The sequence below is a fragment of the Deltaproteobacteria bacterium genome (genome assembly GCA_020848905.1).
Taxonomy (GTDB): domain Bacteria; phylum Myxococcota_A; class Polyangia.
Genome location: JADLHG010000060.1, coordinates 1 through 51812, shown reverse-complemented (window position 1 = coordinate 51812; position 51812 = coordinate 1). Strand labels below are relative to the sequence as shown.

Below are 51812 nucleotides of genomic sequence, written 5' to 3'. Positions count from 1 at the left end.
TCCCACGCTCCCGCTCTTCCGGCGCCTTGTCGATCTGATCGAACGCCACGAACGAGGCCCACTTCTTCAGCGCCAGCGTCTTCGTGATGGCCGCCGTCAGCGTCGTCTTCCCGTGGTCGATGTGCCCAATCGTCCCCACGTTCACATGCGGCTTGTCTCGTACGAACTTTTCCTTCGCCATGGTTCGTCGCTCCTTAGTCGCGCCGCTTCGAGCGGTGGACGGCCATTCGTTCGCCGGCGATCCAGCCGGGCAATTCCGAGATAGGGCTGCGGGACGATTCTCTCAGGTACCGCCTTCCCATCGCTCCGGCCGGGGTCTACTCCAGGCCGCCGGGTGAGAGGGCGCTACGTTTCGGCGGGGTAGTCGTCGCCGGGTCGCTACGGTTCGGGAAACCTATCCCGCCTGCAGCGACCTCACTACCACCGATAATGAGCGAACGCCTTATTCGCCTCAGCCATCTTGTGCGTATCCTCGCGCTTCTTCACCGCGGTCCCGCGTCCAGCCGCTGCATCTATCAGCTCGCCTGCGAGCTTCTCGCGCATCGTCTTCTCGCTGCGGCCGCGGGAATACTCCACCAGCCATCGCATGGCAAGTGCGGCCGACCGGTCCGGGCGCACGTCCACGGGCACCTGATAGGTCGCACCGCCCACGCGACGGCTCCTAACCTCGAGACGCGGCTTCACGTTCGCCAGCGCCTTATCAAAGACCTTGATCGGATCATCCTTCAGGCGATGGGCGATGATCTCCAACGCGCCGTAGACGATCGACTCGGCCGTATTCTTCTTTCCGCGAAGCATCACGCCGTTGATGAACTTCGTGATCCGTCGCCGCGTCTCCATCGGGACATCGGAGTACTTCGGGTCCGGAATCGGCTTTCGCTTCGGAACTTCACCTTTGCGCGGCATGGGGCTGTCCTACTTCGGTCGCTTGGCGCCGTACTTGCTGCGCCCTTGACGCCTGCTGGTCACGCCAGCGGTGTCCGTGTTTCGCGCGCCGCGAACGATGTGATAGCGCACGCCGGGGAGATCCTTCACGCGGCCGCCGCGAAGCAGCACGACCGAATGCTCCTGGAGATTGTGCCCCTCCCCCGGAATGTAGGTCGTGACTTCCATCCCATTGCTGAGACGCACGCGCGCCACCTTGCGAAGGGCGGAATTCGGCTTCTTGGGCGTCGTCGTGTACACGCGCAGACAAACGCCCCGCTTCTGCGGGCAATTCTGCAGAGCAGGAGCCGTCGTCTTGGCCTTCTGCTTCGTGCGTCCCTGTCTAACTAGCTGATTGATGGTCGGCATCGCCGCTCTTTTCACTCCCGGCAGACCGTGCCGGAACCTTCTAACTGTCTATCTTCACGAATATTTTCGGGAAGACGACGGGGGTCTCCCCGAAGGATTGCCGTATTATATGGATGACTTCTTCCCTGTCAAGGACGAACTTGTTCCGGCCGGGGTTCGCGTAAGATATGGGACGGGCGCCGTTTTTTCAAGAACGAAGGCCTCGTGGACGCCGCCCCTCATCCCCGGAGCGACTTTCCATGCCCTGGACGCACGATCCCGAGCAGCACGGCAGGGGCGTTGCCTGGTCGCTCGAGCTCCAGCTCCACCACGCCCCCCTTCCGCAGATCGATCCGTAGGCGGCGCGTGCCGAGCAGGTGCGCGGCTATCGCCGTCAACAGCGGTTCGTGTCCGACGGCCACCACGCAGCTCGGCGCCCCACGCAGCAGCAGCGCCACTGCGTCCTCGACGGCCCCTTCCGGGGCCAGACGCGGCGCGGAAACCACCCCCGGCGAGCCTCGCAGCTCTTTCGCCAGAAGCTGCGCCGTCTGCATTGCCCGCTTCAGCGGGCTAGACACGACCATTCGCGGCCTGGCGCCGACGGCCGCCAGGAACTGCCCCGCGGCCCGCGCCTGCTTCCGCCCCTTTGCCACCAGGGCGCGGCCGGGGTCGTCCTCGCCGCTCGTCGGACGTGCGTCCGCCGCTCCGTGTCGAACGAGATAGATCCGCATTCTTCGTGCTCCCCTCCGTCGGCCGCACGCCGTGCGCCGCTCTTCCGCGCACCTCATCGGCGGCCGCGCGAACGCCCCCGAGCAGGGCTGCAAACGCCCTCTTGCCCGCGAACGGCGACAGAGCGCGCAGCACCTCGGCCGCAGCCTCGGCGGTATCAACGTTTCCCCAGGCGGACAACCGCCCTAGAACGTACCGGTACTCGGTCGGGAGGGAACCCGCCGCAGCGCCGCGCGCCAGCTCCGCGGCAAGAATACCCACGCTCACGCGATCCTGCAGGCCGCCGAGGAGGTCCTGCAACTCCTCGAGCCGACCCACCGCGGCTCTGCCAACACCTCCGCAGATGGGTTCCACGACCTCCGCGGTATAGCGGAGCTTCTTGCCGGCGATCCGCACCTCGTGCAACGCCCGCGCCGAAGGCGTTCGGCGTGCGGCCCGCACGGCACGCCGAAAGCGACGTGCGCGCCGCTCGAGTTCGCGCCGTGCTGCAACGACCGCGCTTTCCTCGCACGCGCGTGCGCCCACTCCTGCTAGCCGGCCCGCACTGGCGCGCGCCAGCAGCTTCTTCAGACGATCGTATCGGGCGCTCCGAAGTGCTCGCACGAGCCGCCGTTGCGCGCGCAGGCTCCGATGCGTGAGCGCCTCTCGCAAGTGGACCCAACCCGCGGCCGGCTCCTCCCCGAGCTCGCGCTGCCAGCTGAAGCTCTCGAGCCAGCAGACGTCCAGATCGCGCACGATCCCGAGTTCGCGCGTCAGCCACCGCAGCTCGCGCGCCAGGATCTTCGCCTCCGCCCCGAAGACCCCGTCGAAGGCCCCCACGACGGCGCGCAGTCTCCGGGTGGCGACGCGCGCCTTGTGAACGTGCTCAGGGTCGTAGCCCAGGACCGCTCCTCCCTCGTGACCCACGAGAGAAGCGGCCAGGTCATGAATCGCCCTCCTCGCGAAGTCGCCCGCGCGCACATCGGGCGCCACGCTCGCTGCCTGACGAAGCGCCTGACTCAACGACCCCGGCCGGAGGTGCGTCGCGACGAGGCTCCGGCTCGGCCGCAGCCCCACGCGTGCTCCTATGGCATCGAGTCGCTCGCTCCACGCGTCGCTCTCGCGCCAGGGGAAACCAACGCGGAGCTCCGCCAGCCGCGCCGCCCGGCGTGCCGGTGCCGCTCCCCCCGCGAGTCGGTCGAAAACGAAGCGTCCGGCGCATCCCGCCACGCCTACGCGTCCCGCCCAGCGTTCGACCGTCCCGCTCCACTCGGGTCTCAAGGAGCAAGTGGCGGTCCATCCCACCTCCGTCCGGAGCACCCGTCGCAAGCCACGCGCCGGGTCCGTCCCCTCGACGAGCTCCGCGCGCCACAGGGGCCACGCGACGGGGAGCCCCGGCAGTAGCGGCACGACCCCCACCTCCGCCCATCGCGTGCCGCCGCCCTCCACGGTACGCGCCGCGAGCCCCGCCCGCTCGAGAGACCCATCCGCGCTCCCCCAGTAGGTCACCTTCAAGACCAGCCGCGTCTCCGTCACCCACGACGCGCTCCCGCCCGCGGCACCCTCGAGCGCGGCGACGCTCAGCCGCGCGGGACCGACCCACCATCGTTGCCGCAGCCCCGACCTCATCCCTCGCCGCCTTCGCGCGCCGTACCGCGCCCCATCGGGACGAACCGCTGGAGCGGCTGGGCCTCCCTCGGCCCGAGCCAATCCTCCGTCAGCTCCATCGTCGCACGCTGGCTGTCCACCCGCTGCCGCCCGGCGCGCCACGGCCGGTAGACACCGTCGGCGCGCAGCTCGCGTGCCTTCGTGTTGTCCTGCAGACCGAGCTCCAGCACGGCCCTCAGGTATCTGCGATGCTCCGGTTCCTCGACGGGAAAAAGGATCTCGATCCGGTGGTCGAGGTTCCGAGGCATCCAGTCGGCCGAGGAGAGGTAGAGCTCGTCGTGTCCGCCGTTCGCAAACCAGAAGACGCGCGCGTGCTCGAGGAACCTTCCGACGATGCTGCGCACGCGCACGTTCTCCGATAGGCCCGGGACACCCGGGCGCAGGCAGCAGGTCCCGCGCACGATCAGGTCCACTCGCACTCCGGCCCGCGACGCCCCGTAGAGCGCATCGATCACCTCCGGGTCCACGAGCGCGTTCATCTTGGCGATGATCCTCCCGCGAGCACGCCGCCCCGAACGCTCGGCCTCGCGACCGATGAGGTAGAGCAGTCGCCTTCGCAGACCCGTGGGAGCCATTTCGATCTTGTTCCACGCCGGAGGCTGGGTCGCCCCGGTGATGACGTTGAAGAGCGCCGACACGTCCTCGCCGAGGAGTTCGTCACAAGCAAGCAGCCCAACGTCGGTGTAGGCGCGCGCAGTCGCGTCGTTGTAGTTTCCCGTCCCCAGGTGCAGGTAGCGCCGGATCCCTTCCGGCTCCCGACGCACCACCAGAAGGGCCTTGCAGTGCGTCTTGTAGCCGACCAGCCCGTACACCACGTGCGCGCCCGCATGCTCCAGACGCCGGGCCCACTCGAGGTTCCGCTCCTCGTCGAAGCGAGCCCGCAGCTCCACCACCACGCTGACCTGCTTCCCGCGCTCGGCGGCCAAGGTCAGCGCCCGCACCACCGGCGAGTCGCCGCTCGTCCGATAGAGCGTCTGCTTTATTGCCAGAACTCCAGGGTCGTTCGCCGCCTCGGCAACGAGCTCGGCCACCGGGTCGAAGGAGTGATAGGGGTGGTGGACCAGCACCGCTCCACGGCGTAGCCACTCGAAACAGCTCTTGGGCCGGCCACGGGCGGCAGGCAGCGGGACGAGCGGTGGGAACTTGAGGTCCGCACGACTCACCGCCGCGTAAATCTGTTGCACGTCGACCAGCTGCATCAACCCACGACGAGCGTAGCAGTGCGCCGGATCCACCTGCAGGTTGGCCTTGAGCACCCGAAGCACCTTGCGCGCGATACGCGACCCGTGCTCGAGCCGCACCGCCGCGCCGTGCCGCCGCCCGAGGAGCTTGCGCGCCACGGCCCTTCGCATGTCTTCCGTCGCATCCTCGTCGATGGCGATATCGGCGTCCCGCGTGACGCGAACGGCGCTTATCGCCTGGACCTCGTATCCGGCAAAAAGCGACGGGGCGTGCGCGACGAGCAACGACTCGAGCGGCACGAGCGCTACGGTCCCGTTTGCTCCGCGAACGGTCACGAAACGTGGCAACACGCGGGGCAGGGCGAGGAACGCGAGCCGACGACGCACGCCGCGGGGTTTGCGCCGCTCGGCGAGGCGAAGGACCAGCGTCAGAGTGCAGTTCTGCAGGGTGGGAAACGGATGTTTCGGCCCCACGATCGTGGGCGTGATGACCGGATAGACCAGCTCTTCGTAGTAGCGCCGCGCGAAGTCACGACCTTGCCCGTCGAGCTGCTCCACCGCCAGGACGGGAACCCCCTGGTCCGCGAGTTCGTGCAAGAGCCGCGCGAGAACGGCCTCCAGGCGCGGCAAGAGGGCCTGAACGCGCTCCGCGGCGCCAGCGAGCTGCTCTTCCGGACGCCGCTGGTCAGGCCCGCTCACCGCGATTCCCGCGTCGACCTGGCGGAACAATCCGGCCACTCGGATCATGTAAAATTCGTCGAGATTCCCGGCGAAGATACTGAGGAAGCGGAGGCGCTCGAGGAGCGGGTTCTGCTCGTCCTCGGCCTCCTCGAGCACGCGCTCGTTGAAGCAGAGCCAGCTCCACTCCCGGTTGAAGTACCTCTGCTGGGGGTCTGGTTTCCCTCGTGGCCTCATCGCGCCATCTCCCGTCTATCCCGGAAGGACCTCCGTCAGCACGGGCATGACACCGAATACCTCCTCGAAGAGGTCGGCCTGCAGGCGAAAGGCCCGCCCGAGTTCCAGGAAGCTCTCGCGATCCCCGCTCGAGGTCTCGGCGCAGACGTGCATGCTTTCGCTGTCCACCTCGACGCGGAGCTGGCCCACGCGCTGCTGGTGGTCAGCGTCGAGCGCCTCCGCCAGGCGCAGGATGGCTGTCAGCTTGAGAAGCTCCACCCGTTCGCTCTCGGAGGTCAGCTCCCCCACGGCGAAGTCCGAATACGACACGGGCCCCCGGTGATGCCGGGTCATCGTCGCCACGGCCCATCGGTCGGCGCGCGTGAGGCCCATGATCTCGCTCGCCCGGACCAGGTAGGCCGAGTGGACCTCGTGATCGGAACTCCGGACGAAGACCCCGATGTCGTGCACGATGGCCGCCACGCCCAGAAGGCGCCGGCTGGGCTCGGACAGACCACCGCTGCCGCGGAGAGCGTCGAAAAGGTGCAGCGCCAGCGACCGCACCTGTGCCGCGTGCGCCTCGTCGGCGTGGAAACGCCGCGCGAGAGCCCACGCCCCCTCCTCTCCCTGCGCGGCCAGGTCGTGCGCGACGAGTTCGGGCGCCGTGTGCCGCCTCTCCGCCTCGAAGAGCAGTCCATCGACGAGCGTCGCCCGGCAGAGGGTCAGAGAGGTGGCCTCGGCCAGGCGCCAGAAAGCCATGACCTCCTCGAGCGCCATGCGTCCCACCTCCGCCGTCACGGCGTCGAGACCGGTTCGCGCGGCCAACTCGTCGGCGCTTCGATCCTCCGTCAGCGCGGCCAGCCGGTTGACCTGCTTTCGATCCAGATGCAGGCCCACCTCGTCGCTCCTACCTCTCGTCAGCTTCTCGGCGAGCTCGAGCAACTCCCGGTTCAGCCCAACGACCGTACGCACCCGAGAGAGGTCGGTCAGCCGCCCGAGGCCATGCGCCGCCTTGGCCAGAAAGCATCGTGCGGTGGCAACGGAGCTGCGCTCGTTCGGCATTCGCCCGTGGAGACTCAGCGTCCCGAAGCGCTGCGACTCGGCAAGGACGAGCTCCCCTGCCGCCTGCACGATGATCTGCGTACCGCCTCCGCCCAGCGCCAGGATCAGGTTCCGCCCCTGTTGGTAGTGCGGCGCGAGGAGGCGTCCGAGCAGTTGGTGCAGGAGCCGCGCCTCCTCGACCGCCTCGATCACCTCGATCCGCAGGCCCGTCCGCTGCGCCACCCGGTCGAGGAAGACGTCTCGATTCCGCGCTTCCCGAATGGCCGTGGTGGCGACCGCGCGACACGAGCCAAGGGAGAGGCCGTAGCCCTGGAGGACGGCGGCGAAGTCGTGAAGGATGCTTACCACAGCCTCCGTCGTGGTGGTCCGGATGCGACCTCCGCCCGCGGCGTCCACTCCGAGCGCCACCGGCGCGCTCAACGTCTCCAGCCGTCGCAGCGGACGTCCCGGGTGCGCCTCCGCCACCGCCAGTCGCACGGCGCGAGAACCCGCGTCGATCACCGCGAGCAACGGCGCGCCCCGGTGAGCGAGCGCAGGGGACACTGCGGAAGGTGCGTCTCTCGGCCCCAGGCGGGTCTGACCCGAGCGTCGGCGTGGAGGCCCCTCCCTCGACTTTCGAACGGTCATCGCCCGGCGGGTATATCACAGGTCCGCGACTCGCGGACGGCCACCGGGCGCTGCCGGCGCCCGCCGCGGCTACACGCGAACGTTGTCGATCAGGCGCGTGGCACCGAGGAAGGCCGCGACGAGGAGGACGGCCTTCCCCTCTGCCACGACGTCCGCCGGCTCGAGGCTCTCGGGGTCCCGCGCCTCCAGGTAGTCCAGCCGGACGAGGGGCTCGGCCGCCAGGATCCCTCGCGCGAGCTCCAGCGCCTCCGACGCCGTCATCCCGCGCCCGCGCGCTCGCTCCCGCGTGGTGAAGAGGGCGCGCGATAGCGCCGTCGCGGCTCGACGCTCCTCCGGCTTGAGATAGACGTTTCGCGAGCTCAGGGCGAGGCCATCCGGCTCGCGCACGATCGGCCCACCTATCACCTCGGCCGGGAGATGCAGGTCTCTCACCATGCGGCGCAGCACCTGCAGCTGTTGGTAGTCCTTCTCGCCGAGCACCATGGCGCACGGCCCCACCATATTCAGGAGCTGCGTCACGACGGTGCAGACCCCACGGAAGTGCCCGGGGCGTCGTGCGCCGCAAAGGGGTTCGGCGAGGGCGCCGACGGAAACGAAGGTCTGGTGGCCCTCCGGATAGACCGCTGCCACGTCGGGGACGAAGAAGAGGTCGACGCCGGCGGCAGAGCACTTGTCGGCATCGCCACTGAGGTCCCTCGGATACCGGGCCAGGTCCTCCGACGGGCCGAACTGGGTCGGGTTGACGAACACCGAGACCACCACGGCGTCCGCCCGCTCGCGCGCCAGCCGCACGAGGGACAGGTGACCCTCGTGCAGATACCCCATGGTCGGCACGAAACCGATCCGCTGCCCGCGACGTCGCAGGTCATCACAAGACCGGCGAAGCTCGGCGGGGTCCGAGAGCTGTTGCATGGGCTACCTGCGCGTGACGCCGGGGTAGAGCGGGATCGTTTCGGCCAGCTCTTGCCGGGCCGGCTCCGCAGCTACGCTCTGAGCCGTCGCCGGCCGCGCAGCCTGTCCACCGCGCTCGGCGCGCAGGCGGCTGAAGCTATGTTCTGCCGTCGGGAAGGCGCCCTGCTGCACCTCCGTCACGTACGTCGCGACGGCCGTCTTGACGCGATCGCTGAGGCGCTCGTAGCGTTTGACGAAGCGAGGGGCGAAGGTGTCGTTCAGGCCGAGGAGGTCATAGGAGACGAGCACCTGTCCGTCGCAGTGCGGGCCCGCCCCGATCCCGATGGTCGGGATCTGAAGCGTCTCGGTGATCTGCTTGGCGAGCTCGGCGGGGATCCCCTCCAGCACGAGCGCGTACGCACCGGCATCCTCGAGCGCCAGCGCGTCCTGCAGCAACTGGCGCCCCTCCTCGATCCCGCGCCCCTGGACCTTGAAGCCCCCCATGGCGTGCACAGACTGCGGCGTGAGTCCGATGTGGCCCATGACCGGGATCCCCACGTCGCTCAGGCGCGCCACGAGATCCGCGTGTCGCCGCCCGCCTTCGATCTTCACCGATTCAGCGCCCCCCTCCTTGACGAGCCGACCGGCGTTGCGGAGCCCCTCCTCTAGCGACGTCTGGTAGGACATGAAGGGCATGTCCGCCACCACGTGAGCACGCCGCACTCCGCGTGTCACGGCGCGCGTGTGGTAGAGCACCTCGTCCACGGTCACGCCCAGGGTGTTTTCCTCCCCCTTGATGACCATGCCGAGGGAGTCGCCTACCAGGAGCACGTCCGCCCCGCCATCGTCGAGCAGGCGAGCGAACGTCGCGTCGTACGCGGTGAGCATGCAGATGCGCTGCGCCTTGCGCTTCATCTGCTGAAGCAATGGCACGGTGATCTTGTCGCGCTGTGCGTCGGCCACGGCAGAAGCCTCCTCGTCAGGGAGGGGTCTGGCGCCCCTCGCCGTCGATGATCCCCCGGACCGCCTCGGGGGGTCTCACGAGGACCCCGGCTGGACCGGACCCCTAGCCAAAGGAGTCCGTCCCGCTTCGCCGCATCGGTCCGTCTCGGTCAGGCCGCGCCCGATCCGAGCGGTTTGTAATACCTGACTCCGCTCCGATGCTCCCGGATGACCGCCAACAGGTCCGCGCGATCCGCGTCCCTGTGAATGAAGTCGATCTCCGAGGTATCCACCACCAAGAGCGGGCTGTCCGCGTAACCGGCGAAGTACTCACCGTACCGCCGACAGATTTCCTCCAAATATGACCTGTCCAGGGAGCGTTCGTAGGGGCGCCCTCGACGGTCTATACGATCTAATAGCACACCCATCTCCGCCATCAACAGGACGACCAGATCCGGCTGCGGGGCCCGCGGGTGCAGCACGGCCCAGAGCCGGTCGTAGAGCGCGAACTCCTCGGTCGAGAGGTTGATCGCCGCGAAAATACGATCCTTTGCCAGGATATAGTCGCTGACGACCCCTCCCTGCGCGAAGAGGTCCCCCTGCAGGACGCGCTGCTGCTGGTGATAGCGGGAGAGCAGGAAGGAGAGCTGCGTCTGCATCGCGTAGCGCGCGCGGTCCCCGTAAAAGAGCGGCAGGAAAGGGTTCTCCTCCACCTCTTCCAGCAAGATGCGCGCCCCCAGGTCGGCCGCGACGAGCGGGGCCAGGGACGACTTCCCCACCCCGATGGGACCCTCGATGGCAACGTACGGAGCCTTGGGGCCAGAACGCATGGCGGCGCAGTGTATAGCGCAGTCGCCCTCTCGCGCGAAGCGTCATTTTCGGCCAGCGTCCCCCGGCGAGCGGACCATGGACGACGCAGCCCACCCTCCGCCACACGCTCGGCGGGAGGGGCCCCTGGCGCTGGGCCGCGGTTTGTGAGAATGCTGTAGCGACCCGAGCCGCCACGTCGCGCGGCCACGTGAGGATGCGCTCGCATGGCGCTGAGTCCTGGAGAAGCGCTGTCCCCCGGCGTAACCGTGGGAGACCTCCGTATCGGGGCCTGTCTCGCCATCGGCCCCTCCGGCGCGGTTCACGAGTGCGAGAACCGCCTGGCGGGCAAGCGGTGCGCGATACGCCTCTTCTCCGCGGACCTCGCGCTGGACCCCGTCCACTGGGGGCGCTACACGAACGACGCGCTGCGCGTCGGACAGCTGTCGCTTCCCTCCATCGCCACCATCTTCACCACCGGCGAGGCGGCCGACGGGCAGAAATACGTGGTCGAGGAACTCGTCGGCGGCACCTGCCTGCGCGAGGTCTTGACCAAGCACGCGCCGCTCTCGCGCCGTGTGGTGGTGCCGCTCATGCGCGAGCTCTGCGGCGCCCTGGCCATGCTACACCAACGCGGTCACGCTCACCGATGGCTCCACGCGGGCAACGTTCGCGTCTTCCTGCAGAGCGATCGCCCGCCGGCCGTCAAGCTCCTCGACTTCGGCCAGTGGCACCTACAGCCGCCGCTCGCGGAGCTCGGACGACGACCCGCGGCCGCAGCGGCGTGCGTCGCCCCCGAGACGTTGCGCGGCGGCCATCCGGGGGCGGAGGCAGACGTCTACGCTCTCGGTGTGCTGCTCTACCAGATGACCACGGGTCGCCTGCCCTTTCTTGGCGAGACCTTCGCCCTCACACTGGAGAAGGCGGGCAACGATCAGCTCGTCCCACCGGCGCACTGGGCGCAGATGCCGCCGGAGCTCGACCAAGCCATCGTACGCGCGCTGGAACGAGACCCTCGCAGGCGAACGCGCTCCGTCGAAGCGCTCCTCGGTGAGCTGGACCCGGCCTGGATCACCGCACAACACGCTGCGCCCGTCCAGGCCACCTCCGGTCCGCTGCGCGACGTCGTGTCGCGCGAGCTGACCCTGCCCACCGTGGAGGCCCTCCACCCGTGGGGTCTCGGCGAACGCGTGAGCCGCGAGGACGACGTGGACGCCGCACCCGCCGAGGCGCCGCGCAAGGGACGGCGCGGACGTCGCGCCTCCCCAGCGCCCCGCATCGAGGGCCTCGCTTCCCGACGCGCAAAGTGGCTCTATCTCGGGCTCGGCATTGCCCTCGTGCTCTTCGCGGGGGCGCTGCTGTTGCTCTTCTCCGAGGACGGAGGAGACCCGACCGACGATACGAAACGACCGGGCAAGTCTGTCCCCCGCCCCCCCCGCAGGTCGCCCCCCGGGCCCGGCGAAGGAAGGCCCCCGTCGGGAGGACGCACGCCGCGCCCGGGTCCCGCGCTCGCCGGCACCTCGACGCCTGCCGCGCCGTCGCCCCCCACTCCAAGCGAAACGGCCGACGCCGCCGCTCCCGGCGGCAGCGTGGCGCGCGATCCGGCAGTGCGTCCCCTGTCGCGCGCGCACATGGCTCGCGGCTCCGAACTGCGCCGCTACCAGCCCCCGACCTTCGGCTCGCTGCGCGTCACCGGCGTACTGCCTCGCGCCCAGATCTTCCTCGACGGACAGCTCGTGGGACGGGGTCCTCAGCTGACGCTCCCGCGGGTGGCCTCCGGACGGCATCGCCTCCATCTGGTCGTGGATGGCGTCGCCCAGCCGGCACGCGAGGTCCAGCTTGCCGCCAACGCCGAAGTGGCGGTCTCTTTCTGATGCGGCTGGCTCAGGTCATGGGGCAGGTGTGGGGCGCTCGACAGGCGCCCGGACTCGACGGCGTACGGCTGCTCGTGGTGCGCCCGGCAGATGCGGGAGCTCCACCCCGACCGCAGGCACAATCCGCACTTCCCTCCCCGCCAGAGGCCGCGGCGCTCCCGTGCTTCATCGCCGCAGATGCCCTTGGTGCAGGCCCGGGGGAGTGGGTTCTCGTCGCCCACGGCAGCCGCTGCCGAGACCTGACGCTCGGTCCTCTGGCTCCGACGAAGGACGTGGTGGTCGCCATCGTGGACGCTGCCGACTGGCACCTCGGACCGGAAGGCGAGCAGTGATCCTGGGACAGGTCATCGGGACGCTCTGGAGTACCCGCAAACACGCCGCGCTCGAGCGTCGCAAGCTCGTGCTCGTTCGCCCCTACGCCTACTACCTGCCAGCCCACGACACCGAGCTCGTCGTGGCCGTGGACGAACTCGACGCCGGCCCAGGCGATGACGTGCTCCTTTGCCTCGGCTCGCCGGCACGCTGGGCGCTCGGCGGCCGCAACCTCCCGGTGGATGCAACCGTCATGGGTATCGTGGATCGCTGTCAGCTCGAACGCGCCGCGTTCACGCCGGAGGCGCGGCGCCCACTGGCCTTCCTCGGCGGGCGAACGCCACGGCGCACGGAGTGGCTATGATTCGCGGACGCGTCATCGGCGAGGTATGGGCCACTCGGCGCACGAAGGGGCTCGACGGGCGGAAGCTGCTCCTCGTGGCTGCCGAGCACGCAGACCAGCTCGTGGTGGCGATGGACCAGCTCGACGCCGGTGCCGGCGACCGGGTACTCGTGACGTGGGGGAGCGGGGCCCGGCTGGCCATTGGACCGCACGAGTCTGGCCGGCGGCTACTATGCGACGCAGCGATTGCGCAGGTCGTCGATGGCGCGAGCGACCGCGAGGAGGAGCGTTAGCCATGTTCGTCGGCCGCGTCGTCGGTACCGTGTGGGCCACTGTGAAGTGGCCCGAGCTCGAGGGGCTGAAGTTCCTCACGGTCCGTCCCCACCACGTCTCGGATCTCGTGGCGGGAGACGGCGACCGACTGCCGGCCTGCCACGACCTCGTCGTGTGCGCGGACGTCCTCGGCGCGGGGGTCGGTGAGGACGTCGTCGTCGCCTACGGGCACGCCGGCCGCGTCGCCCTCCACGAGGTGCTCGGCCAGGACGACCTCACGGCCTATCCGATCGACGCCGCGGTAGTCGCGATCGTGGACCGGATGGAGGTGCAAAGGAGCGATCCCTGACCTCCCCGGTCAGTTGGGCTTGAACTCGAGGGGGTAGCTGACGCTGACCGGTCGCTTCGACGCAGGCTCGGTGAATTGAAGCCCGCGAATGACGTCCACGACGCACCGCTGCAGGGTGGCCCGGCTGATCGTGCTCTGCACCACCTTGACGGCCGTCGCCTTCCCCTTCAATGACACCACGAACGACACGCGCAGGCGCCCCATCACATCCGGCTTCTGCGCCAGCTCCTTCTGATAGCAGCGCTGCAGCTGATAGATGGAGCTCCGCACGCGATGCCGGATCCCGATGCGGTCCTGGGCGATGACGTCCACGTCCGTAGCTCCCGCCGCGGGAGCGGGCGCCAGCCGCTTGGCGGCCGGCACGCGTGGGGCGCTCGGCGCCGCCCCCAGGACGGCCAGGTGCGCGCGCGCACGATAGGCCCACATGCTACGCGGGAGCTCGCTCAAGAACGCTTCGAAGGCCTGCTTCGCTTCCTTGTTGCGCCCTCGAGCTAGGTGGCCGAGGGCGTGGTAGTAGTGGAGGTCCCCGGCGGGCACAAAGAAGACGTCCTCGCTGGAAAGCCTACGCATCTCCGCGTCGCCGGCCATGGCCCGCGTCAGCGCCACCGTCGCCCTGGACACCTGCTCGTCCCGGTCGAGCGCCACCGCCAGCCCCCACCATGCCAGGCTATTGCTCCCATCTAGGTCCACCGCCGTCCGATAGCGCTGGATCGATTCGTCGAGCTGACCGAGCGCCATGAGCGACTCGGCCGCGTTGGCCTGAAGCGTTGCGCGAATGCTACGCGCCTGGGGCGCGCCACCCGCCTCCACGATGGCGATACGGTCCGCGCGGTCGTACTCCTGCACCGCCTTCTCGAACTCTCCCAGCTTGGAGTAGCCGATCCCGAGCTTGAAGGCGATCGAGTACTCCTCTCCTTTTCCCCCGCCAAGCCGACGCACGGCCAGCAGCGACGCCACGGCCTCCTTCGTCAGGCCGAGGTCGTACTGCACCTTCCCGGCGAGCGCATGCGCTTCGGCGTACGTCGGGTCGACGCGCAGCGCGCGGAGGAAGTAGCTCAGGGCCTCCTCGAGCCCCCGCCGACGGCCCTCCTTCGTCCGAGCTTGCGCCGCGGCCGTGGCCAGCTTCTGCCCGCGCTCGAGGTCGGCCAGGAGCTTCTTCAGCCCTGGACGAGCGATCTCGCTCCAGAAATCCGGCGACTTGTCGGAGCCGCTGCCCGCGGTGGCGACGCCGCAGAGCGCGACTGCCACGGCACCGGCGAGCAACGCCGTTCTCGTCGAGCGCGAAGCCATCTCCCAACAGTTTACGCGGTCGGATGGGGGGAATCTACCGGCGGGCCGCATGCGCGCCGCGGCGGCCCGCGTGAGGAGGAGAAGCGCCGGGCGGCTAGCGAGCCACCGGGAGAATTGCTCCCTAACCACCCGGCGCTTTGACCATCACCAGTGGTCGCTCAACGGTAATGCAACCGCCAGACCAGCGGCGCCCCCGCTCCAGCCTCCCGTTCTCGCGGAGTTACGATGGTGGCCTGCGACCGACTGGGGAACGTTCCCCCAGGGGCGGTGTCGAGCGGCCCTACCTCGCTGCCGTACGGCTCAGGCGAGCCAGTCCTTCTCAGCGAACTTCCGGGGCAGGTATTCCTCGGAGATGAAGCTGATCCCCTTGGCGGACAAGGCCTCGAGCTCGAGCTTCACGCCGGCCTGCAGCATCGTACGAAGCTCTCTCTGCCACCCCCGGTGGGCGAACCACGGGTAGGCCAACATCTGCTTGGCGCGGCGCTCGTCCTGGTCATCCAGCTTGATCGTGACGTTGTCCGGCAAGGCGAACTTCTCCCGGTCGAAGGACGAGAGCCCGACGAAGCGGGCCGCTGGCACCGCCATCCGAACGCTCTCGTAGGCCAGGTTGATGCTCCCTTGCTTGACCACGGAGTAGATGTAGAAGCCCCAGGGGTCGTTATCCACCAGCACGTAGATGGGAAGCTTCAGCTCGTGGTGCAGGCGGTAGAGCAACCGGCGCACGCCCCGCGAAGCCATCCCCTGCCCGTGTAGGAGCACACACCCGCGACTCGACCAGAACTTGTCCTCGTTCAGGCGCCGCCATACGGCATCCTTCTCCACGAGGAGCACGAACTTCGCCTCCGACTTCTTGAACTGGATGACGTTCTCCTCGACGATGCTCGGCACCGACCACCCGCCCGAGCCCAGGCGGCGCAAATCGATCTCGTCGCCCGAATCCACGATCGTCAAAGGCCCCACCATGGCGCCGCGATTCGAGGCGAAGAGATGCAGCTCCTCCCGCAACGAATCGATCGTGACCTCTAGGTCCTCGATAATCGGGTCGCTCTCCTCCTGCTCCTCGAAGGTGTTCTGCCGCGTGCCTCCGATGGTGTGCTTCGTCATGTAGTAGAGGTCGCGGATGCTCGTCGTCTTTCCCGAATCGAGCAAGACCTTGCACGCTTCCGCGACGAGAAACGTCTGCATGAACTTGCGAGCGTGCGCGACGTTGAAGAGCTGCCGGGCTTGCCTCTGGTCCCCCAGCTCGATAATCGACTTCTTCTCGTCGAAGGTAACGTTGCTCAGACTGCGGCTCGGGATGTCGAGCACCGGGTCCTTGTCGGCGTGGACGTCACGCACGACCCCCTCGGCCAACCCGACCAGCTTGCGAAGCGTCTTCTTGTCCCTGTTGTCCATGGCGACTATCGCTTCTTGCCGCGGCTAGCGGCGCGCTTGGCCACGACGGGTGGTGGGGCCTCCGGAGCTTTCTTCCCCTTGCCGGCGCTCTTCTTGCCGCCCTTCTTGGAGCGGGGCGCGTCGGCTGCGAGACCGGCCTCCATCGGCGGCTCCTCCGTTCCGTCGAGTCCCGGCCCAACGGCCTCGGTCCCGGCGTCCCCCCCCGCCCCGATGCCCGCGAGTTCGGCTACCTCGTCTCCACCCGCGTGTCGATGCGTCATCTCGACGAGGCGCTGCCGCAGGCGCTGCTCGTCCTTCCCCGTGAGCTTCGCCAGCGCATGCGCGAGCTCGCCCGCGTACATCTCGAAGATGCTCCGCCGGCGCGCCTCGAGCCGCAGGTGCTCTTTCTGCCGCAGATAAGAGGCCAGCCGTCGCCCCAGGTCCCTGAGCGCCAGGGCCATCTCCTTCATGATCTCTGGATAGTGGGCGATGGCCTCCTTGCTCTCGGAGGTGAAGGGGACCCACACCGACGCCATGTGGACGAGCAGCACCATCGGGCCGATAGGCAAGCTCCCACGTGGCTGGGCCAGCCCGTACTGCTTCCAGTTCGTCTCTACGACCGTGCGCAAGATTGCACACGCCGACTGCTGGTACTGCAGCGGGACGCGATTGGCGAAGCGGATGAGCGTAATCGGGCCCTCCCCGCGGTCCTCCGCCTTCACCCCGAGGGGCGCGGCTCCCTCCTCGCCGATCTCCGTACGAAGGTCTCCGCCGTAGGCGAGGCCCGCCTCGACGCGGAACGGGTAGCCCCGATAGACCGCCGGAGGCCGCGTGACGGAAACGTAGAGGTCGGCCTTGATCTCGCGCTCCAGCCCGCGACGGATCAGGTCCTCCCCGATCGGCACGATGCACGCCGTGGAGGGGGCCATGATCTTCACCTTCGGCACGGCGCGGAAGAGGCGCTCCATCTCGGCCGGGGTGAGGTTCGCGGGCTTGGCCTTGGGGCTCACCCCCGCCACGGCGCAAATCTCCTCGGCCACCTTGGCCGTGACGCGGCTGAAATCGGCCTGTAGCGCGTCGGAGAGGTTGCGCGAGCGGGACTCCTTGAGCAGCTTGATGAGCATGCCCAGCTCGACCCCATACGGGTGGGGCTTGATCTCTGCCGGCTCGGGAGGCAGTTCGTGCGCCGCGCGTGCGAGGTGCAGCGGCGCGCGCCCCTTCGGCGGGGCGTAGTGCACCTCCGCGTGCGGGTTCGCAATGGCGACCTGCTCCAGGTACTCGTCCACCGAGCGGCGGCCCGCCTTGTAGCTGCCGTGGAGCTCGATCTCGACGCGCGTGCCGTGCTCGACGGACCACTCGACGTCTCGCTCCGCAAGGATCTCGGGCGCGTTCCGTCGCGTATCGAGGACGATCTCGTACTGGTGCGCAGGCTTGCCGGGCGCGGTACGCGAGGTGATGACCACGGGCTTGCCGGTCGTCAGCTGCCCGTACATCCCCGCGGCGCTGATACCGATCCCCTGTTGCCCCCGGCTCTGTTTCAGTCGATGGAACTTCGAGCCGTAGAGCAACTTGCCGAAGATCTTGGGCACCTGCTGCTTGATGATCCCCGGGCCGTTGTCCTCCACGATCACGCGGTGGCGATCCTCCCCCACCTCCTGCAAGGCGACGTGGACCACCGGAAGGATCCCCGCCTCCTCGCAGGCGTCGAGGGAGTTATCCACCGCCTCCTTGACCGTCGTGAGCAGGGCCTTGGCGGGATTGTCGAAGCCCAGCAGGTGCCGGTTCTTCGTGAAGAACTCGCTGACCGAGATCTCCCGCTGCTTCTCGGCGAGCACCTCCGCCGTGCGACGCGTCGCCCGCGGCTTGGCTCTGGGCGCCCCGCCCTCCGCAACCTCGACCGGGGCCTCGGATCGTACCGGCTCAGGTTTCGCAGCCTCGGCCTTCGCCGGCTTGAGCGCCGCGCCCGTGACCGTCGCCGCCGGCGCCCGCACCTTTCGCGGGGGCGCTCCCTTCTCGCGGGCCACCGCCTCGCCCGCCTTAGGTCTCTTGGCCGTCGCGGGCGGTTCCCCTTTTAGAGCGGCTTTCCCCGGCCGAGACGCGCGCCCGCGCTCGGCTACCTCTCGCCGAGCGGGAGCGTCGAGCAGGCTCAGCTGGCCAGCGGACCTCTGCTTACCCACGGGTGCTATCTCCTCGATCTCACGGAGCGAGACCGGCGAACGTTGTCGACGGGAATCATGACTGGGCGGCACGAGACACTAGCGGCGGCGATCTGGGCTGTCAAGCGAGCCCGGGGTCTCGCGCACGCGTCGCACGCCACCCGCGACGCGCGCCACGAAAGCCTACTCCGCACACACCTGACACCCGTTGCGCAGCGGCATGCACGGGCGGCCGTTGCAGCCGTACTTGCAGAGGCGCATGCACTTGATCGCGCCGGAAGCCTTCACGCACAGGCTCCCGCCAGCGCACACGCTGTTCGCTTGCCCGCACGGCTCGCCCCATCTGGAGGTCGCGCGGTAGCACGCGTCTGCGAACGACGACGCCGGTTGACACGCCTCGTCGTCCTCGCAGGGCGCGACCTTCTCGTTGCACTTCGCGTTGGGCGTGGAACAGGTCTGGTGGCAGATACCGGCCAGACAGAGCAGGTTGGGGCCGCACTTCCCGAGGGGACAAGGGTCATGCGGCCGGGTGGGCAGGTCCACGTAGGACCCGCCGCTGTCCACCGGAGGCGGCGTCCCCGCCTCGTTCGGCGGAGGAATGGGCGGCTCCCCGTCGCGGCGCACCGGCGGGCGACCATCGCCGGTCCCGGGGTCGACCACCCCCCCCTTGCACGCCACCAAGCTCGGCAGGCCGAGCAGCACGGCGAGGGCAACGATCGAGAGGACCCGCATCTCGATGGATCTTAGCCGCTGCGCGCTGCGCGGAGCAAGGCAGCGTCGCGATACCTCCTCGGCAAATCTGCCCCGCGGCAGATTGACACCTCAACTCCTCTGCTATAACCCTTTGGGCCGCAAACGATTTCACCGGCGGAGGACCGCGTGACTACCGAACCGGTCGACCTGAAGACCACGATCAAGCTCCCGCAGACCGAGTTCCCGATGCGCGGGAACATGGCGCAGCGGGAACCTGAGCTTCTCCAGCGCTGGGAGGCCGAGCAGCTGCAGACCCAGATCGAAAAGGCCGGCGAGAAGCGCCCCCTTTTCGTCCTGCACGACGGGCCGCCCTACGCGAACGGCCACATCCATACGGGCCACATCCTGAACAAGGTCCTCAAGGACATCGTCGTCAAGTACCGCACGATGACCGGTCACCGCGCCGTGTACGTCCCGGGCTGGGACTGTCACGGGCTTCCGATCGAGCTCCAGGTAGACCGCGACCTGGGACCCAAGAAGGCGGAACTCTCGGTGCAAGAGATCCGGCGCGCGTGCCGCGAGTACGCCCTCCGGTTCGTCGACATCCAGCGAGAGGAGTTCAAGCGCCTCGGCGTCTTTGGCCGGTGGGATCGGCCCTACCTCACCTTGAGCCCGCACTACGAGGCCTCGATCGTGCGCGAGCTGTCCCGCCTCGCCGAAGGAGGCTTCCTCTACAAAGGGAAGAAGCCCGTCCACTGGTGCGCCTCCTGCCGCACCGCGCTGGCGGAAGCCGAGGTGGAATACAAGGACCGCACCTCCCCCTCCGTCTTCGTCGCATTCGACTACGAGGGAGATCCCGAGCGGCTGCTCCCGTCGCTGGCGGGGCGAAAAGTGGCGTTCCTCATCTGGACCACGACGCCATGGACGCTGCCGGCCAATCTGGCCATTGCGCTGCACCCCGACCTCGCCTACGTCGCCGTGGAGGCAGGCGACCGGGTGCTCGTCGTCGCGCGTGAACTGGCGGAGAGCGTGCGCGCGCTGTGCGGTCTCACGGCGTGGAACGTGCTCGGAGAGATCGACACACGCGCCGCCGTGGGCACCACCTGCCGGCATCCTTTCATCGACCGAAAGTCGCTGCTCCTCTTCGCCGACTACGTCACGCTCGACGCCGGCAGCGGGTGCGTGCACACGGCGCCTGGACACGGCCAGGAGGACTACCAGACCGGCGTGGCCCACGGCCTCGAGATCTACGCTCCGGTCGACGAGGGCGGCCGCTTCACCGCGGACGTGGCGGGCTTCGCCGGGCAGCAGGTCTTCGACGCCAACAAGGGGATCGTGGCTCTGCTCCACCGTCTCGGAGCGCTGCTCAACCCACCGGAGGCATCGATCCAGCACAGCTATCCACACTGCTGGCGCTGCAAGCACCCGGTCATCTTCCGCGCCACCCCGCAGTGGTTCGTTCAGCTCGAGCACGCCGGCCTCAGGCAGCGTGCCCTCGCGGCCGTCGACGCGACCACCTGGGTCCCGCCGTGGGGCCACGACCGCATCTACGGCATGATCGAACACCGCCCCGACTGGTGCCTCTCGCGACAGCGACTGTGGGGCGTGCCCATTCCGGCGCTGACCTGCGAGGACTGCGGGGAGGTGCTGGCCAGCGCCGCCTTCATGCAGCACGTCGCCGAGCTCTTCGCCAGGCACGGCGCAGACCACTGGTTCACGAGCGACCCCGAGGCGCTGCTCCCCCCGTCGCTCGCGTGCTCCAAGTGCCAGGGCCGGCGCTTCCGCAAGGAAGAGGACATCGTGGACGTGTGGTTCGAGTCCGGCGTCAGCTGGGCGGCCGTGTGCGAGCCCCACGAGGAGCTCTGGCCCATCGACCTCTACCTGGAGGGGAGCGACCAGCATCGCGGGTGGTTTCATTCCTCCTTGCTCACGGCGGTTGCCAACCGAGGGAAGGCCCCCTATCGCACGGTGCTGACCCATGGCTTCGTGGTGAACGAACACGGCCAGCCCTACTCGAAGAGCCTGAAGAACTACATCCCCCCCGAGACCGTCATCCGGAGCCGCGGGGCGGAGCTGCTTCGGCTGTGGACGGCGTACGTCGACTACCGCAACGACATGCCCTTCTCGGAGACGATCCTCACCCAGCTCGGCGAGTCCTACCGGAAGATCCGAAACACGGCGCGCTTCCTCCTCGGAAATCTCGCCGATTTTCCCGTCGAGCGATGGAAGGACGTCGAGGGCTTCAGCCAGCTCGACCGCTGGGCGATGAGCAGCCTTTCCCGGCTCATACGCCGCTGCCGCGAGGCGTACGAGACCTACGAGTTCCACGTCGTCTATCGTCAGCTCATTGAGTTCTGCGCGACCGACCTGAGCGCGTTCTACCTCGACGTGGTCAAGGACCGGCTCTACTGCGAGGGCCCGGCGGCGCGGAGCCCCACGCAGGCGGTCCTCTACAGCATTGCGAGGGCGCTCGCCACCCTCATGGCCCCAGTTCTTCCCTTCACCGCGGAGGACATCTGGGCTCACCTGCCGCGGCTGCCGGATGACCCGACGAGCGTCCACCTGGCGCAGATCCCCGCCCCGGGAGACGAGGACGCCGCGCTACTCGAGTACGTCGACGCGCTGGGACCCATCCGCACCGTGGTCCTGAAGGAACTGGAAGCGTTCCGCGCGCAGAAGCACCACTCGCTGGACGCCCTCGTTCGATTGCGGCTGACGGAGCAGGACCGGCGCCTCATCGACCGCTACGCCGAGTCGCTCGCCGACCTGTTCATCGTCTCCGAGGTGGTGGTCGAGACCCAGGGCTCCGCGACGGGAGCCGTCGTCGAGGAAGCCTCCGGCGTCAAGTGCCCGCGTTGCTGGAAGCGCAGTCCAGGGATCGGAACGGGCCCGCACCCGGACCTCTGCCCCCGCTGCGCAGGCGTCATTTCGGCGACAGGATGGTCCGTATGAAACGGCGTTTTCTCCTGATTGGGATCCTCTTCGCGGTCAGCCTGGCCCTCGACCAGGGCACCAAGCAACTAGCGCGTGCCCGCCTTCGCGCGCAGCCGGCCGTGCAGGTCATCGAGGGCTACCTCGACCTCGAGTACCACGAGAATCCGGGGATGGCCTTCGGCCTGGCCCGCCAGATCCCGGGAGCACGCTATCTGCTGATCGGCGTCGGTCTCGCGGCGCTCTTCTTCGTCTGGCGCCTGGTGCGCAGCGTGGAGCGACACCAGCGCGCTGCTGACGTGGCCTTCGCGCTCGTGGCCAGTGGAGCCATCGGCAACATGGTGGACCGCATCTACATCGGGCGGGTCGTGGACTTCGTCGTCATGCACTGGCAACGGAAGGCCGTGTGGCCCGCCTACAACGTGGCGGACGTCGCGCTGGTCATCGGGGTGGGACTCCTCGTCATCGTCCTCGGTCGCAAGCCCGTACCGGCCAAGGCGCAGCCGCGCTCCCGGCGCTCCAAGTAGCCACGACGCGCGGCCACCTGCTACGCTACGTCTGCATGGCGCAGGACACCCTTCATACCCCGCCACCCGCTCCGCTCGCGCGGCGCTCGGCTCTCCGCCGCTGGCTCACGCTCGTCGCGCTCACGGCGCTCCTCGCCGGAGCGGACCAGGCGTCGAAGCACTGGGCCAGGACCTCGCTCCAGGATCAGCTGGGCGGCCGGGTCCAGGTGATCGAAGGGTATTTCGCCCTGACCTTCGTGAAGAACCCCGGTGCGGCTTGGGGCTTTCTGGCCCGGAAGAGCGAGAGCTTTCGCCGCCCGTTCTTCCTGGCGGTCAGCCTGCTCGCCATGGGCTTCATCCTGCACCTCGTGTACCGCCTGGACGAGGGTCAACGGCTCCTGCTCCTGGCCCTCTCAATGGTCATGAGCGGCGCCGTCGGGAATTTCATCGACCGCCTCCGCTTCAGCTACGTGGTGGACTTCCTCGACTTCCACTGGGGGACGAGATTCAAGTGGCCGACCTTCAACATCGCCGACGTGGCCATCACCGTGGGCGTGGGACTGCTCTTCCTCGAGATGGCGCTGAGCGCCCTCGGCCGGCGCCGCGCGAAGGGCGCGAGCGCCTGCGTCCCCCCCGTCGACGACCCGCGTTCGCCCACCGACCCTCCGGGGCCCTGACCCGCCGCCGGCGCCTCGCAATGAGCTGACGACGCCGATGCACCTCGTGCTCTTCACCGTCGGTACGCTAAAGGTTCACTCCTACGGCGTCGCCATCGCCCTGGCCTTCGTGGCCGGCATCGTCCTCGGGGTACGAAGCGCGCAGCGGCAAGCGGTCGGCGGAGACCGTTTTCTCGACCTCTCCTTCTGGCTCCTCATCGGGTCGCTCCTTGGCGCGCGGCTGCTCTACGTCGCAACCCAGGGCCGCTACTTCGTCGATCAGTGCCTGCACGGGGTGACGGGAACCCCGCGACGCCTGACACATATCCTCCTGGATTGCAGCCGACCGCTACACCTCTGGGAGGGCGGCCTCGTCTACTACGGAGGACTTCTCGGGGCCATCGCCGCGGCCTGGTGGTTTGCTCGCCGCCGGAAGGTCCGCTTCCTGCGCCTCGCGGATCTGGCCATCCCCCTCGTGGCCCTGGGCCACGCCATCGGTCGGCTGGGCTGCTTCGCGGCGGGATGCTGCTACGGTCGCCCCACCACCGGCCCCCTCGGCGTCCGCTTCCCCAGGGAGAGCCTCGCCTTCCAGGAGTTCGTGCAACAGGGAGACCTCTCCATCGCGGCACATCACACGCCGCCGCTACACCCCACGCAGCTCTACGAGGTCGCAGCTGAGCTCACGCTCTTCTTCGTCCTATTGTTGCTCAACACGCGCCGGCGGTATTTCGGACAGACCTTGCTGGTCTACCTCGCGGCGTATGGGACGCTCCGCTTCGTGATGGAGTTCTGGCGGGCCGACCCGGATCGGAGCTACCTCATTGAGCTCGGTTCGGCGCCGCTGGCCCGCCTGCTCGGGGCTAGCGGAACGCCACCGCTCCTGCTCTCTACCTCTCAGGCCATCGCGATCGCGACGCTCGTCGTCGCCATCGTCGTCTGGTGGCTCCTACGCCGCGGGCGTAGAGCCATCTCCAGCTGACGGCTTTCCACTCACCGCTCGCGCGAAGAGCTGGAGGTATTCCACTGCCGACGAGACGGAGAGCACGAGCGAGATATAGACCGTGTATAGACCTACCTGGTGGAAGTCCACGTAGTAGTCCGTGAAGATAACCGGATAGCGGAAGTGGATGATGAGGCATAGGATACCGATGAGCTGCAGCGCCGTCTTGTCCTTCCCCATCTGACGTGCCGCGATGACCAGGCCTTCGGCCGAAGCGATCCCTCGCAGCGCGGTAATGCTGATCTCCCGCGTAAGCAACAGGATCACCACCCAGGGCTCGATGCGCCCGAGGGGGACCATCCAGACCAGCGTGGCCATGACGAGCAGCTTGTCCGCCAGAGGGTCGAGGAACTTCCCCAGGATGCTCGTGCGCCCGCTGCGACGCGCCACATAGCCGTCGAGGAAGTCCGTGATCGCCGACGCGGCATAGAGGAGACAGGCGGCGAAGCTGCGTAGCGGACTCTCGTTATCGATATAGACGAGAACCGCCGGGATGAGCACGATGCGGAGCATCGTCAGCAGGTTCGGGAGGGTCGTGATCTCGTCTCTGATGTTGCTCGCCATGGACCTACTCCGCGTTCGCTGCGGCGACCATCAACCGTCCGACCCCGACGCACTGAATCCACTCATCTACCGGCTCTTCGCACGAATCGGGCCGGGTTGGAAGCGGGACGACGTCCCCGATCCAGCCGACGAGGCTGCGCCGGCGGACGAGGCTGGCGTGGTGCGCGCCCGTCTCCCATACGCGCAGCGGGGAGGAGCACTCGAGTGCGACTCGCCCGGTCCCCGAAAGACGCACCATCGGAATGCCCGAGGCCTGCGAAGGGGGAAGGCCACCGTTCTCCCACGAAAGACCCTCCGAGAAGGCCACCAGCGCGTCCTCCCGGAGGTACGCCACGCTCGCGCGCAACTCGATGACCTGGAGCGACCGCGAGGGACCTGTACCGCATAGGAGTCGCCCGCGACCTCGCAGATGCGACATTCGACCCGACGGGCCCGTCCACGCGCCGAGCACGCGCCCCTGACTTCGAACGCGCAGCTCCTCGCTCCGCCAAGCCCCCTCGCACACCAGCAGATGGGACGAGCGCACGTTCACCCCAGCCTCGCGCCACCCACGGGCCGTCTCCTCCGACCGCAGCTCGAGCCAGGCACCCGCCTCCGCCGTCGGCGAGACCCCGACGATGAAGGATACCTCCGACGCCTCGGGGTGCGTGCCCCGCCAGACGGGAGGAAAGGCCGGCGCCTCGCAGAACGCGCCACGGAGAGCCTGCGCCAGCACCTCGTCGAGGGTGGGTCCGAGGGCGTCCGCTGCCCGGGCCAGCGCGTCGGGTGGCGGCGGCTCGGCAACACCGTCGCTCCCGCTCGTCAGCCCTACGGAGAGCTCTGCTTCCAGGAGCGCGGCGCGCGCGAGCTCGGTCTCGCCGAGCCCGAGATGTACGCGAGCCAGGTGGGCGAAGGCGCGGCGATGATTCGGCTGCCGACCCACGACCCAGCGAAGGTGGTCCCGCGCTCGCTCCAGCCGCCCGCAGCCAAGCGCCGCCATTCCCGCGTTGAGGCGCAGCGGAAGCTCGTGCGGGTGCGCCGCCGCGAGTTCCTCGAACACCGCCCACGCCTCGTCGCATCGTCGCGCAGACAGCAGGACCATCGCTCGGAGCGCGCGTTCGACGGGAAGCTCGCTCCCACCGGAAGACGCGTTCTCGAGCAGCTCCAGAGCCCCCTCCAGCTGCCCTTCGGCCCAGCGCTCGACGGCCTCGTGCAGTGCGACGGCACCTTGGATGGGGTCCGGCATCGGCGCGGATCCTGGACCACCACCCCTCCGCCCGTCAATGGCGCGCCTGGAGCGTCACCTGAAGGACGTCGGGCCCATGGACGGCGCGACTCAGATCTGCGGTCCGTCGACGGGCGACAGCACCGTGTCGCGGCGGTAGCGCTCGTCGGTCTCGGGACAATCCGTGTTGTAGTGGAGTCCGCGGCTCTCCTTCCGCCGGCGCGCGGATTCGATGATAAGATGCGCCACGAGGGCGAGGTTGCGCAGCTCGAGCAGGTCGGGGGTGACCAAGAAGTTCCAGTAGTACTCCCGGATCTCGTCCCGGATGAGCTCGATCCGGCGCCTCGCGCGCTCGAGTCTCCGCGTCGACCGCACGATGCCGACGTAGTTCCACATGAAGCGTCGGATCTCGTCCCAGTTCTGGGTCACCACCACCGCCTCGTCGCTCCCCACGGCGCTCCCGGATTGCCAGGGCGTGACGGTCGGCGGACGCACCGCATCGAGGGTCAGCGCATAGGTCGCCGCCCGCGCAGCGAAGACGAGCGCCTCGAGCAACGAATTCGAGGCCAGCCGGCAAGCCCCGTGCAGCCCCGTGCATGCGACCTCGCCCGCGGCGAGCAGATTGCGCAGCGTGGTCGCGCCGTGCTGGTCGACGAGGACGCCCCCACAGCAGTAGTGGGCGGCCGGCACCACCGGGATGGGATGCTGCCGCATGTCGATGCCGAGCGACATGCATTTGGCGTAGATGTTTGGAAAACGCCGCTCGACCCAGTCTCCATCGGCGCCGGTCATATCGAGGAAGACGCATTCGTCCCCGCTGCGTTTGAGCGCCGAGTCGATGGTGCGGGCCACGACGTCGCGCGGCGCGAGCGACCCCAGTTCGTGCACCGGCGCCATGAAATCCGTCCCGTCGGCCAGGCGGAGGATCCCTCCCTCTCCCCGGAGCGCCTCGCTGATCAGGAAGTTCTTGGCGTGCGGGTGGTACAGGAGCGTCGGGTGAAACTGGTAGAACTCCATGTTCGCAACCGCGGCGCCAGCGCGATAGGCCATGGCGATCCCGTCTCCGGTAGCGACGTCCGGGTTCGTCGTGTAGAGGTACACCTTGCCCGCCCCCCCCGAGGCCAGGAAGACGCATCGCGCCAGCACCGCCGAAATCCCGCCGCTCCGCACGTCCTGCACGTAGGCGCCGAAGCAGGCGTTCTCCATCCCGTACGCCGCGGTCGTGAGCAGGTCCACCGCGTAGCAGTGGTCCGCAACCCGCACGTTTGGATGGCGCAGCACCCTGTCGAGCAGAACGCGCTGCACCTCCTGCCCGGTGATGTCGGCGGCGTGCACTACGCGGCGGTGCGAATGCCCTCCTTCGCGACCGAGATCGAAGCCACCGCCATCCTCGGACGGACTGAATCGCACCCCCAGTTCCTTGAGGCGCTGGATGTGTGCGGGCCCCTCCTCGACGGTAATCCGCACGATCTCCTCGCGGCACAACCCGGCCCCGACGCGAAGCGTGTCCGCCTCGTGGCTCTCGTGCGAGTCGGCCTCGTCAAAGACCCCGGCGATCCCTCCCTGCGCCACGTTGGTGTTGGAGTCGTCGGGAGCGCGCTTCGTAACGATGAGCACGCGCCCACGCTCTGCGACCTGCAGGGCGAAATACAGGCCGGCGAGCCCGCTGCCCACCACCAGGAAGTCCGTCTCCTCGATGCCCGTCATTTGTTCGCTCCCGCTGAAGCGCCGTGCTAGAAGTCAGAGTATGCGCGCGCCGGCTGCGGCCCGCCTCCTCTTGCTCGTCTTGTCGCTATCGCCCTCGGCTGCCCGGGCCGACATCTATTCCTACATCGATGGCGAGGGGGTGGTTCACTTCACGAACATCCCGCGCCCCGGGAGAAAATGGAAGCGGGTCATGCGCACCGGCCCCGGCAAGGCGCGTGCCCTGCATGCCGAGCGGCGTAGCGCTCGCCTCCCGTCGGACCGGACGGCGCGGCACGCCGAGACCATCCGCCAGGCCGCCGAGCTCTATCACATACCGGAGCCCCTCATCCGAGCGGTCATTCGCGTCGAGTCCGACTACGATCCGCACGCCGTCTCCCGAGCGGGCGCCGAAGGGATGATGCAGCTCATGCCGCGCACCGGGCGCGGAATGGGAGTGGTAGACGCGTTCGACCCGCGCCAAAACATCTTCGGGGGAACGCGCTACCTGCGCGTGCTGGCGAACCACTTCGGAGGGGATCTGGTGCTGACCATCGCGGGCTACCACGCGGGCGCCGGCGCCGTCGCGAAGTACGGCAGCATCCCTCCCTACCAAACCACCCAGCAGTACGTGCGTATGGTCCTCAGGGAGTACTACCGGCACCGCTAGCTGGCCAGCAACTGAAGACCCCCGCGCAAAAAAAAGGCGGCCTGCCACCATTGGCAGACCGCCGTTCCCGCCGTAGGTGGCCGTCCGGTCTATTGGCTGGCGGGATGATAATCTGGCTGGCAAACGCCGAGATTGCAGAGAGCGCGCGCACCGCAGCTCTCACGCTGCGTGCAGCTTGCATGGCAATAGCCGTTAATGCACTGACCGCCGCCGCAGTGCAGATCTAGAGCGCACTGCGGGGAGCGCGGCGCCACGTCGTCCGCGCACGTTCCTCCCTGGCAGGTCTGGCCCACCGGACACGCCTCCGACGCCAGCCCGCACTGGAAGTGGCAGCGTCCGCTCACGCAGGTCTTGCCGGTGCCGCACGAGCTCTCCCCCGCGCAATACACGCGAGCGCTGCCGCAGGTGGCGGGCACGCCCTTCGGCTGACACTTGCCGCACCAGGGCTGACAGACCATGCCCGGGCCACATTGCTCATCGGAGCGGCAGCGGTCCACGCACCTGCCTGCCTCGCCGCAGTACTGCTCTTTGGCGCATCCTCCGTCATCGCTGCAGCGCTGCGCCGGCGCGATGGGACGCGCCCGCTCGAACCCCGCCGGCACGCAGAGACCGTCCACGCACGCCGTCCCGTCGCCACACGACCCGCCCCCAAGGCACCCGCTGAGACAGCCCAGCTGGGTGCAGCTGGCGCCCTCGGCGCAGGACGCCTCCGCGGTGCAGGGCGGGACGGGCACCGTCCAGCAGCTATCGTGGCGGTCGCATTGATAGCAGCCGCTCGGATCGCAGTACCCTCTCGCCACCGCGTCGTGCGAGAGCTCACATCCGCTGACGGCCAGAGCCAGAACCATCCCGATCGATGCACCGCTCGTTTTGGGGACCCGCATGGCGACTCTCCTGCTCGGGCATCGCGTACTTCAAGGAACGTGCCCGACCGGCGCGCGCGAAACTTCGGGACCTTGAGAGCGTTTCGAGCCGCATCGTGAACGGCCGTTGACGACGGGCGCGTGAACGCCTCGCGGCCGCGCGCATCGCTGCGTTCCTCGGCGGGAGGGGCACAAATCCTTCGGTCTCCGTCGCAGGCGGACGTAAGATGAGCCTCGCGATGCCCTTGATGGAGGAGAGGCTCATGGCTGACGATTCGCGGCACTGCCGTCCTCGCCCGTCGGCGGCGTCCCGCGCGGCGGGGCTACTGGCTGCAGCCGGGCTGGCGTGGGCCGTGGGCTCGGGGTGTGCGGCCGGACCCGCACGCGGACCGCAAGACGCTTTGCGCAGATACGTGAACGCGATACGGGACGACCAGCCGCAGGCGGCCTACGCGCTCCTCGACGAGAACACGCGACGCTTGATGACGCAGAACGAGTTCACGGCGCGATGGAAGACCCTGCGGCCCGAGCTGCTCACCCAGGCCAGCCAGGTCCGCGCGCGGGTCGACCAGCCCTTCCCCATCACGGCCAAGCTGAACTACCCGGGCGGAACGCGCGCGCAGTTGCGCTTCGCGGAGGGGGCGTGGCGGATCGACGGAGGCGTTTCGGTAGCCCTCCAGTCGGGCAGCCCGGCCGAAGCACTGAAGGCCTTCGTCCGCGCCGTCGAGCAGCGCAGCTACGAAGCGGTGATGAAGCTGCTCGCCCGTTCGGTGCGCGAGAGCGTGGAGCGGGACATCAACGAGCGCTTGACCAAGCTCAAGGAGGCGATGAAGGGGGAGATCGAAGTGAACGGGGACCGCGCCAGGCTCCAGTACGATCCACGCTACAAGGTGGAGCTGGTGAACGAAGACGGCCAGTGGAGGATCGCGGACTTCGACTAGGCCGGATCCGTTCGGGCCGTGTAGATCCCGGTTCTGGCTCCAATCTCCGAAGTTCGAAGGGGGACTGGCGGATCCTTCAGCCGGGCGTGACAGGCCGGTCGCTCCGACCGAGCCGTTCAGCGTACATGGATTCCTCGCACACTTTCACAAGTTACCCCGGCGCGGCGTCTTTGCCGGCTCACCGTTTCCATGTGCGCCACAACGACCCACAGCAGTCAACATACTATTATTATTAAGATGTACAAGGAGCCGGCGCCCCCGCGAAGCCTCCGATCCGCGCCACTATGTCACACCTACGACGCGCGCCGCCGCGACTCGCCAGTACCAGTCCCCCGAAAGGACTGCCGATGTCTTGCCGCACTGCATTCGGCATCCTAATTGCTTGCCAACCCGCAAACCCAAATCTTGCCCCCGTGGGCATGCCAGGGAGAGGAACCATGGACAACACCTTCAGGGTCGGTGATATGGCCGTATATCCCGCCCAGGGCGTGGTGGAGGTCGTGGGGATTGAGCAGAAGGAAATCTCCGGCGCTCCGCAGCGCTTCTACGTGCTGCGGATCGTGAATACCGATATGCGCATCATGGTCCCGATCAGCAAGGCTCACGAGGTCGGGCTGCGGGAGGTGATCGGTGAGGAGGAGATAAAGGACGTGTTCGATATCCTTCGCGAGAAGGAAGTGCACGTCGACAAGCAGACCTGGAACAGGCGGTATCGCGGCTTCATGGAAAAGATCAAGACCGGCTCCCTCTTCGAGGTCGCCGAGGTCTACCGAGATCTCTACCGTCTGAAGTCCACGAAAACCCTCTCTTTCGGCGAGCGCCGCATGCTCGATACCGCGCGCAACCTGATCGTGAAGGAGCTCTCGGTGGCTCGCCGCATGAGCGAGACCAAGATGGAGCACGAGCTGGAGCGCGTCTTCCGCGCCTAGCCGCCTCGCCTCGCCTCGCCTCGCTTCGCTTCGCCTCGCTATCGCCGCTGAGCCGCGTCGCACCCCGTTCCGGAGATTGCCCGGATCGCGTCGCGCGTGGTATGACTGCCCCCATCGCAACACCTTCGATGCGCCTGCGCGGCTTGTGACGAGCGCCCGGGCGCAGGACCATCGCCCCAAAGGAGCGCCGATGTTCCCACAGATGATCTCCCGCATCACGAAGATGATCGCCAAGCCGCGCGAGTACTGGGACGAGATGATGGCAGAGCCCGGTGACCTGAAGACCCTGCTCGTGCCACAGATCCTGATCCTCGCGGCAATTCCAGCCGTCTCGCTCATGCTGGGCACGCTGCTCGGCGGGCTACGTTTCATGCGTTTCGGCATCTACGGGCGGCTTGCCGGCGGAGCCATCGCCACCGGCCTGATCACCTATCTGTTGAACATCGTGCTCTGGTGGGCTTTCGCCCTCATCATCGACGCGTTGGCTCCATCGTTCGGAGCGCAGAAGAACGTCGACCAGGCCCGAAAGCTGGCCACGGGTGCCATCATCCCGTCGTGGGTCGGGATGGCGCTGCACCTGACCTCGATACCCGCCCTGGGCGCTCTCGGCGCCCTCGCCGGCATGGGCTTCGGCTGCTACCTTCTCTATCTGGGACTTCCGATGATGAACGGCACCCCGCCGGAGAAAGCGGCGGGCTACACTGCCGCAGCGGCCGGTTGCCTGCTGGTTGCTGGGCTCATCGTGGGGGCGGTGGCGTGTATACCGGCAAGCTGTTGCGTGGCCACGAGCGTGATCCTCTAGCGCAGCCTCCCCTCCGGTGGCGGCGGCCATCGCCTCGTCCCCTCCCCCTCGTCTCGACCCTGCACCCCCGGTTGGCGCTCCTCGCGGCGCTGATGGCAAACAGCCTCGCCTGCTACGACGGCAAAGCCGCGCCTCCCGACCGCGCGGCCGACCGCGCCACGATGGTTGTCCAGCAGGTCGAAGCACGAGGCGTAACGGATCGCCGCGTCCTGGCAGCCATGCGAAAGGTGCCCCGGCACCTCTTCGTCCCGCCCGCCGTGCAGGACCGAGCCTATGGCGACCACCCGCTACCCATTGGAGAGGACCAGACGATCAGCCAGCCCTACGTGGTCGCGTACATGACGGAAGCCCTGCGCCTCAAGCCACACCACCGGGCGCTCGAGATCGGGACTGGATCGGGATACCAGGCGGCAGTGCTCGGAGAGCTCGTCAAAGAGGTCTACACGATCGAGATCGTTCCGTCCCTGGGGCGACGCGCGGCCGCCGTGCTGAAGGCCCTCGGCTACCGGAACGTTCAGGTCCGGATCGGCGACGGCTACCAGGGTTGGGCCCGCGCCGCCCCCTTCGACGCGGTGATGCTCACCGCAGCGCCCCCTTCCATCCCGGCACCGCTGCTCGCCCAGCTCAGGGTGGGAGGGGTGCTCGTCGCGCCGCTCGGCCCCGCTGACAGCCAGGTGCTCGTACGCATGACGCGCCACCCGACGGGCTTCAGAACGGAACGCCTTCTGGACGTGCGGTTTGTGCCGATGACGGGTCGAGCCCGGGAGCGTCCGACGCAGCACCCTGGACCGTAGCTGCGCCGGTCTCCGACGCGCCCGCGGGGGATGACACCTCGGGAACGACCTCCCCAGCGGCCGGTGGGCGCTCGCTCGCCGCCGACGCGCCCGGCTGCTCCTCCGCGCGGCGCTCCAGCCAGCGCGCGATCAAAGGGAACACGTCGCGGGGCGCGTTCCTGCCGATGAGCAGGTCCAGGTGGCCGTAGTTGGCGCTCATCCCCCCAAGCCGCCCGGCCACGACGAGCTGCTTGTCGCGGGCGTGCTCCAGGGTTTCGAAGGTCTCCTGGACCATGGACGGAGGCGCGAGTCGGTCTCGCGGCCCGCTGATGAGGAGCACCGGAAGCTCGATGCGCGCGAGCTCCTTTCGGTAGTCGCGGCCATCGTCGAAGCCGGTGAGCACGTCTCGCTCCAACCAGTCTGCCAACTGATCCAGCTCCTTCGGGGCGCATCCCGAGAACGCGGTCACCATGACCCGCCGGTAGATCGTACCGTCCACATTGTCCGCGTGGCACAGCCACCGAAAGGGCGGGAGGTTCACCCTCCCGAGCAGCGGCGCAGCGAGCGCGACGAGTGCGCGGGATGGCACGAAGCGCAAGAGGCGCACGAGCCAGGGGGAGATGTGCTCGGACTGCCTGCGGAAATAGGCCGGCGCGGCCAGCGCGACGCCTCGCCCGAGCCGTGGGCCTTCGCGCTCCGCCACGACCGCCAGCATGGCCAGCGCCCCCCCTCCGAAGCCGACCCAGCTGACCTCGCTCGCGCCGGTTCGTCCGCGGATCTCCGCAAGCGCCGCCGGCAGGTCGAACTCGAGGTACTCGTCGAAGGACCAGTTCGGGCGGTAGCGCCCCCAGAGGCGCGGGCGCGACGACCGCCCACGCCCGCGGAAATCCAGTACCCACACGTCGTAACCCTGGGCCGACAGATAGCGCGCCAGGGACACGTCGCCCGCGTCGAAGACCTCGCCGCTCATACCCAGACCGGGGCAGAGGAGGAGCGGCGGCGCGTCCTTGACCGGTTCGCCCGGCTGGTAGCGCCTGAGGGCCAGTCGCCACCCGTCCACGGTGCGGGCGAAGGTCACCATGTGGGGCTCGGTCTCGAGATGGAAATAGCGCCCGGAGAGAAACGCGCACAGCCCGAGCAGCCCGACGACGACGGCGATCCAGTAGAGAGCGGTGAGCAGCGCCAGCATGCGGAAGTCCTCGGATGATACCACGGACGGGGAACGCGCCCCGGGTGGCCGCCACCCTTCCGACCCGTCCCAGAGGTGCCGCCCGGACGCAGAACAGGTTGACATCACATGGCTATCGGCATATGGTTCCCCGCCTTGGCGTGGTCGATTTCACCGTCCGCGCTCATCGGAGTGCCGAGCGCCACACGTAGCGCCCGCCGCTCAGCCTGGCCTAGGAATGCGAATGCAGATCGAACTGCGGAACTCCGACGTGCTGACCTTCGAGGGGGACGGCATCATCGTCCCCACGATCTCCGAGGGGCAAATGGTCGAGGGCGTGGCTGCGCGCATCAGAGCGCTCGTCGGCCCGTCGATCGAAGAAGAGGTCACGAAACACGCCCCGATCGCGGTCGGTGCAGCCTTCGTGACCGCAGCCGGCCCCTTGCCCGTGAAGCACCTCATCCATGTGCCCCTGGCCGAGGCGGTCGGCATGCGCATCGGTATCGAGAACATCCGCCGCGCCACGAGAGCCGGCCTCCTGGGTGCAACGAAGTTCGGACTGGAGCGCGTGGCGATCCCGGGTATGGGCTACGGCGAACTGGGCGTGCCGCACGACGAGGCTGCCCGCGCCATGATCGACGAGGCGCTCGCGTACAAGGGGACCCACCCGTCGCTCGTGGTCTTCATGGACGAGGATCCCGACATGTGGGAAGCCCTGACGGAGCACACCTCGAGTCGCTGACCCTCCCGCACCCCTTCTGCGCCCCTCTCACCCGGGCCAGATCCTCCTTCCGAGCCATGCGCGCCTGCGATTCTCTTCGACTCGAACGCCTGGAAGTGACAGAGGAAAGCCGCGTCATGCGCCGCCAGTTTTGCTTTGACAGCACCCGAGGCCGTCAGCATACTTAGCCCCGTCGGCGCCAACCGGGTGCCGACGAGAATCCCAAGGACGCGATGCTCACCAGCTATCTGCCCGTGCTCGTGCTTCTGGCCGTCGCCGGCGGCCTCGCTTCGGTGCTCCTGTTCGTTCCGAAACTCCTCGGCCCGTCGAAGTCTACGCCCGAGAAGCAGCTGCCGGTCGAGAGCGGCATGGACCCCATACGGGCGCCGCGTCTCCGGTTCAACGCGCAGTTCTACCGGGTGGCCTTGCTCTTCCTCGTGTTCGACATCGAGGCCGCGTTCTTCTACCCCTGGGCTGTCATGTTCCGGGACCTGAGCTGCACCGGCGAGGTCCAGAACGGGGTCTGCCGCGGTGCGGTCTCCCCGTTCGGATTCCTCGTCATGCTGGTCTTCCTCGCAGTGCTTCTCCTGGCGCTGATCTTCGTCTGGAGAAAGAAGGCGCTCGAATGGGACTAGAATTCACCACGGGCCGCCTGGCCGACGCCGTCGCGTGGGCGCGTAAGTTCTCCCTCTTCCAGTACCCCTTCGCGACCGCGTGCTGCGCCATGGAGTTTATGTCCCTGTGGGGCCCGCGCTACGACGTGGCGCGTTTCGGGGCCGAGTTCCCCCGCTTCTCGCCCAGACAGGCCGACCTGCTCATGGTCGTCGGCACCGTCACCGAACGGCAAGCCCCGGTGCTCAAGCGCATCTATGAGCAGATGTGCGAGCCGAAGTGGGTCGTGTCGTTCGGGGTATGCGCCTCGAGCGGCGGCTTCTATCAGAACTACTCCGTGACTCCAGGCATCGACCATGTCATCCCGGTGGATGTCTACATCCCCGGCTGTCCGCCGCGTCCGGAACAGGTGCTCGACGCCTTGATCATGCTCCAGGACCGCATCCAGAGCCGCCAGGGTTGGTCGGAGCGCATGTACGAGCTCGACCAGCGAAAGCAACGCGAAGCGCAAGGCGTCGACGCCGTCACCAAGCCCGGAGCGGTGCGATGAGCCAGATGGCGCTCGAGAGACTCGTGGCAGAGCTAGGTCCCGCGGTGATCGAGACGCACCAGCACCGCGGTGACGAGACAGCGCTGCTCGATCGCGCCGCGGTGCACCGCGCGTGCCTCTGGCTCCGCGACACGGACGGGCTGAACTTCGATCTGCTCACCGACCTGACCGCGGTAGACTACCTCGAGCAGGCGCGAGCCTATCGCTTCGAGGTCGTGTACCACCTCTACTCCATGAAGCGTCGCCACCGCCTGCGGCTCAAGACCCGGGTGCAGCTCGAAGACCCGACGGTGGACACGGTCAGCGACCTCTGGAAGGTCGCAAACTGGCTGGAGCGCGAAGTCTGGGACATGTACGGGATCCGCTTCAACGGCCATCCCGATCCTCGCCGCATCTTGCTGTACGAGGAGTTCGTCGGACACCCGCTGCGCAAGGACTACCCGAAGGAGCGGCGACAACCTCTCGCGCGACGTCCTCCGGAGGAGATCGCCGCCGCGTTGGCCGGGCGCCCTGGAACCGGAAGGAGCCTGCTGGATCCCTAGCGACCCTCCCCGCGCCTTCGACTGATGGCCGCGGCGCTGCGTGCCGAAGCCCACCCGGCGCAAGGAACGAAGAACGATGTCTGAACGCCTTGACCTGACCATCCGTCGGCCCGTCCCGCAGCTCTCCCGCGCTGCGGACATCGGACATCTGCCCACGGACGACATGATCATCAACCTCGGTCCGTCCCACCCGGCGACGCACGGGACGGTGAACATACGGCTCGTTCTGGACGGGGAGCGGATCAAGGACGCGCAGGTGAACGTCGGCTACCTCCATCGGGGCTTCGAGAAGGAGTGCGAGGCGCACACCTGGGCCGAGATCTTCCCCTATACCGACCGACTGAACTACGCCTCGCCCATGCTCAACAACGTGGGCTTCGCCATGGCGGTCGAGAAGCTGCTCGGCATCGCGCCCCCGCTCCGCGCGCAGTACATCCAGGTCATCGTGGGAGAGCTAGCGCGCCTGTGCGACCACCTCACGTACATGGCCGCCCAGGTCATGGAAATGGGTGCGCTGACCGTCTTCTTCTACGCGGTGAAGGGGCGCGAATGGCTCTGGGATCTCCTCGAGGAGATCTCTGGCGCTCGCCTCACGCACTCGTACGTCCGCATCGGCGGCGTGGCCTGGGACATGCCCGAAGGCTGGCCAGACCGCGCCGGGGCCACGCTGCTCAAAGTTGGAGAGATCGTCTCCGAGATCGACCGCCTCGTGACGCGCAACCGCATCTTTCTCGATCGCATGGAGGGGATAGCGGTCGTCAGCGCCGAGGATGCCGTGAGCTTCGGCTGGACGGGCCCCTGCCTCCGCGCGAGCGGCGTCGAGTACGACGTCAGGAAGGCTCACCCCTACCGCGTCTACGACCGATTCGACTTCGAGATCCCCATCGGAACCAACGGCGACAACCTGGATCGCTACTTGGTTCGCATCGAAGAGGTCCGGCAGAGCATTCGCATCATCCAGCAGGCGCTCGAGCAGGTGGAGCCGGGTCCCGTGCTCCTCGACGACCCGCGGGTGGTGCTGCCTCCGAAGCGCGAGACCTACAACACGATCGAAGGCCTCATCAACCACTTCAAGCTCGTCGTGGACGGGATCCGCGTCCCCGCGGGCGAGACCTATAGCTACACCGAGGCGAGCAACGGCGAGCTGGGCTTCTACCTGGTGTCCGACGGCACCGGTCGCCCGGTGAAGTGCCGCTGCCGCCCTCCCTGCTTCATGCAGATGACGGCCATGGAGCAGATGCTTCGTGGCCAGTTCATCGCGGACCTTGTGCCGATCTTCGATACGCTGAACATGATCGGCGGTGAGTGCGACCGTTGAGGCGGCTTCCATGACATCGACTCCCTCGAATCCCGGAGCGCCGACCGTCGAGATGGTGGATTTCTCGGTCGACGGCCGGCCCGTGAGCGCCCCCAAAGGGACCAACCTCCTCGAGGCGATGCTCGCAGCGGGCGAGAACCTGAGCTATTTCTGCTACCACCCGGGGCTGAGCGTCGCGGCGTGCTGCCGCCAGTGTATGGTCGCGGTAGGGACCAACCCGAAGCTCGTGCCCGCGTGCCAGATGACGGTGCAACCGGCGATGGAGGTGTACTCCTCCCGCGCCGACGTCCTCGAGGCGCGCCAGAGGATGCTCGAGTTCACGCTGGTCAATCACCCCGTGGACTGCACCATCTGCGACAAGGCCGGCGAGTGCGCGCTCCAGCGGCACTACATGGACTGGGACGGCAAGGACTCGGCGATCAACCACGCGAAGGTCGACAAGCCGAAGAAGGTCGACCTCGGCCCCCACATCGTTCTCGACACCGAGCGCTGCATCCTCTGCAGTCGCTGCGTCCGTTTCTGTCAGGAGGTGGCGAAAGCTCCTCAGCTCGTTTTCTCCCGACGCGGCGACCACGAGATGCTGACGACCGCCCCCGGGGAGCGGCTCGACAATCCCTATAGCCTCAACACCGTCGATATCTGCCCCGTGGGCGCCCTCACGGACAAGGACTTCCGCTTCAAGATTCGGGTGTGGGAGCTCTTCTCGACCCGCAGCACCTGCGTCGGCTGTTCGGCGGGCTGCCAGACGGAGATCCATCACCATCGTAACCAGATCTACCGCCTCGTGCCCCCGAAACGGTGGGACATGAACCTGAGCTGGATGTGCGACGACGGGCGACGGACCTACAAGGCGATTGGCGGCCCGCGGGTGAGTCAACCTCGCGTGAACGGCCGCCAGGAATCGCTGAAGGACGCTCTCGACGCTGCGGCGGCCAGTCTCCGCCCCTACCTCGGGGAGGAGCGACACGCGCTGGGTGTCGTGGTGGGCGCCGACCTCACGAACGAGGACGCTTTCGCCTCGGTGCATTTCGCCCGCGACCTCCTCGGCCTCGCAGCGGTCTACCTGGCCGATCGCCCGAACGATGGACGCGGTGACGGCATCCTGCGCCGCTCGGATCCGAATCCCAACCGCTCCGGCATTCTGACCATCGCGGGAGATACCGCGCGCTCTACGCGAGACCTCGCGGCTGACATCGCCGCCGGCACCGTCCGAGCCCTGCTCGTGGTCGGAGACAGCCCGCTAAGCGACGCGGGTGCGCCGGAAGCGCTGCGCCAGCTCGCCGTCCTCGTCGTGCAGGCCAGCATCGCCTCACCGACCAGCGAGGCGGCGAGCGTGCTGCTCCCCGCGGCCGCCTGGGCCGAAGTGGACGGAACGATCACGAACTACGAGGGCCGCGTCCAACGGCTACGTGCGGCCGTCGAGCCGCCCGGACTCGCGCGCCCGCACTGGGACCTCATCGGGCGGCTCGCTCGGCTGCTCGGTCTCGAAGCCGAACGCCCGTCGCCGGAGGCGGTGTTCGACGAGCTCCGTCGTCACCATCCCTCGATGGCCCACGCCAGCTGGGGCGAGCCGATGCGGGCCGGACAGCTGCGCTTCGCAGGAAGGAGGGGCTAGCGATGCTGGGGCTCATCGTCGCCGCGGTGGTGAAGATCGCCATCATGATCGGCTTCGCCGTCAACCTCTCGGCCATCCTCACCTGGATGGAGCGCCGCCAAAGCGCGCTGATGCAGGACCGCATCGGGCCGGTCCGGGCCAACATCGGTCGCGTCCGACTCTGGGGCCTCCTCCATCCCGTGGCCGATGCGCTGAAGCTCCTCAACAAGGAGGACTTCATCCCGCCCAAGGTGCACCGCACCGTCTACCTCCTTGCGCCTCTCTTCGCGCTGGTTCCTGTCCTGCTCGCCTTCGCCGTCATTCCCTTCGGCCCGCCCGTCTGCCTCGACAAGCTCGCCGTGCCGGTGGCCGACCTCGCCCAGTGCCAGCAGGTCGAGTACCTCCAGATCGCGCACATCGACATCGGGATCCTGTTCATCTTCGCCGTGGCCTCCCTCGGGGTCTACGGAGCGGCTCTCGCCGGCTGGGCCTCCTTCAACAACTTCGCTCTCCTCGGCGGACTCCGCGCCTCGGCGCAGATGATCTCCTACGAGGTCACCATGGGCATGGCGATGATGGGTGCGTTCCTGGTCTTCGGCACCCTGGAGCCCATGGCGATGGTGCAGAAGCAGGACACCCTCGCCCACTGGGGGATCGTGCAGCAGCCGCTCGGCTTCATCCTGTTCTTCTTCGCGGCCATCGCCGAGACGAAGCGCGCCCCCTTCGACCTGCCGGAGGGAGAGTCCGAGATCGTGGGCTACTTCGTCGAATACGGCGGCGTGCGGTTCATGACCTTCTTCCTCGGTGAGTTCCTGGAGATCGTGTTCGTCGGCGCCATCGTCACCACCGTCTTCCTCGGCGGCTGGCAGATCCCCGGCCTGCAGGACGGTGCGTTTGCCCATTGGATCGTGGTGTTGCTGCGCGTGGCGGCGTTCATGGCGAAGGTCTTCGTGGTGTGCTTCATCCAGCTCGCCATTCGCTGGACGCTCCCGCGCATGAGGTACGATCAGCTCATGCGCTTGGGCTGGAAAGGCATGTTGCCGGCTTCGATCGCGAACGTCGTGATCACTGCCGCTCTCGTCATGTGGTCCCAGCCCGGACTGCCTAGGTGACCTGATGGGCAAGCTCGTCGGAGTGAAACGCGGACTGTGGGAGCAGCTCTACCTGCCCGAGGTGCTCCGCGGGGTGGGGATCACCCTGCGCCACTTCTTCGTGAATCTCTTCACGCGGAAGGAGATCATCACTGTCAATTACCCCGAAGAGCGGCGGGAATTGCCGGAACGCTACCGCGGCGTGCACCGACTGATGAAGCGCGAGGATGGCTCGGTGCGCTGCACTGCGTGCATGATGTGCGCCACCGTCTGTCCCGCGAACTGCATCCACATCGTGGCGGGCGAGCGCGAGAACTCGACGAGCCGCGACGTCGAGAAGTACCCCGTTCGCTTCGAGATCGACGAACTCGTCTGCGTGGTGTGCGGCTTGTGCGTGGAGGCCTGCCCGTGCGATGCGCTGCGGATGGACACGCACGTTCACATGAAGCCCGTGACCTCCCGCGGCGACGCGCTCCTCGGAAAAGAGGCGCTCATGAGCCGGGGAGCTCGAAGCGTGGCCGTGGACGGCGGCGCGGGTGGCGAGTGGAGGCAGCGGTACACAACGATCGGCGCAACGCAAGCCATCTACCGTCCCGATCACCTCAAGAAGGACGAGCGCTAGCGCGCGCTTCTTTTCGCATCTCCCGCCGTTGACGTGCAGCGCTCTGCCTTCTATATTTTAGTCAGCAGGCCGTCTGCGGAGGATTCGGCAGGGAGAAAAATTCTATTTCCTACAAGGATCTAATCCCAGGGATCCGCCCCTGCCCGTAGAGCGCAGACCCGCACGTCGGGAAGCGCGTAAGCCGGCAATGTGGAGCCCACCTGCAAGATCGGGAATAGATTCTCTCCCACCGACTCATGCGGGGCCAGCGTTTTCACCCGCGCTGTCGAACTCGGCGGCGCGGGTTTTCTTTGCGCGCCCTGCGTCCTCGCCTCTATCCTCTTGCCATGGTCGCCGGAGAACGCGGATCGCGGCGTGCAGCGTTCCGCTCCCGGCAACGCCTGGTGTGGTCGTGCATCCTCTCCGCTGCGATCACCCCCACCGCGCGCGCCGACGATCCCTCGACGCCGGACCGGCCCGCCGCCCCCCCCCGGCGCCTCGCGGCCACCCCCGAGGCGGAGCTGCCCTTCGACTCGCCGCGAGCCGTGGAGGTGATGGGGGCGCGGGCGATCTCGGACCAGCACCGCTCGACCGTCGCAGAGGCTCTCCTCGAGAGCGAGGGGGCGCAGGCCGCGTGGTCAGCCCCGAGCGTCTCGACGGTGAACGTCCGCGGACTCGGCACGCCGCGCGTCCTCGTGCTCCAGAACGGCGTTCGCCTCACCCCGGGCTGGTCCGGACCAATCGCTACCCCGCTGGGCGATCTGGATCCGTTCCTCGTAGATCAGCTTGAGGTAGTCCGCGGTCCGGCGTCCGTGCTCTGGGGATCCGACGCGATGGGAGGGGTGATCAACGTCGTCACCCAGCGACCGCGCTTCGACCCCCGTCGCGCCTGGGACATCGGCGCGGATGCGCTCCTCCGGTTCGACAGCGCCGCCAGCGGGCTCATAGGTCACGCGGCTGCCGCGGGTCATCTCCGTCGCCTGGGGCTGCGCGCGGGGTTTACCGCCCGGCGTCTAGACGACCTCCTCGGCGGTCGTGACATCGGCCGCCAGCGTTACACGAGTTACTGGCAGGCAAACGCCGACATCGCCGCCCGCCTCGACCTCGGCCCCGCAGGCCTTGTCGACCTCGACTACACCCGGGGCGAACGACACGACGCGTACTTCCCGTCGACCGCCGGTGACGCGGCCTTCTCGCGGGTGCGAGATCACGCCCGCGACGTCGTCGCGCTGAACTACGCGGGGAAGTTCCCGCGAGTGTTCCTCCACGGCGTCGAGCTCACCCTCTCCGCCCAATCCCTGCGGACGCTCCGCGAGGGGTTCCGACCCGAGGCGAATCGCATCGATCGCGAGCGCGACGAGACCACGACGGTTTCCGCACGCGCCGTGCTTCGCACGCACGTGCCCTACAACCGCCTGAGCTACGGGGCCGAGGTCGCGCACGACTGGATTTCCTCTACCGCGGAACAGGAGCTCATCACGGAGCCCACGCGCATTGCTCTGGGCCGGGGCCGCTATCTCGACGGCTCTCGCTTCACGCAATGGGGCATCTTTGCGAACGACCGGGTCAACATCGGCAGTAAGCTCGCCTTCGACCTCGGAGGGCGGGTCGCGGGCTGGCGCGTGGATGTCCCGGCGGATCCATTGAGTCGCCTCGACGCCACCAACACCACCCGCTGGACAGCCACGGGCAGCCTCCACGCTCGCTACGCCGTGGGAGACGGACTGAACCTCGTCGCAGGCGTCAGCCAGGGCTACCGGGCCCCTGACGTCCACGACCACACCGCCCTCGGCTGCACCGCGACCACCTACGAGATACCCAACTCCGCGCTCCGCGCGGAACGTAACCTCACCGCGGAAACCGGCCTCAAGCTCGACCTCTTCGGGGTGCTCGAAGGCTCCGTCTTCTACTTCTTTACCTACCTCACGGACGCCATCCTGCAGAGCTCCGCGAGCCTTCCCACGGCCTCCGGTGGGAGCACCTCGACCTTCTACTGCGGTACGAAGGCGGATGGCACGCCCCTCCTCGTCCCCGTCACGCAGCGCGCAAACGCCCAGCACGCCACCCTGCACGGCGTGGAGACGAGCCTTCGCGTGCGTCTCGGTGCGCGCTGGTCCTTGGGTGGCTGGGCGGCGTGGACGCACGGGAACGCGAGTCTGGACCTTCCGGGCAACTTCGACGAGCCGCTGAGCAGCGTCCCTCCGCTCCGCGGCCTCGGAGGCGTTCGCCACGAGGACCCCCGCGGCCGATGGTTCGCCGAACTCGTCGTGCGGTGGGCGGCGCGGCAATCGCGCGTCAGCTCCGCCGACCGGGGGAACCTCGCCATCTGCCCCGCCGGCCCCTCGCCCTGCGACGGGACGCCCCCATATGCCGTCTTCGCCATGCGCGGCGCCGCATCGGTGAACAGGCACCTGCGGCTCACCCTGGCGCTGGAGAACCTCACCCACGAGTCGTACCGCACGCACGGAAGCGCCATCGCTAGCCCCGGCTTCAGCGCCATCGTGGGCCTCGAGGGACGCGCGCCATGAACCGCCTGCTACTCCTCTGCGGCTGGGCGCTCCTGACGAGCGGCTGCTCCTCGGGGCTAGGCGACTTCTGCTACTCCAACGCCGACTGCCAGAGCGCCCTGCGGTGCACGGCGCGTGGTGGACACCGGGGCATCTGCGTACACCCGGACGCGGTCCGCGACGCCGGCCTTCACGATGCGTCGCCCCGGTCTGACGGCACGTCGCCAAACGACGCTGCCCGCCGCGACGGACGACTCGACCTCCGGCCCACCGACGCCACCTCCGACCGCGAGGCGCCTGCCGATCTGCGATTGCGCGACACCTCGAACCGGGATGCAGGGCGCGTCGACGCGTTTCCCCTCGACGCGGCGCGGGACGCGTCTCCCGAGCTGCGCGCCTCGGGCGACGGCCCGGTTGCAAAGGACCTACGCGGGCAGTAGCCTACTGCCCCTGTCCCGACCAAGGAGCCTCTCGATGTCCGCTCCCGGAGCGGTCGACCGACCGTCGCTGGCGCTGCTTACCGACCTCTATCAGCTCACCATGGCCTACGGCTCTTGGCGGACGGGCACCGCCAACCGCGAGGCCGTCTTCCATCTCTTCTTTCGCCAGCATCCGTTTCGGGGAGGCTTCACGATTGCGTGCGGACTGGCAGACGTCATTCGCCACGTCGAGGACTTCCGCTTCGTCCCGGAAGATCTGGCCTACCTCGCCACGCTCCCCGGCGGCGACGGGCGGCCGCTCTTCGGCGACGACTTCCTCGCTTACCTCGGCGACCTGCGCTTCACGGGCCAGCTCGACGCCACGCCCGAGGGCACCGTCGTATTCCCGAACGAGCCGCTGATCCGCGTGCAAGGTCCAATCGTCGAGTGCCAGCTTCTCGAGACCGCGCTGCTCAACCTCGTCAACTTCCAGACCCTCATCGCGACCAAGGCCGCCCGGGTCTGCCTGGCCGCCCGAGGGGAGCCCGTGCTCGAGTTCGGCCTCCGTCGCGCCCAAGGCGTCGACGGCGGCCTTTCGGCAAGCCGGGCCGCGTACATCGGCGGGTGCACGGCGACCTCCAACGTGCTCGCCGGGAAGCGCTTCGGCATCCCGGTGCGAGGCACGCACGCCCACAGCTGGGTCATGTGTTTCGACGAGGAGCGGGAGGCGTTCCGGGCATACGCCGAGGCCATGCCCAACAACTGCGTCTTCCTCGTCGATACCTACGACACACTGGAGGGGGTGCGTCACGCGGTGGAGATTGGTCGCACGTTACGCGAGGGCGGCCACCGTCTCCTCGGCATACGTCTCGACTCGGGCGATCTCGCAGCGCTCAGCACCGCGGCCCGCGAAATCCTCGACGCCGCCGGATTTCACGATGCCGCAATCGTCGCGAGCAACGACCTCGACGAGCAGATTATCGCCAGCCTCAAGGACCAGGGAGCGCGGATCGACGTGTGGGGCGTCGGCACCAAGCTCGTCACGGCGTACGACCAGCCCGCCCTCGGCGGCGTCTACAAGCTCGCCGCCCTGCGGAGCGCCGGCGGCCCCTGGGAGCATCGCATCAAGCTGTCGGAGCAGCCGATCAAGGTCTCCACTCCCGGTATTCAGCAAGTACGCCGATACGAACGCGACGGGCAGTTCGTGGGGGACGTGATCTACGACCTGGGCGCGGCACCCGACGGTGACTGGGTCCTCGTCGATGCGCACGACACGACGCTGGAGCGCCGGTTTCCGACACAACTACCCCACCGTGACTTGCTCGTCCCGATCTTCCGCGATGGAGTGCCGGTGTATGCCGCGCCGCAGCCCTCCGAGGCGCGAAAGAAGGCGCAGGAAGAGCTGGGCCGCTTGCCCGCGGCGTGCAAGCGTTTCCTCAACCCCCAGACCTACCCCACCGGTCTCGAGCGCGGGCTCTACGACCTGAAGCTCAGCCTCATCCGCCGCGCGCGCGGAGCAGCCGCATGACGACCTCGACGACACTGGTCTACGCCACGGAATCGTACGGCTACATGCTCCGCGCCCTCTGCGCCCTTCCGGGTTTCGAGGAGGGCGCGATGGAGCGAAGGCGTTTCCCGGACGATGAACGTTACCTCCGCCTCATCACTCCGCCGGCAGGCAGGAACGTGGCCATCCTCGGAGGAACGATCTCCGACGCCGACACGCTCGAATTGTTCGACCTCGCGTCCGGCGTCGTCACGGACGGTGCACGACGCCTCACGTTGGTCATCCCGTACTTCGGATGCTCCACCATGGAGCGCGCCGTCCACCCGGGCGAGATCGTGACGGCTAAGACGCGAGCCCGGCTCCTCAGCGCCATCCCCTCCGCGCCGGAAGGGAATCGGGCGCTCCTACTCGACCTTCACTCCGAGGGGCTCCCCTACTACTTCGAGGGAGGACTCGTCGCCACCCACCTGCACGCGATGCCGGTGGTCAGCGGCGCGGTGAAACGCCTCGGAGGAGACAACTTCGTGCTCGCCTGTACGGACGCGGGAAGAGCCAAGTGGGTTCAGCGGCTGGCCAACGAGATCGGCGTGGCTGCCTCCTTCGTCTTCAAGAGGCGCCACGACGACGGGTCCACCGAGGTCATTGCCGCCAGCGCGAACCTGCAGGGGCGTCGGGTGGTGATCTACGACGACATGATCCGCAGCGGAGGCACGCTCGTCGGAGCAGCCGAGGCCTATCGCGCCGCGGGCGCCACCAGCATCGCAGTCGTGACGACGCACGGGCTATTCTGCGGCGACGCGTTGCCCCGCCTCTGCCGCTCTGGCCTGTTTCAATCGATCGTCTGCACGGACAGTCACCCTCGGGCGCTCGAACTCCAAAGCCCCGAGCTCGCCGTAGAGTCGGTCGTCCCGCTCCTCGCGCGCGCCTTACGCCCACAGCCCCTTCCGGAGGCCTCATGAAAGCCCTCCTCCTTGTAGACCTTCAGAACGACTTCCTCCCCGGGGGGGCGCTCGCAGTACCTCGAGGGGACGAGGTCGTGGCCGTGGCCAACGCGCTGCTGTCCCGCTTCGACGTCGCGGTGGCCACGCAGGACTGGCACCCTGCCGAGCATGGAAGCTTCGCGCCGAATCATCCGGGCCGGTCCCCGGGCGAGGTCATCGACCTCGACGGCACCTCCCAGGTCCTTTGGCCCGCGCACTGCATCGCCGACACCCACGGCGCCGACTTCGCGGCGGAGCTCCAGCTGCAGCGAGTTCAGGGGGTGGTGAAGAAAGGCACTGACGCGGCCGTGGACAGCTACAGCGGCTTCTTCGACAACGGGCAGCGCCACGCGACGGGGCTGGAATCCTACCTTCGCGGGCGAGGGGTCACGCACCTCTTCGTGATGGGGCTCGCCACCGACTACTGCGTGAAGTTCACGGCGCTTGATGCGCGCCGGTTGGGCTTCGAGGTCTCCCTGGTCTCCGATGGCTGCAGAGCGGTGGATCTGCGACCGGGCGACGGCGAACGCGCCCTCGAAGAGCTCCGCAGCGCCGGGGTGCACATCGTGCATAGCAGCGCTGTGGCCACCGACGACCGCCAAACGCTCGTCGAAGGAAAGCACCTGAGGCTCGTCCGCTCCAGCAACGGATGGGAGCACGTCGAGCGAACGAACTGCACTGGCATCGTTCTGGTGGTGGCGCTGACGGAGAACGACCGGATGCTCTTCGTCGAGCAGTTCCGGCCCCCGGTCGGTGCGCGCGTCATCGAGCTTCCTGCCGGCATAGCGGGCGACCACGTCACGCACCGCCACGAGGCGCTCGAGAGCGCCGCACAGCGTGAGCTCGTGGAGGAGACGGGGTATCGTGCGGAAAGCCTGGTCATGCTGACGGCCGGCCCCCCCTCCGCGGGCCTTTCGACGGAGGTCGTCGCGGTGTACGGCGCGACCAACCTGCGGCGCGTCGCCCCCGGTGGCGGAGACGCCAGCGAGTCGATCGTCGTGCACGAGGTGCCCCTCGCGGAGGTCCACGGTTGGCTGCTCACGCAGCAGCGGCGCGGGTTGCTCGTCGATACCAAGGTCTACGCGGGGCTGTACTTCGCCCACCGGCTCGCTACGGAAGCGACACTCTGAGGGTGTACGTCCCCAGGTCCGACGCCGACCAGGAGTCCACCACCACCAGATAGTCCGTCGAGGTCGGCGCGCCGAGGGTCAACGACTCGGCGACTCCCGGCCCGACGCGATCCGACCACATTCCCGCGCAGGCGGCGTTAACGGCGTCCGTCGAACAGCTCGTGGCCGCCGGGAAGGCGTACAGCGCCGCGTCAAAGCCGCTCTCCGGCTGGAGCGCAAGCTGCACGGACCGGCCGGCAGGCACGGTGACGCGATAGTAGGCCTGCCCGCCCGACCAGGCCGCCTTGCCGCTTCCGCAGGTGATGCCGGATAGATCGTTGGTGAGCGGCCCGGTGTCCCCCGCCTCCACGAGTTCCTTTCCCACGCGCGCCGCCAGCGTCGCCGGCTGCACGCACGTCCCGTTTCTCGGCCCGGTCAGCTCCCTGAGCTCCACCTCGAAGGTCCCCGCGTCCTCGGGGGCGCGTCCTTCCACCGAGAACACGTACGTGCCCGAGGCCGGCGGGGAGAAGACCGTAGATCCCGCCTGCCCTGGTCCCACGACGACCGCACCTCCGCTGAGGCCTCCCGTCCCGCAGTCCGCAGGCAACGACGCGCACCCCGCACCGACCGCGAGCGCGGCGTTGAACGTGGGACGCAGGATGAACTGGTACGCTCGCTTCGCCACGAGCGGCACCGAATAGTAGGCCTGCCCTCCGAGCAACCGCGGTCCACCCGCGCAGCTCATCAGCGCGCCGAGATCGTTCAGCAGGCCCCGGGTGTCCCCGGAGACAACGAGGGGTCCGGCCGGCGCGGTGAGGGAAGCGGCCTGGCTGCACACCATGTTCTCCGGGGGAACGAAGGACTCGACGGTCAGCGTGAAGCGACCCGCCGCAGCGGGATCCACGCTGTCCACGACCAGGAGGTACGAACCGGATGCGGGCGGCGAAAACGCCGTGGCTCCGCTCCCCCCCGGCGGCACCTCTGCGAGGACTGTCCCGGTCAACCCACCACAATCCTGGTCCAGATTGGCGGGCCGACAGGACGCCGCCGCGTTCACCACGTAAAGACTCGCTCGGAAGTCCGGCTCGAGCCGGAGCCGATACCAGGTCTTCTCGCTGAGGGAAACCGAGTAGTAGACCTGGGGACCATCGAAGCTGAGCCCCAGGTTGCAGCCGATGGCCTGCCCGAATTCGTTCGGTGCACCCAGCGTCGAGCCGGAAACGCTCGCCTTCCCAGCCGAGAGTGCGAGTTGCTGCGGCGAAACGCAGGCGGCGTGGGCCGGCGCCGCGAACTCGCGGACCGACAGGGAATAGGACCCGTGATCGGCGCCGGACGCGCCATCCACCGCCAGGTGATACACGCCCGTCGCCAGCGGCGTGAACACCAGCGCCTGCGTCTCGCCCGCGGGAATGGTGCCTGTGGATCCCCCCGAGCTACCACGAGACGCGCAATCCGCGTTGATGATGTCGGGCGAGCAGGCGGAGAAGAGGTACAGGACTGCCGCAAACGACGGACGAAGCTCCAGCCGGTAGGATCTGCCTGCGGTGGCCGACAGCCGGTAGTAGCGCTGCGGGCCGGCGAGCGGTTCGGGGCGTCCGCAGCGGATGGCTCGCCCGTATTCATTGCTGGCCTGCGCCGTGGTGCCCTGCAGAACCAGCTCCCCGCCGGGCGGGGGCACGACGAGTGATCCGCCACCGCAGCGGTCCGTCTGGGAGGGCGCGACGTCGCGCGCGAAGAGGTCCGGGGTCGCCTCGAGCTGCGGCCGATCGACCCGGTGGTCCGCCGGGCCGGCGTCCCGACCGAGAGGGGCTTCGACGCATCCGCCTACGGCAACAGCGACGGCCAGGCCTGCCAAGCCCACTCGCCAGGTGCGTCCCCCGCGCCGCGCGCGTATGCGGTCTTTCGCCTCTTGCGCCAAGCCGCGCCAGTGTACCACGCCTCGAGAACGGGACGGGCGTCGGCGGGCGATCGCTTCACGCCCGGGAACTCCCGCTCCCGAAAGGGGGACGGAGCTACAACTGTGTTATCCTGCGGGGCAGTAGCGCGTGGGCGCGCGACCCTACGCCGCCCCGAAGCCGCCGCGGTGGAGCGGGAGGCCGGTCATGAATGGTGCCCTATGAGCGGAACGGCGAATCGGCAGACGCCGCGCACGAATCCTCGCAACCTCGAACTGGCCACGGTGTACCGCGATCGCCGGAACCTTCCGTACGAGCAGGCGCTCGAACGCCTCGAGGAACTCGCTGAGGTCTACACGGTCTTCAGCGTGATCGGCGTGGTGAAGGACGTATCCGACGGCGGCCTGGGCCTTCGCTTCGAAGGCCAGCAGATCATGGCCGACAACCTCCTGCACCCGGGGGAAAGGTACATCCTGAAGCTCGCGTTCCGCGCCAGCGACGTGCCGAACGAGCTGGGGGCGTACGCGCGCCGCGAGGAGAACTACGTCAACCTGCTCGTCAAGGGTTCCTGCCGGTGGTACCAGCGCTCGGCCACCCTCTCGGCCGCCGGCTTCGAGATCTCCGGTGACACGCCCTCCGACGTGACGAGCTTCCTCCGCGAGCACTTTCAGCTCGGGTAGCGACGCGCGCGCACGCGGCCGGTTCGAGGCGGGCGGCTGCAGGCCTTGCGACGGCGCCTGAGGATTCGTCTTGGGGGGAGGCGTCGGACGGTTAGGTCAGGCGGGGGGGTCGTCGAGACTACGGAGCGACGGCTTGAGGCTTGCGGCTACTGGGCCTGGAGCTGCTGAACGAGCTGGTCCATATTCCCCTGCCCCTGGCCGAGGCCACCCTGACGCGCCGCCTGGCCGTTCCCCTGGCCCTGTCCATTCATCGCCGCCACCGCCTCTTGCTTCAGCAGGCCCGACGCGACGAGGGACTGCATGATTCGCTGCTGGCTGGTGACATTGAGCTGCGCGATTTGCCCGAGGAGGGCCTGCTCACGCTGCTCCGCCCGGCGGCTCACGATCTTGTTCACGATGACGCCCGTCGCGAGGGAGAACACACCGGCGACCGCAATCGTCGGGAGCACCGGGGCGATGATCCCGCCCAGGAACACCGCCGCAGTACCAAGCCCGGCGATGATCCCCTTGCCAGCGACGGTACCGATACCAAACGCCCCGAGGCCCAGCACCAGGCGGTTGCCCAGGACCTTCCGGATGAAGCTCGGACGCTTCGCGCCCTCGGTCATCGGCGTCAGGCCGCCGAGCTGCTCCGCACCCTGCTGCAGGCCCTGCTGCTCGAGGCCCTGCTGCAGGCCCTGCTGACGGCCCTGCTGGCGCCCACCCGGGCCCTGCTGCTGGAGCGCCTGGTCCATCTCGGCGAGCTCTCCCTGGCCACCCTGGAGCGCACCCTGCTGCACCTGGCCCTGGGTACGCCGCGTCTGCTTCGGCGTCTGGACGACCTTCTTCCCCTGGGTCTGGAGCGGCGCCTGGACGTGCTGGCCCTGAGCCGCCGGCACCTCGCTCGCCACCTGGTGCTGCGCCTGTACCGCGGCAGGCTTCGCCTTCTTCGACCCGCTGATCTTCACCGCGCCACCCTCCAGGGCCGCGCTAAGCGTCGCGAAGTTGGACTTCAGCATGTGCTCGCCCGCGGCGATGACCGCCTTCGGGGCACGGCCTTTGATGACCTTTCCGGTCTTCTCGCTCACGCGGCCCTTGTAGGCCCACTTGCCGTCCGCGGCCTGCTCGAAGACGAACTTGCGGCCCGCATTGTCCTGCACGACGCGCTGGTTCGCAGCCACCCCCTTGCCCGCCCCCGCGACCACGTTCAGCTCGAGGCGCCCCTGCAGGCCCGCGTGGTTGCGGACCTGGCCGTTGTTCAGGTACCGCCCCATCTGCGGCGAGAGCTGCGCATACCGCCCAGCGTTGCGACCACCGCCGCCCGCCTGCTGCATCGGCGCCTGCCGTGGTGAGGCCATCGCCGCCTGCGGCAGCGCCAAGAGCAATCCGAGAAACAGTGCCGCCAACCTCGAGGACTTCCCGCTATGCATCGCCCGATCTCCTGAAAGGGGGTTTTCCGTCGTCTTGGGCCCTACATACAGCAAGCTACATGCCATCGGCGGCGCTGGGCCCAACATTCTCCAACGGCCTAACATTCCGCGGATTTCAAGGTTGCCGGGTCGCGTGGCTGGCCGCTCCACAACCGCCGCTGGGGTCGAGTGGCCCTACTTGCCTGGCGCCTCACAGAGCCAGAAAGCGGTCCGCCCAGAGGAAAGGAGGATCCCGTGCGGCGCCGCTGCGAGGCCTGCGATGGGCGCCGGAGGGTCTCGTCGGGGAATGTTCGGCAGGGAGGATCCGCGGTGCCGCGGACCATCCCTGGTTCGGCGGATCCGTCGTGCGCAACGGAGGACGGGCGCTGGATCCTCCGTGAGCTCCCGGAAGATCTGCCGCGTGGTTTCGCCAGACCCAAGGCCCCCCCAGGCGGCGTGAAGGACAAAAAAAAAGAGGGCCTCAGGCGTTACCCTGAGGCCCTCAAAAATCCCGGCGACGTCCTACTCTCCCACACAGTTGCCCGTGCAGTACCATCGGCGCTGGAGGGCTTAACTTCCGAGTTCGGGATGGGTATCGGGTGTTTCCCCTCCGCCATAGTCGCCGGAAACTTATGTCGATTTGCTTGCTAGCGCCGTTCAAGAACGGGTATCACTGGACACTGGACTGACCTCCATCCCGTCACCCACGTGTTGGCTGCGAACGGTAAAGAAAATGGTCAAGCCTCACGGCCGATTAGTACCGGTAAGCTCCACGCATTGCTGCGCTTCCACACCCGGCCTATCAATCTCGTGGTCTTCAAGTGGCCTTCAGGGACCCGAAGGTCCAGGGATTGCTAATCTTGAGGCTGGCTTCCCGCTTAGATGCTTTCAG

General features: G+C 68.1%; 49 protein-coding genes, 2 rRNA genes and 1 other RNA gene. 29 read left to right on the top strand and 23 right to left on the bottom strand.

Annotated elements, in window-relative coordinates:
• From tuf to IT371_26420, 10 genes are all read right to left on the bottom strand, one after another.
• On the bottom strand, positions 1-181 hold a 181-nt coding region (tuf, locus tag IT371_26465), incomplete at its 3' end, for an elongation factor Tu (GenBank protein ID MCC6751224.1).
• A gap of 236 nt (positions 182-417) precedes the next feature.
• Positions 418-906: a 30S ribosomal protein S7 gene (rpsG, locus tag IT371_26460; GenBank protein MCC6751223.1), complete on the bottom strand. Its 489-nt coding sequence runs from the start codon at positions 904-906 to the stop codon at positions 418-420.
• 9 nt (positions 907-915) lie between these two features.
• Positions 916-1293 (bottom strand): 30S ribosomal protein S12, encoded by a 378-nt coding sequence (locus tag IT371_26455; protein ID MCC6751222.1) that lies wholly within the window; start codon positions 1291-1293, stop codon positions 916-918.
• Positions 1294-1511: 218 nt separating this feature from the next.
• The gene (locus IT371_26450) at positions 1512-1850 is read right to left on the bottom strand and encodes a histidine phosphatase family protein (GenBank protein MCC6751221.1); all 339 of its coding nucleotides are present in this window, start codon (positions 1848-1850) and stop codon (positions 1512-1514) included.
• Entirely contained in the window at positions 1843-3609 is a 1767-nt protein-coding gene (locus IT371_26445) for a CHAD domain-containing protein (protein ID MCC6751220.1), read from the bottom strand. The genes IT371_26450 and IT371_26445 overlap by 8 nt, the downstream gene beginning before the upstream one ends.
• Complete coding sequence (gene ppk1 / locus IT371_26440) at positions 3606-5744, bottom strand: polyphosphate kinase 1 (GenBank protein ID MCC6751219.1); 2139 nt, start codon at positions 5742-5744, stop codon at positions 3606-3608. The genes IT371_26445 and ppk1 overlap by 4 nt, the downstream gene beginning before the upstream one ends.
• 15 nt (positions 5745-5759) lie before the next feature.
• Positions 5760-7328, bottom strand: coding sequence for an HD domain-containing protein (locus IT371_26435; GenBank protein MCC6751218.1), 1569 nt, complete (start codon positions 7326-7328; stop codon positions 5760-5762).
• Between the two features lie 153 nt (positions 7329-7481).
• A complete protein-coding gene (locus IT371_26430; protein ID MCC6751217.1) occupies positions 7482-8324 on the bottom strand; it encodes a pantoate--beta-alanine ligase in 843 nt (280 codons plus the stop codon).
• Positions 8325-8327: 3 nt separating this feature from the next.
• On the bottom strand, positions 8328-9218 hold the full coding sequence (gene panB / locus IT371_26425) for a 3-methyl-2-oxobutanoate hydroxymethyltransferase (GenBank protein MCC6751216.1): 891 nt from the start codon (positions 9216-9218) through the stop codon (positions 8328-8330).
• 197 nt (positions 9219-9415) lie between these two features.
• The gene (locus IT371_26420) at positions 9416-10075 is read right to left on the bottom strand and encodes a deoxynucleoside kinase (protein ID MCC6751215.1); all 660 of its coding nucleotides are present in this window, start codon (positions 10073-10075) and stop codon (positions 9416-9418) included.
• 204 nt (positions 10076-10279) lie between these two features.
• On the opposite strand from IT371_26420, the gene IT371_26415 reads away from it, so the two are divergent.
• Genes IT371_26415 through IT371_26395 form a run of 5 tightly spaced genes read left to right on the top strand, consistent with a single transcriptional unit; the run spans position 10280 to position 13203 of the window.
• Positions 10280-11926, top strand: a complete 1647-nt coding sequence (locus tag IT371_26415) for a serine/threonine protein kinase (GenBank protein ID MCC6751214.1) — start codon at positions 10280-10282, stop codon at positions 11924-11926.
• Positions 11926-12258 (top strand): EutN/CcmL family microcompartment protein, encoded by a 333-nt coding sequence (locus IT371_26410; GenBank protein MCC6751213.1) that lies wholly within the window; start codon positions 11926-11928, stop codon positions 12256-12258. The genes IT371_26415 and IT371_26410 overlap by 1 nt, the downstream gene beginning before the upstream one ends.
• Positions 12255-12602: a EutN/CcmL family microcompartment protein gene (locus IT371_26405; protein ID MCC6751212.1), complete on the top strand. Its 348-nt coding sequence runs from the start codon at positions 12255-12257 to the stop codon at positions 12600-12602. The genes IT371_26410 and IT371_26405 overlap by 4 nt, the downstream gene beginning before the upstream one ends.
• Complete coding sequence (locus IT371_26400) at positions 12599-12874, top strand: ethanolamine utilization protein EutN (protein ID MCC6751211.1); 276 nt, start codon at positions 12599-12601, stop codon at positions 12872-12874. The genes IT371_26405 and IT371_26400 overlap by 4 nt, the downstream gene beginning before the upstream one ends.
• Positions 12875-12876: 2 nt before the next feature.
• Positions 12877-13203 carry a EutN/CcmL family microcompartment protein gene (locus tag IT371_26395; protein ID MCC6751210.1) on the top strand — a complete coding sequence of 109 codons (327 nt, stop codon included), beginning with the start codon at positions 12877-12879 and terminating at the stop codon, positions 13201-13203.
• A gap of 9 nt (positions 13204-13212) precedes the next feature.
• On the opposite strand, the gene IT371_26390 is transcribed toward IT371_26395, so the two are convergent.
• The 4 genes from IT371_26390 to IT371_26375 all read right to left on the bottom strand — a co-directional run bounded on the left by IT371_26390 (position 13213) and on the right by IT371_26375 (position 18755).
• Complete coding sequence (locus tag IT371_26390) at positions 13213-14466, bottom strand: TonB family protein (protein MCC6751209.1); 1254 nt, start codon at positions 14464-14466, stop codon at positions 13213-13215.
• Between the two features lie 327 nt (positions 14467-14793).
• A complete protein-coding gene (locus IT371_26385) occupies positions 14794-15897 on the bottom strand; it encodes a DNA topoisomerase IV subunit A (GenBank protein ID MCC6751208.1) in 1104 nt (367 codons plus the stop codon).
• A complete protein-coding gene (locus tag IT371_26380; GenBank protein MCC6751207.1) occupies positions 15894-17891 on the bottom strand; it encodes a DNA topoisomerase VI subunit B in 1998 nt (665 codons plus the stop codon). Before IT371_26380 ends, IT371_26385 begins: the two co-directional genes overlap by 4 nt.
• Before the next feature lie 315 nt (positions 17892-18206).
• Positions 18207-18755 carry a hypothetical protein gene (locus IT371_26375; protein ID MCC6751206.1) on the bottom strand — a complete coding sequence of 183 codons (549 nt, stop codon included), beginning with the start codon at positions 18753-18755 and terminating at the stop codon, positions 18207-18209.
• Positions 18756-18902: 147 nt separating this feature from the next.
• On the opposite strand from IT371_26375, the gene ileS reads away from it, so the two are divergent.
• From ileS to IT371_26355, 4 genes are read left to right on the top strand one after another with little or no spacing between them, the layout of a single operon-like run.
• A complete protein-coding gene (gene ileS / locus IT371_26370) occupies positions 18903-21668 on the top strand; it encodes an isoleucine--tRNA ligase (GenBank protein MCC6751205.1) in 2766 nt (921 codons plus the stop codon).
• Entirely contained in the window at positions 21665-22174 is a 510-nt protein-coding gene (lspA, locus tag IT371_26365; GenBank protein MCC6751204.1) for a signal peptidase II, read from the top strand. The genes ileS and lspA (IT371_26365) overlap by 4 nt, the downstream gene beginning before the upstream one ends.
• Before the next feature lie 35 nt (positions 22175-22209).
• Positions 22210-22830 (top strand): signal peptidase II, encoded by a 621-nt coding sequence (gene lspA, locus IT371_26360; protein ID MCC6751203.1) that lies wholly within the window; start codon positions 22210-22212, stop codon positions 22828-22830.
• 37 nt (positions 22831-22867) lie between these two features.
• Positions 22868-23788 carry a prolipoprotein diacylglyceryl transferase gene (locus tag IT371_26355; protein ID MCC6751202.1) on the top strand — a complete coding sequence of 307 codons (921 nt, stop codon included), beginning with the start codon at positions 22868-22870 and terminating at the stop codon, positions 23786-23788.
• On the opposite strand, the gene pgsA is transcribed toward IT371_26355, so the two are convergent.
• The 3 genes from pgsA to nadB all read right to left on the bottom strand — a co-directional run bounded on the left by pgsA (position 23756) and on the right by nadB (position 27284).
• On the bottom strand, positions 23756-24373 hold the full coding sequence (gene pgsA / locus IT371_26350) for a CDP-diacylglycerol--glycerol-3-phosphate 3-phosphatidyltransferase (protein ID MCC6751201.1): 618 nt from the start codon (positions 24371-24373) through the stop codon (positions 23756-23758). The genes IT371_26355 and pgsA overlap by 33 nt on opposite strands.
• Positions 24374-24377: 4 nt before the next feature.
• Positions 24378-25598, bottom strand: coding sequence for a hypothetical protein (locus IT371_26345; protein ID MCC6751200.1), 1221 nt, complete (start codon positions 25596-25598; stop codon positions 24378-24380).
• A 90-nt stretch (positions 25599-25688) separates the two neighbouring features.
• Complete coding sequence (gene nadB / locus IT371_26340; GenBank protein ID MCC6751199.1) at positions 25689-27284, bottom strand: L-aspartate oxidase; 1596 nt, start codon at positions 27282-27284, stop codon at positions 25689-25691.
• 40 nt (positions 27285-27324) lie between these two features.
• Between nadB and IT371_26335 the strand changes: the two genes are divergently transcribed.
• Positions 27325-27930 (top strand): lytic transglycosylase domain-containing protein, encoded by a 606-nt coding sequence (locus IT371_26335; protein MCC6751198.1) that lies wholly within the window; start codon positions 27325-27327, stop codon positions 27928-27930.
• An 89-nt stretch (positions 27931-28019) separates the two neighbouring features.
• Here IT371_26335 and IT371_26330 read toward each other — a convergent pair whose 3' ends face one another.
• Positions 28020-28814: a hypothetical protein gene (locus tag IT371_26330; protein ID MCC6751197.1), complete on the bottom strand. Its 795-nt coding sequence runs from the start codon at positions 28812-28814 to the stop codon at positions 28020-28022.
• Positions 28815-29056: 242 nt separating this feature from the next.
• Here IT371_26330 and IT371_26325 point away from each other — a divergent pair, with 242 nt between their 5' ends.
• The 4 genes from IT371_26325 to IT371_26310 all read left to right on the top strand — a co-directional run bounded on the left by IT371_26325 (position 29057) and on the right by IT371_26310 (position 32259).
• Positions 29057-29734, top strand: coding sequence for a hypothetical protein (locus IT371_26325; GenBank protein MCC6751196.1), 678 nt, complete (start codon positions 29057-29059; stop codon positions 29732-29734).
• Between the two features lie 437 nt (positions 29735-30171).
• Positions 30172-30663: a CarD family transcriptional regulator gene (locus IT371_26320; GenBank protein ID MCC6751195.1), complete on the top strand. Its 492-nt coding sequence runs from the start codon at positions 30172-30174 to the stop codon at positions 30661-30663.
• A gap of 190 nt (positions 30664-30853) precedes the next feature.
• Complete coding sequence (locus IT371_26315; GenBank protein ID MCC6751194.1) at positions 30854-31465, top strand: YIP1 family protein; 612 nt, start codon at positions 30854-30856, stop codon at positions 31463-31465.
• A 92-nt stretch (positions 31466-31557) separates the two neighbouring features.
• On the top strand, positions 31558-32259 hold the full coding sequence (locus tag IT371_26310; GenBank protein MCC6751193.1) for a protein-L-isoaspartate(D-aspartate) O-methyltransferase: 702 nt from the start codon (positions 31558-31560) through the stop codon (positions 32257-32259).
• Here the strand turns inward: IT371_26310 and IT371_26305 are convergent.
• Positions 32174-33427: an alpha/beta fold hydrolase gene (locus IT371_26305; protein ID MCC6751192.1), complete on the bottom strand. Its 1254-nt coding sequence runs from the start codon at positions 33425-33427 to the stop codon at positions 32174-32176. The two genes, IT371_26310 and IT371_26305, sit on opposite strands and share 86 nt — an antisense overlap.
• Positions 33428-33650: 223 nt before the next feature.
• Here IT371_26305 and IT371_26300 point away from each other — a divergent pair, with 223 nt between their 5' ends.
• The 14 genes from IT371_26300 (at position 33651) to pncA (ending at position 46978) form a co-directional block, all read left to right on the top strand.
• Positions 33651-34148: a macro domain-containing protein gene (locus IT371_26300; GenBank protein MCC6751191.1), complete on the top strand. Its 498-nt coding sequence runs from the start codon at positions 33651-33653 to the stop codon at positions 34146-34148.
• A 212-nt stretch (positions 34149-34360) separates the two neighbouring features.
• Positions 34361-34762, top strand: a complete 402-nt coding sequence (gene ndhC / locus IT371_26295; protein ID MCC6751190.1) for an NADH-quinone oxidoreductase subunit A — start codon at positions 34361-34363, stop codon at positions 34760-34762.
• Positions 34753-35289, top strand: a complete 537-nt coding sequence (gene nuoB, locus IT371_26290) for an NADH-quinone oxidoreductase subunit NuoB (GenBank protein MCC6751189.1) — start codon at positions 34753-34755, stop codon at positions 35287-35289. Before ndhC ends, nuoB begins: the two co-directional genes overlap by 10 nt.
• Positions 35286-35831 carry an NADH-quinone oxidoreductase subunit C gene (locus IT371_26285; protein MCC6751188.1) on the top strand — a complete coding sequence of 182 codons (546 nt, stop codon included), beginning with the start codon at positions 35286-35288 and terminating at the stop codon, positions 35829-35831. Before nuoB ends, IT371_26285 begins: the two co-directional genes overlap by 4 nt.
• Positions 35832-35907: 76 nt before the next feature.
• Positions 35908-37149, top strand: coding sequence for an NADH-quinone oxidoreductase subunit D (locus IT371_26280; GenBank protein MCC6751187.1), 1242 nt, complete (start codon positions 35908-35910; stop codon positions 37147-37149).
• Between the two features lie 10 nt (positions 37150-37159).
• Positions 37160-38764 carry a (2Fe-2S)-binding protein gene (locus IT371_26275; protein MCC6751186.1) on the top strand — a complete coding sequence of 535 codons (1605 nt, stop codon included), beginning with the start codon at positions 37160-37162 and terminating at the stop codon, positions 38762-38764.
• Positions 38765-38766: 2 nt separating this feature from the next.
• Positions 38767-39855 (top strand): NADH-quinone oxidoreductase subunit H, encoded by a 1089-nt coding sequence (locus IT371_26270; protein MCC6751185.1) that lies wholly within the window; start codon positions 38767-38769, stop codon positions 39853-39855.
• 4 nt (positions 39856-39859) lie between these two features.
• A complete protein-coding gene (locus tag IT371_26265; protein ID MCC6751184.1) occupies positions 39860-40456 on the top strand; it encodes an NADH-quinone oxidoreductase subunit I in 597 nt (198 codons plus the stop codon).
• A gap of 67 nt (positions 40457-40523) precedes the next feature.
• A non-coding RNA gene (gene ssrS / locus IT371_26260) (6S RNA) lies at positions 40524-40703 on the top strand.
• Between the two features lie 136 nt (positions 40704-40839).
• Entirely contained in the window at positions 40840-42963 is a 2124-nt protein-coding gene (locus IT371_26255; GenBank protein MCC6751183.1) for a TonB-dependent receptor, read from the top strand.
• On the top strand, positions 42960-43382 hold the full coding sequence (locus IT371_26250) for a hypothetical protein (protein MCC6751182.1): 423 nt from the start codon (positions 42960-42962) through the stop codon (positions 43380-43382). Before IT371_26255 ends, IT371_26250 begins: the two co-directional genes overlap by 4 nt.
• A gap of 34 nt (positions 43383-43416) precedes the next feature.
• Positions 43417-44889 (top strand): nicotinate phosphoribosyltransferase, encoded by a 1473-nt coding sequence (locus tag IT371_26245; protein MCC6751181.1) that lies wholly within the window; start codon positions 43417-43419, stop codon positions 44887-44889.
• A complete protein-coding gene (locus IT371_26240; GenBank protein ID MCC6751180.1) occupies positions 44886-45827 on the top strand; it encodes a ribose-phosphate pyrophosphokinase in 942 nt (313 codons plus the stop codon). The genes IT371_26245 and IT371_26240 overlap by 4 nt, the downstream gene beginning before the upstream one ends.
• A complete protein-coding gene (gene pncA, locus IT371_26235) occupies positions 45824-46978 on the top strand; it encodes a bifunctional nicotinamidase/pyrazinamidase (protein ID MCC6751179.1) in 1155 nt (384 codons plus the stop codon). The genes IT371_26240 and pncA overlap by 4 nt, the downstream gene beginning before the upstream one ends.
• Here pncA and IT371_26230 read toward each other — a convergent pair.
• The gene (locus IT371_26230; protein MCC6751178.1) at positions 46959-48635 is read right to left on the bottom strand and encodes a hypothetical protein; all 1677 of its coding nucleotides are present in this window, start codon (positions 48633-48635) and stop codon (positions 46959-46961) included. The two genes, pncA and IT371_26230, sit on opposite strands and share 20 nt — an antisense overlap.
• A 438-nt stretch (positions 48636-49073) precedes the next feature.
• Between IT371_26230 and IT371_26225 the strand changes: the two genes are divergently transcribed.
• Positions 49074-49532, top strand: coding sequence for a hypothetical protein (locus IT371_26225; GenBank protein ID MCC6751177.1), 459 nt, complete (start codon positions 49074-49076; stop codon positions 49530-49532).
• A 146-nt stretch (positions 49533-49678) separates the two neighbouring features.
• Here IT371_26225 and IT371_26220 read toward each other — a convergent pair whose 3' ends face one another.
• The 3 genes from IT371_26220 to IT371_26210 all read right to left on the bottom strand — a co-directional run.
• Positions 49679-50941 carry a hypothetical protein gene (locus tag IT371_26220; GenBank protein ID MCC6751176.1) on the bottom strand — a complete coding sequence of 421 codons (1263 nt, stop codon included), beginning with the start codon at positions 50939-50941 and terminating at the stop codon, positions 49679-49681.
• 488 nt (positions 50942-51429) lie between these two features.
• A 5S ribosomal RNA gene (gene rrf, locus IT371_26215) occupies positions 51430-51547 on the bottom strand.
• A gap of 106 nt (positions 51548-51653) precedes the next feature.
• Positions 51654-51812: ribosomal RNA gene (locus IT371_26210) — 23S ribosomal RNA — on the bottom strand; the annotation flags it as partial.

Bases quoted from the DNA above. Each gene is read 5' to 3' on its own strand.
- rpsG (MCC6751223.1), bottom strand. From the start codon at position 906: ATGCCGCGCAAAGGTGAAGTTCCGAAGCGAAAGCCGATTCCGGACCCG.
- IT371_26455 (MCC6751222.1), bottom strand. From the start codon at position 1,293: ATGCCGACCATCAATCAGCTAGTTAGACAGGGACGCACGAAGCAGAAG.
- IT371_26445 (MCC6751220.1), bottom strand. From the start codon at position 3,609: ATGAGGTCGGGGCTGCGGCAACGATGGTGGGTCGGTCCCGCGCGGCTG.
- ppk1 (MCC6751219.1), bottom strand. From the start codon at position 5,744: ATGAGGCCACGAGGGAAACCAGACCCCCAGCAGAGGTACTTCAACCGG.
- IT371_26430 (MCC6751217.1), bottom strand. From the start codon at position 8,324: ATGCAACAGCTCTCGGACCCCGCCGAGCTTCGCCGGTCTTGTGATGAC.
- panB (MCC6751216.1), bottom strand. From the start codon at position 9,218: ATGAAGCGCAAGGCGCAGCGCATCTGCATGCTCACCGCGTACGACGCG.
- IT371_26420 (MCC6751215.1), bottom strand. From the start codon at position 10,075: ATGCGTTCTGGCCCCAAGGCTCCGTACGTTGCCATCGAGGGTCCCATC.
- IT371_26415 (MCC6751214.1), top strand. From the start codon at position 10,280: ATGGCGCTGAGTCCTGGAGAAGCGCTGTCCCCCGGCGTAACCGTGGGA.
- IT371_26410 (MCC6751213.1), top strand. From the start codon at position 11,926: ATGCGGCTGGCTCAGGTCATGGGGCAGGTGTGGGGCGCTCGACAGGCG.
- IT371_26400 (MCC6751211.1), top strand. From the start codon at position 12,599: ATGATTCGCGGACGCGTCATCGGCGAGGTATGGGCCACTCGGCGCACG.
- IT371_26395 (MCC6751210.1), top strand. From the start codon at position 12,877: ATGTTCGTCGGCCGCGTCGTCGGTACCGTGTGGGCCACTGTGAAGTGG.
- IT371_26375 (MCC6751206.1), bottom strand. From the start codon at position 18,755: ATGCGGGTCCTCTCGATCGTTGCCCTCGCCGTGCTGCTCGGCCTGCCG.
- lspA (MCC6751204.1), top strand. From the start codon at position 21,665: ATGAAACGGCGTTTTCTCCTGATTGGGATCCTCTTCGCGGTCAGCCTG.
- lspA (MCC6751203.1), top strand. From the start codon at position 22,210: ATGGCGCAGGACACCCTTCATACCCCGCCACCCGCTCCGCTCGCGCGG.
- IT371_26355 (MCC6751202.1), top strand. From the start codon at position 22,868: ATGCACCTCGTGCTCTTCACCGTCGGTACGCTAAAGGTTCACTCCTAC.
- pgsA (MCC6751201.1), bottom strand. From the start codon at position 24,373: ATGGCGAGCAACATCAGAGACGAGATCACGACCCTCCCGAACCTGCTG.
- IT371_26345 (MCC6751200.1), bottom strand. From the start codon at position 25,598: ATGCCGGACCCCATCCAAGGTGCCGTCGCACTGCACGAGGCCGTCGAG.
- nadB (MCC6751199.1), bottom strand. From the start codon at position 27,284: ATGACGGGCATCGAGGAGACGGACTTCCTGGTGGTGGGCAGCGGGCTC.
- IT371_26335 (MCC6751198.1), top strand. From the start codon at position 27,325: ATGCGCGCGCCGGCTGCGGCCCGCCTCCTCTTGCTCGTCTTGTCGCTA.
- IT371_26330 (MCC6751197.1), bottom strand. From the start codon at position 28,814: ATGCGGGTCCCCAAAACGAGCGGTGCATCGATCGGGATGGTTCTGGCT.
- IT371_26325 (MCC6751196.1), top strand. From the start codon at position 29,057: ATGGCTGACGATTCGCGGCACTGCCGTCCTCGCCCGTCGGCGGCGTCC.
- IT371_26320 (MCC6751195.1), top strand. From the start codon at position 30,172: ATGGACAACACCTTCAGGGTCGGTGATATGGCCGTATATCCCGCCCAG.
- IT371_26315 (MCC6751194.1), top strand. From the start codon at position 30,854: ATGTTCCCACAGATGATCTCCCGCATCACGAAGATGATCGCCAAGCCG.
- IT371_26310 (MCC6751193.1), top strand. From the start codon at position 31,558: ATGGCAAACAGCCTCGCCTGCTACGACGGCAAAGCCGCGCCTCCCGAC.
- IT371_26305 (MCC6751192.1), bottom strand. From the start codon at position 33,427: ATGCTGGCGCTGCTCACCGCTCTCTACTGGATCGCCGTCGTCGTCGGG.
- IT371_26300 (MCC6751191.1), top strand. From the start codon at position 33,651: ATGCAGATCGAACTGCGGAACTCCGACGTGCTGACCTTCGAGGGGGAC.
- ndhC (MCC6751190.1), top strand. From the start codon at position 34,361: ATGCTCACCAGCTATCTGCCCGTGCTCGTGCTTCTGGCCGTCGCCGGC.
- nuoB (MCC6751189.1), top strand. From the start codon at position 34,753: ATGGGACTAGAATTCACCACGGGCCGCCTGGCCGACGCCGTCGCGTGG.
- IT371_26285 (MCC6751188.1), top strand. From the start codon at position 35,286: ATGAGCCAGATGGCGCTCGAGAGACTCGTGGCAGAGCTAGGTCCCGCG.
- IT371_26280 (MCC6751187.1), top strand. From the start codon at position 35,908: ATGTCTGAACGCCTTGACCTGACCATCCGTCGGCCCGTCCCGCAGCTC.
- IT371_26275 (MCC6751186.1), top strand. From the start codon at position 37,160: ATGACATCGACTCCCTCGAATCCCGGAGCGCCGACCGTCGAGATGGTG.
- IT371_26270 (MCC6751185.1), top strand. From the start codon at position 38,767: ATGCTGGGGCTCATCGTCGCCGCGGTGGTGAAGATCGCCATCATGATC.
- IT371_26265 (MCC6751184.1), top strand. From the start codon at position 39,860: ATGGGCAAGCTCGTCGGAGTGAAACGCGGACTGTGGGAGCAGCTCTAC.
- IT371_26250 (MCC6751182.1), top strand. From the start codon at position 42,960: ATGAACCGCCTGCTACTCCTCTGCGGCTGGGCGCTCCTGACGAGCGGC.
- IT371_26245 (MCC6751181.1), top strand. From the start codon at position 43,417: ATGTCCGCTCCCGGAGCGGTCGACCGACCGTCGCTGGCGCTGCTTACC.
- IT371_26240 (MCC6751180.1), top strand. From the start codon at position 44,886: ATGACGACCTCGACGACACTGGTCTACGCCACGGAATCGTACGGCTAC.
- pncA (MCC6751179.1), top strand. From the start codon at position 45,824: ATGAAAGCCCTCCTCCTTGTAGACCTTCAGAACGACTTCCTCCCCGGG.
- IT371_26225 (MCC6751177.1), top strand. From the start codon at position 49,074: ATGAGCGGAACGGCGAATCGGCAGACGCCGCGCACGAATCCTCGCAAC.
- IT371_26220 (MCC6751176.1), bottom strand. From the start codon at position 50,941: ATGCATAGCGGGAAGTCCTCGAGGTTGGCGGCACTGTTTCTCGGATTG.